At 62.2% G+C, this 57671-nt stretch carries 48 protein-coding genes (1 of these 48 cut by a window edge); 29 read left to right on the top strand and 19 right to left on the bottom strand.

All coding sequences use genetic code 11. The features are described 5' to 3' along the window. Positions 1-287 precede the first annotated feature (287 nt). Together aroA and HX792_RS23580 are read left to right on the top strand one after the other, a co-directional pair. The gene (gene aroA, locus HX792_RS23575; protein WP_176998345.1) at positions 288-1544 is read left to right on the top strand and encodes a 3-phosphoshikimate 1-carboxyvinyltransferase; all 1257 of its coding nucleotides are present in this window, start codon (positions 288-290) and stop codon (positions 1542-1544) included. A gap of 32 nt (positions 1545-1576) precedes the next feature. Next, positions 1577-1966 carry a hypothetical protein gene (locus tag HX792_RS23580; protein WP_176998346.1) on the top strand — a complete coding sequence of 130 codons (390 nt, stop codon included), beginning with the start codon at positions 1577-1579 and terminating at the stop codon, positions 1964-1966. A gap of 1 nt (position 1967) precedes the next feature. On the opposite strand, the gene HX792_RS23585 is transcribed toward HX792_RS23580, so the two are convergent. Next, positions 1968-2567, bottom strand: a complete 600-nt coding sequence (locus HX792_RS23585; RefSeq protein ID WP_176998347.1) for an NAD(P)H-dependent oxidoreductase — start codon at positions 2565-2567, stop codon at positions 1968-1970. Between the two features lie 72 nt (positions 2568-2639). Here HX792_RS23585 and HX792_RS23590 point away from each other — a divergent pair, with 72 nt between their 5' ends. Together HX792_RS23590 and HX792_RS23595 are read left to right on the top strand one after the other, a co-directional pair. After that, the gene (locus HX792_RS23590) at positions 2640-3242 is read left to right on the top strand and encodes a TetR/AcrR family transcriptional regulator (protein ID WP_176998348.1); all 603 of its coding nucleotides are present in this window, start codon (positions 2640-2642) and stop codon (positions 3240-3242) included. 112 nt (positions 3243-3354) lie between these two features. After that, positions 3355-3732, top strand: a complete 378-nt coding sequence (locus tag HX792_RS23595; RefSeq protein WP_176998349.1) for a hypothetical protein — start codon at positions 3355-3357, stop codon at positions 3730-3732. Between the two features lie 75 nt (positions 3733-3807). On the opposite strand, the gene HX792_RS23600 is transcribed toward HX792_RS23595, so the two are convergent. Both HX792_RS23600 and HX792_RS23605 read right to left on the bottom strand, forming a co-directional pair. Further along, the gene (locus HX792_RS23600; RefSeq protein WP_176998350.1) at positions 3808-4482 is read right to left on the bottom strand and encodes a GNAT family N-acetyltransferase; all 675 of its coding nucleotides are present in this window, start codon (positions 4480-4482) and stop codon (positions 3808-3810) included. A 22-nt stretch (positions 4483-4504) separates the two neighbouring features. Further along, on the bottom strand, positions 4505-5413 hold the full coding sequence (locus HX792_RS23605) for a LysR family transcriptional regulator (protein ID WP_176998351.1): 909 nt from the start codon (positions 5411-5413) through the stop codon (positions 4505-4507). Positions 5414-5526: 113 nt separating this feature from the next. Between HX792_RS23605 and HX792_RS23610 the strand changes: the two genes are divergently transcribed. The 6 genes from HX792_RS23610 to HX792_RS23635 all read left to right on the top strand — a co-directional run bounded on the left by HX792_RS23610 (position 5527) and on the right by HX792_RS23635 (position 13427). Next, positions 5527-6708, top strand: coding sequence for an MFS transporter (locus HX792_RS23610; protein ID WP_176998352.1), 1182 nt, complete (start codon positions 5527-5529; stop codon positions 6706-6708). Between the two features lie 54 nt (positions 6709-6762). Next, positions 6763-7473: a FadR/GntR family transcriptional regulator gene (locus tag HX792_RS23615; RefSeq protein WP_176998353.1), complete on the top strand. Its 711-nt coding sequence runs from the start codon at positions 6763-6765 to the stop codon at positions 7471-7473. 105 nt (positions 7474-7578) lie between these two features. Continuing rightward, positions 7579-8772 carry an L-2-hydroxyglutarate oxidase gene (gene lhgO / locus HX792_RS23620; protein ID WP_176998354.1) on the top strand — a complete coding sequence of 398 codons (1194 nt, stop codon included), beginning with the start codon at positions 7579-7581 and terminating at the stop codon, positions 8770-8772. A 58-nt stretch (positions 8773-8830) separates the two neighbouring features. Next, positions 8831-10156: an MFS transporter gene (locus HX792_RS23625; RefSeq protein WP_176998355.1), complete on the top strand. Its 1326-nt coding sequence runs from the start codon at positions 8831-8833 to the stop codon at positions 10154-10156. Between the two features lie 81 nt (positions 10157-10237). Continuing rightward, on the top strand, positions 10238-11089 hold the full coding sequence (locus HX792_RS23630) for a CAP domain-containing protein (protein ID WP_176998356.1): 852 nt from the start codon (positions 10238-10240) through the stop codon (positions 11087-11089). Positions 11090-11240: 151 nt separating this feature from the next. Continuing rightward, a complete protein-coding gene (locus tag HX792_RS23635; RefSeq protein WP_176998357.1) occupies positions 11241-13427 on the top strand; it encodes an ATP-binding protein in 2187 nt (728 codons plus the stop codon). 3 nt (positions 13428-13430) lie between these two features. On the opposite strand, the gene HX792_RS23640 is transcribed toward HX792_RS23635, so the two are convergent. From HX792_RS23640 to HX792_RS23655, 4 genes are all read right to left on the bottom strand, one after another. Beyond that, positions 13431-14597 carry a diguanylate cyclase gene (locus HX792_RS23640; protein WP_176998358.1) on the bottom strand — a complete coding sequence of 389 codons (1167 nt, stop codon included), beginning with the start codon at positions 14595-14597 and terminating at the stop codon, positions 13431-13433. Positions 14598-14648: 51 nt separating this feature from the next. Next, entirely contained in the window at positions 14649-16886 is a 2238-nt protein-coding gene (gene glgB, locus HX792_RS23645; RefSeq protein WP_176998359.1) for a 1,4-alpha-glucan branching protein GlgB, read from the bottom strand. Continuing rightward, positions 16883-20245 (bottom strand): maltose alpha-D-glucosyltransferase, encoded by a 3363-nt coding sequence (treS, locus tag HX792_RS23650; RefSeq protein ID WP_176998360.1) that lies wholly within the window; start codon positions 20243-20245, stop codon positions 16883-16885. The genes glgB and treS overlap by 4 nt, the downstream gene beginning before the upstream one ends. 168 nt (positions 20246-20413) lie before the next feature. After that, a complete protein-coding gene (locus HX792_RS23655) occupies positions 20414-22402 on the bottom strand; it encodes an alpha-1,4-glucan--maltose-1-phosphate maltosyltransferase (RefSeq protein ID WP_176998361.1) in 1989 nt (662 codons plus the stop codon). Between the two features lie 203 nt (positions 22403-22605). Between HX792_RS23655 and HX792_RS23660 the strand changes: the two genes are divergently transcribed. Both HX792_RS23660 and HX792_RS23665 read left to right on the top strand, forming a co-directional pair. Next, entirely contained in the window at positions 22606-22764 is a 159-nt protein-coding gene (locus HX792_RS23660; RefSeq protein ID WP_176998362.1) for a hypothetical protein, read from the top strand. Positions 22765-22982: 218 nt separating this feature from the next. Next, a complete protein-coding gene (locus tag HX792_RS23665) occupies positions 22983-23633 on the top strand; it encodes a hypothetical protein (protein WP_176998363.1) in 651 nt (216 codons plus the stop codon). A gap of 19 nt (positions 23634-23652) precedes the next feature. On the opposite strand, the gene HX792_RS23670 is transcribed toward HX792_RS23665, so the two are convergent. Continuing rightward, positions 23653-24150: an MgtC/SapB family protein gene (locus HX792_RS23670; protein WP_176998364.1), complete on the bottom strand. Its 498-nt coding sequence runs from the start codon at positions 24148-24150 to the stop codon at positions 23653-23655. 121 nt (positions 24151-24271) lie between these two features. On the opposite strand from HX792_RS23670, the gene HX792_RS23675 reads away from it, so the two are divergent. The 4 genes from HX792_RS23675 (at position 24272) to HX792_RS23690 (ending at position 28236) form a co-directional block, all read left to right on the top strand. Continuing rightward, positions 24272-24511 carry a DUF3203 family protein gene (locus HX792_RS23675; RefSeq protein WP_176998365.1) on the top strand — a complete coding sequence of 80 codons (240 nt, stop codon included), beginning with the start codon at positions 24272-24274 and terminating at the stop codon, positions 24509-24511. Between the two features lie 184 nt (positions 24512-24695). After that, positions 24696-26111 carry a cytochrome c oxidase accessory protein CcoG gene (gene ccoG / locus HX792_RS23680; protein ID WP_176998366.1) on the top strand — a complete coding sequence of 472 codons (1416 nt, stop codon included), beginning with the start codon at positions 24696-24698 and terminating at the stop codon, positions 26109-26111. A gap of 158 nt (positions 26112-26269) precedes the next feature. Further along, positions 26270-27679 (top strand): GntR family transcriptional regulator MpaR, encoded by a 1410-nt coding sequence (mapR, locus tag HX792_RS23685; RefSeq protein WP_176998367.1) that lies wholly within the window; start codon positions 26270-26272, stop codon positions 27677-27679. A 92-nt stretch (positions 27680-27771) separates the two neighbouring features. Then, positions 27772-28236, top strand: coding sequence for a hypothetical protein (locus HX792_RS23690; protein ID WP_256349891.1), 465 nt, complete (start codon positions 27772-27774; stop codon positions 28234-28236). A gap of 12 nt (positions 28237-28248) precedes the next feature. Here the strand turns inward: HX792_RS23690 and HX792_RS23695 are convergent, their stop codons facing one another. From HX792_RS23695 to tpx, 7 genes are all read right to left on the bottom strand, one after another. Continuing rightward, the gene (locus HX792_RS23695) at positions 28249-28995 is read right to left on the bottom strand and encodes an SDR family oxidoreductase (RefSeq protein WP_176998368.1); all 747 of its coding nucleotides are present in this window, start codon (positions 28993-28995) and stop codon (positions 28249-28251) included. Positions 28996-29049: 54 nt separating this feature from the next. After that, on the bottom strand, positions 29050-31146 hold the full coding sequence (locus HX792_RS23700) for a bifunctional diguanylate cyclase/phosphodiesterase (RefSeq protein WP_176998369.1): 2097 nt from the start codon (positions 31144-31146) through the stop codon (positions 29050-29052). 424 nt (positions 31147-31570) lie between these two features. Further along, entirely contained in the window at positions 31571-32986 is a 1416-nt protein-coding gene (locus HX792_RS23705; RefSeq protein WP_256349892.1) for an efflux transporter outer membrane subunit, read from the bottom strand. A 143-nt stretch (positions 32987-33129) separates the two neighbouring features. Continuing rightward, positions 33130-36237, bottom strand: a complete 3108-nt coding sequence (locus tag HX792_RS23710) for an efflux RND transporter permease subunit (protein WP_176998371.1) — start codon at positions 36235-36237, stop codon at positions 33130-33132. Next, complete coding sequence (locus HX792_RS23715) at positions 36234-39335, bottom strand: MdtB/MuxB family multidrug efflux RND transporter permease subunit (protein WP_176998372.1); 3102 nt, start codon at positions 39333-39335, stop codon at positions 36234-36236. The genes HX792_RS23710 and HX792_RS23715 overlap by 4 nt, the downstream gene beginning before the upstream one ends. Next, on the bottom strand, positions 39332-40636 hold the full coding sequence (locus tag HX792_RS23720; RefSeq protein ID WP_176998373.1) for an MdtA/MuxA family multidrug efflux RND transporter periplasmic adaptor subunit: 1305 nt from the start codon (positions 40634-40636) through the stop codon (positions 39332-39334). Before HX792_RS23720 ends, HX792_RS23715 begins: the two co-directional genes overlap by 4 nt. A 231-nt stretch (positions 40637-40867) precedes the next feature. Then, entirely contained in the window at positions 40868-41368 is a 501-nt protein-coding gene (gene tpx, locus HX792_RS23725; protein ID WP_176998374.1) for a thiol peroxidase, read from the bottom strand. Positions 41369-41525: 157 nt separating this feature from the next. Here tpx and HX792_RS23730 point away from each other — a divergent pair, with 157 nt between their 5' ends. From HX792_RS23730 to HX792_RS23780, 11 genes are all read left to right on the top strand, one after another. Continuing rightward, positions 41526-42815: a glycosyltransferase family 4 protein gene (locus tag HX792_RS23730; protein WP_176998375.1), complete on the top strand. Its 1290-nt coding sequence runs from the start codon at positions 41526-41528 to the stop codon at positions 42813-42815. A gap of 72 nt (positions 42816-42887) precedes the next feature. Beyond that, positions 42888-43793, top strand: coding sequence for an AraC family transcriptional regulator (locus HX792_RS23735; protein ID WP_176998376.1), 906 nt, complete (start codon positions 42888-42890; stop codon positions 43791-43793). A 301-nt stretch (positions 43794-44094) separates the two neighbouring features. Next, a complete protein-coding gene (locus HX792_RS23740; protein WP_176998377.1) occupies positions 44095-45417 on the top strand; it encodes a sugar ABC transporter substrate-binding protein in 1323 nt (440 codons plus the stop codon). A gap of 181 nt (positions 45418-45598) precedes the next feature. Then, positions 45599-46489 (top strand): carbohydrate ABC transporter permease, encoded by an 891-nt coding sequence (locus HX792_RS23745; RefSeq protein WP_176998378.1) that lies wholly within the window; start codon positions 45599-45601, stop codon positions 46487-46489. Positions 46490-46499: 10 nt separating this feature from the next. Then, complete coding sequence (locus HX792_RS23750) at positions 46500-47330, top strand: carbohydrate ABC transporter permease (RefSeq protein WP_016968929.1); 831 nt, start codon at positions 46500-46502, stop codon at positions 47328-47330. Between the two features lie 141 nt (positions 47331-47471). Further along, positions 47472-48575, top strand: coding sequence for an ABC transporter ATP-binding protein (locus tag HX792_RS23755; protein WP_176998379.1), 1104 nt, complete (start codon positions 47472-47474; stop codon positions 48573-48575). 16 nt (positions 48576-48591) lie between these two features. After that, positions 48592-50073, top strand: a complete 1482-nt coding sequence (locus tag HX792_RS23760) for a mannitol dehydrogenase family protein (protein ID WP_176998380.1) — start codon at positions 48592-48594, stop codon at positions 50071-50073. A gap of 134 nt (positions 50074-50207) precedes the next feature. After that, positions 50208-51689 (top strand): xylulokinase, encoded by a 1482-nt coding sequence (gene xylB / locus HX792_RS23765; RefSeq protein WP_176998381.1) that lies wholly within the window; start codon positions 50208-50210, stop codon positions 51687-51689. A 12-nt stretch (positions 51690-51701) separates the two neighbouring features. Further along, on the top strand, positions 51702-52640 hold the full coding sequence (locus tag HX792_RS23770; RefSeq protein WP_176998382.1) for a carbohydrate kinase: 939 nt from the start codon (positions 51702-51704) through the stop codon (positions 52638-52640). Positions 52641-52799: 159 nt separating this feature from the next. Next, positions 52800-53072, top strand: a complete 273-nt coding sequence (locus HX792_RS23775; RefSeq protein WP_176998383.1) for a DUF2790 domain-containing protein — start codon at positions 52800-52802, stop codon at positions 53070-53072. A gap of 78 nt (positions 53073-53150) precedes the next feature. Further along, a complete protein-coding gene (locus tag HX792_RS23780; protein ID WP_176998384.1) occupies positions 53151-53549 on the top strand; it encodes a hypothetical protein in 399 nt (132 codons plus the stop codon). Here HX792_RS23780 and HX792_RS23785 read toward each other — a convergent pair. After that, a complete protein-coding gene (locus HX792_RS23785) occupies positions 53546-53815 on the bottom strand; it encodes a DUF1652 domain-containing protein (RefSeq protein ID WP_176998385.1) in 270 nt (89 codons plus the stop codon). The genes HX792_RS23780 and HX792_RS23785 overlap by 4 nt on opposite strands. Positions 53816-54069: 254 nt before the next feature. Further along, positions 54070-55092, bottom strand: coding sequence for a threonine ammonia-lyase, biosynthetic (gene ilvA / locus HX792_RS23790; protein ID WP_176998386.1), 1023 nt, complete (start codon positions 55090-55092; stop codon positions 54070-54072). Between the two features lie 274 nt (positions 55093-55366). Here ilvA and HX792_RS23795 point away from each other — a divergent pair, with 274 nt between their 5' ends. Both HX792_RS23795 and map read left to right on the top strand, forming a co-directional pair. Beyond that, the gene (locus HX792_RS23795) at positions 55367-55567 is read left to right on the top strand and encodes a ParD-like family protein (protein WP_003190946.1); all 201 of its coding nucleotides are present in this window, start codon (positions 55367-55369) and stop codon (positions 55565-55567) included. Continuing rightward, the gene (map, locus tag HX792_RS23800) at positions 55567-56322 is read left to right on the top strand and encodes a type I methionyl aminopeptidase (RefSeq protein WP_176998387.1); all 756 of its coding nucleotides are present in this window, start codon (positions 55567-55569) and stop codon (positions 56320-56322) included. Before HX792_RS23795 ends, map begins: the two co-directional genes overlap by 1 nt. A 122-nt stretch (positions 56323-56444) precedes the next feature. On the opposite strand, the gene HX792_RS23805 is transcribed toward map, so the two are convergent. Next, positions 56445-57383, bottom strand: a complete 939-nt coding sequence (locus HX792_RS23805) for a magnesium transporter CorA family protein (RefSeq protein WP_176998388.1) — start codon at positions 57381-57383, stop codon at positions 56445-56447. Between the two features lie 6 nt (positions 57384-57389). After that, positions 57390-57671, bottom strand: partial view of a RimK family protein gene (locus tag HX792_RS23810; protein WP_218172780.1) — the final stretch only. 1305 nt of this gene lie beyond the right edge of the window; 282 of the gene's 1587 nt are visible here — the last part of the coding sequence; the start codon falls outside the window, past its right edge; the stop codon is at positions 57390-57392.

Consider the following 57671-nt stretch of genomic DNA (forward strand, 5'->3'; position numbering starts at 1 on the left):
CGAGGTGCCGAGTGTTGGGGCAAGAGCGTTTTGCTTACTTTTGCGCTCTATCAAAAGTGAGCCGCTGTAAGAGCGGAACCAATAGCCGCCGTTACCAAAGAAATGGATATGTACACCGTGAGGCCGCCATCGCAGGCAAGCCAGCTCCCACAGGTGGATTGATGCACAACCAGAAAATACCGGTGGCCGTTACCCCGCGCTCGACAAGCACCGCATCTATACCCGATTATTCGGGTCCGCCCGTCGGCCACTCCGTGCCACCTTGCCTTGATCAGGAGCCCTGTACCTTGAGTTCGCAAAAAACCGTGACCGTTACACCGCCCAACTTCCCCCTCAATGGCAAGGTCGCGCCCCCCGGCTCCAAATCCATCACCAACCGCGCCCTCCTGCTGGCCGCCCTCGCCAAAGGCACCAGCCGCCTGAGCGGCGCCCTCAAAAGCGACGACACCCGCCACATGTCCGTGGCCCTGCGCCAAATGGGCGTGACCATCGACGAACCCGACGACACCACCTTCGTGGTCACCGGCTCCGGCAAACTGCAACTGCCCACCCAGCCCCTGTTCCTCGGCAACGCCGGCACCGCCATGCGCTTTCTGACCGCCGCCGTGGCCACCGTTGAAGGCACCGTGGTGCTGGACGGCGACGACTACATGCAAAAACGCCCGATCGGCCCCCTGCTGGCCACCCTCGGCCAGAACGGCATCAAGGTCGACAGCCCCACCGGCTGCCCACCGGTCACCGTGCATGGCGTGGGCAAGGTGCAGGCCAAGCGTTTTGAAATCGACGGCGGCCTGTCCAGCCAGTACGTGTCGGCGCTGCTGATGCTCGCGGCGTGCGGCGAAGCACCGATTGAAGTGGCATTGACCGGCAAGGACATCGGCGCCCGTGGCTACGTGGACCTCACCCTGGACTGCATGCGCGCCTTCGGTGCCCAAGTGGAAGCCGTCAACGACACCACCTGGCGCGTCGCGCCTACCGGCTATACCGCCCATGACTACCTGATCGAACCGGACGCCTCCGCTGCCACCTACCTGTGGGCCGCTGAAGTGCTGACCGCTGGCCGTATCGACATCGGCGTGGCCGCTCAGGACTTCACCCAGCCGGACGCCAAGGCCCAGGCCGTGATCGCCCAGTTCCCGAACATGCAGGCCACGGTGGTCGGTTCGCAGATGCAGGACGCCATCCCGACCCTCGCAGTGCTGGCGGCGTTCAACAACACCCCGGTGCGCTTCACCGAGCTGGCCAACTTGCGCGTGAAGGAATGCGACCGCGTGCAAGCGCTGCACGACGGCCTCAACGAAATCCGTCCGGGCCTGGCGACCATCGAAGGCGACGATCTGTTGGTGGCCAGCGACCCGGCACTGGCCGGCACCGCTTGCAACGCGCTGATCGACACCCACGCCGACCACCGCATCGCCATGTGCTTTGCGCTGGCGGGCCTGAAGGTGGCGGGCATCCGCATCCAGGACCCGGACTGCGTGGCCAAGACCTATCCTGAATACTGGAAAGCCCTGGGCAGTCTTGGGGTTCAACTGAGCTACTGAGCACCAGGCGCTGGAACGGGGAGGCCTTGCACATGAACATTCGCCAACCCTGCCCACCCGGCGCCTGCGACTGCCAGCGCGAACAGCTGTTGGAGGCGCCCGGCACCGACCAGCGCATCCTCCAGCTCACGCGCCAGGAAGAGAAAAAACTGCTCGAGCGCCTCGAAGACCTCAAGAGCCTGCAAGACCTGGAACGCATGCAACAGCTGATGTACCAGCAATTGGGCATCCGCGTGCATGTCGCGCCCGGCCACACCGAGGTCAAGAGCATGCGCGGGATCCAGATCGTCATCGACGACCTGCCGGGCCTGTGCCGTAAAACTCGGCAATCGATCCCGGCCGCGATTCGCCGTGGCATGGAGAAGCGCCCGGAAATCGCCTACCGCCTGCTCGATGCCCACGACCTGTTTCGCGAAGGTTGACTCAGCCCGCCACCGCCTGCGCTTCAAACAGGTGCTTGCCGATGGACTTGGCCTTGTGCAGATGAACCTGTGCACTGCCGCTTTCCGACTCCAGCAACAATTCGGACGTCACCACCTGCGCGCCGCAGTAATCAAATATCCCGTAGTCGATCTGGGTGCCCATGGCCTTGGCATAACCGTGGCGATCAAACGCGCTTTCATCGGCGGCGCCCAGCGCCAGCAGGTGCACCTGCAAGTGCCGCAGTTTTTTCACCACCGGGGTATCCGGGCCGTAATCGATGGCCCAGCCATTAACGAACACACGGTCGACCCAGCCCTTGAGCAATGCCGGCATCGACCACCAATAAATCGGGAAGGCCAGCACCAGCGCATCGGCGCAGTCGATACGCGCCTGTTCGGCGAGCACGTCGGCGGGCGGTGTGGCGCGGGTGCGGTGCACGAGGTGGTCTGCGGCGCTGTAACGTGGATCGAAGCCTTCGGCGGCCAGGTCGGCGATTTCGTAGGTGTGGCCTGCGGCCGCGAGCCCCGTGGCGACCTGTGCGGCCAGGCTGTGGGTGAGGGATTGCGGGTCGTGATGAGCGACAACGATAAGTGCATGCATGACAGTGGCTCCCTTTCGGCTTAAGCTACGATTAGTAAGTTACGCCGATTAAGTTACTTTTGGTATATAAGCATGTCAAGCAGTGAATCCCCTGCCCCACGCCGTCGCCTGTCCCGTGAAGATCGCCTGCGCCAACTGTTGGATGTGGCCTGGCAGCTGGTGCGCGACGAAGGCACCGAAGCCCTGACCCTGGGCCGCCTGGCCGAACTGGCGGGTGTGACCAAGCCGGTGGTCTACGACCATTTTGTTACCCGTGCGGGCCTGCTGGCGGCGCTCTACGAAGATTTCGACGGGCGCCAGAACCAGGTGTTCAGCGATGCCATCGAAGCCAGCGCGGCCACCCTGGATGACCGCGCCTGGGTGATCGCCTCGTCCTATGTCGATTGCGTGTTGCTGCAAGGGCGGGAGATTCCCGGGGTGATCGCGGCGCTGAGCAGTTCGCCGGAACTGGAAACCCTCAAGCGCGAGTACGAGGCGATTTTCCTGGCCAAGTGTCGCGACGCGCTGTCGCCGTTCGCGGCGGCTGGCAGCGTGTCACAGGCGGGCCTGCGCGCCATGCTCGGGGCGGCGGAAGCATTGTCCCACGCGGCGGCCAGTGGCGAGATCAGCCGTGAAGAGGCGCAACAGGAGTTACTGGCGACGATTCTGGCGATGGTCAATCGTGCGCGCGGTTAAATAATTGTTCACGTGCGAGGAATAAAGCGGCGCGGCGGGTGTTTACCTGAGTACGGCGTGTGAATACAGCACATGGCCAGTACCCAAACCAGAAAAGACCCAGGAGTTCGACATGCTGAACAAACGCTCCCTTGCTGCTGCCATCCTGATTGCCTGTGCTTCGTCCATGGCCTTCGCCGCCCCTGCCAAAATCGCCGACAGCGCCAAAGGCAAAGTGTTGGTGGACAGCAAAGGCATGACGCTTTACACCTTCGCCAAAGACAGCGCCGGCAAGTCGGCCTGCAGCGGCCAGTGCCTGGCCAACTGGCCGGCGTTCACCGCTTCGGCCGCCGCCAAGGATGCCGACGGCTACACCGTGATCACCCGTGACGACGGCAGCAAACAATGGGCCTACAAGGGCCAGGCGCTGTACACCTGGGTCAAGGACAGCAAGCCGGGCGATATCACCGGTGACGGCGTTGGCGGCAACTGGAACCTGGCCAAGCCATAACTAAACCCCGCCCCTGTAGGAGCCCGCTTGCGGGCGATAGCGAATTTGAGGGCGCCATCGCCGGCAAGCCGGCTCCTACAGGTTTTGTACGAAGCGTTGGGCTTTGTGCGTGAGCTGGTCGAGGTGGCGATCACGCTGTTTCTCGGCATCCACCATTGCGCGCTTGCCGTGCTTTTGCAGCAAGTAGGTGTGAATCTGCCGCACTTCCAATGAGCTGTAGATCGACGCCACATCCAGCACGCCCATCAGGCCATCCGTTGCGTAATCCCGCGTGTTCATCAGCACCTGGGTGCCCCGCGCGCCGCGCACTTGAAAGCCCATGGCCTCGAACGCCGGCACCTTCTCCACCGCACAGGCCAGTTCGGCATGCGGGTAGCGCGCCAACACGTCCTGCAGCATCGCCCGCGCCACGCCTTGGCGCCGCTTGCCGGCCTGCACCGCCATGAACGCAATGCCACACGCCTCGGGATCGTCCTTGACCGGCAGGTACAGCACAAAGCCGACGACCTGTTCCGGGTCTTGCGCGTCGGTGGCAACGATCAACTCGACCGCAATGCCCTTGGCTCCGCCCAGTGCCTCCAGGTACAGGTGCACCTCAAAACCGATCGCATATTGGTAGATGTTGTACAGCAAGTTGCTCGGCGGCAGCGCCACGCTGCTGATGTCGGTGAGGTTGTCCACCACCATTTGCAGGATCTGACCGTTGATAGGCTCGGGGCACGGGGTGGTGTAACGGGTAAGGCTGAACATGCAGGTTCCTGGGAATTTCGCGTCAAGACAGCGGCGATTGTACCTGTTGCAGCCCGCACACCTCACGTAAACATCCGCGCAACCAGCGATGGGCCAGGTCCGCGTCCAGGCGCGGGTGCCAGAGCATCGCCACGGTGAAGGCCGGTAAAGCCAATGGCAACTCGAAACTGTGCAGGCCCTCGCGCTGATGAGCGGTGTAGCGCTCGGGCACGCTGGCGATCAGGTCGGTGTCCCGTGCCAGTGCGATGGCGGTGGAGAAGCCGGCAACGATGGTAATGATCTGTCGCGGCATGCCTTGGGACTCAAGCAAATCATCAATCTGCCCTCGCGCTTGGCCACGGCGGGAGACGTACACGTGCTGCCCTTCGGCATAGCGCCGAATGCTGACAGTCCCCCGGCTGAGCGGATGCCCGCTGCGCACTACACCGATCAAGCGATCACGGAACAGCGCCTGGGTCAGCACCTCGGGGTTGGCACTGGCGTCGACCACACCGGTCTCCAGGTCGACGCTGCCATCGCGCAGCAAGGCGGTGTCCTTGTCGGTTTTAGTGACGAAGCGCAGGCGCACGCCAGGCGCCTCCCGGGCGATGCGCGCGAGCAATGCCGGGCCGAAGTTTTCGACGAACTCTTCGCTGGTGCGCAGGGTGAACGTACGTTCCACCCGGGCCATGTCCAAGGACTCGGCGGGCCGCAACACCGCCTGGGCCTCCTGCACCAAGCGGCTGACCTGCTCACGCAACGCCACCGCCCTGGGCGTCGGCACCAGGCCACGACCCGCGCGCACCAGCAGCGGGTCGCCGGTGGTCTCGCGCAGGCGTGCCAGCGCCCGGCTCATCGCCGACGGGCTCAAGCGCAGGCGTTCTGCGGCGCGGGCGACGCTGCCTTCGGCGAGCAACACGTCCAGGGTGATCAACAAATTAAGGTCGGGCATCACGGCTCCTCATCAGGCGTTTCATGCAGGTATTAACTGCATACCCGGCGTCTTCCGCCATGTTAGGCCACGCCATAGAGTTGTGACAGTCGTGTTCACTCAAGGATTTACCCATGCACACTGCTTCACGAGGCGCCCTTGTCAGCCTGTCCCTGTCCATGTTGCTGGCCGCCTTGGGCACCAGCATTGCCAACGTCGGGTTGCCGGCGTTGGCCCATGTGTTTGATGCATCGTTTCACGCCGTGCAGTGGGTAGTGCTGGCCTACCTGCTGGCGATCACGGCGGTGATTGTCAGCGCCGGCAGCCTGGGCGATCGCGTGGGCCGTCGGCGTTTGTTGCTCGCCGGCTTGTTGTTGTTCGCCGTGGCCTGTGGGCTGTGTGGGTTGGCGCCGTCACTGCCATGGCTGGTGGCGGCGCGCGTCCTGCAGGGGCTTGGTGCGGCGGTGATGATGGCAATGACCCTCGCGATGGTCGGCGACACCGTGACCAAGGAACGCACCGGCCGGGTGATGGGCTTGCTCGGCACGATGTCGGCCGTGGGGACCGCGATGGGGCCTAGCGTGGGCGGGATGCTGCTCAGCTTGTGGGGTTGGCAAGCGTTGTTCCTGGTGGGCGTACCCTTGGGCCTGCTGGCCGCTGTCCTCGCCTGTCGCTACCTGCCGCTTGATCGACAGCCCCGGCTTCAGCCCACGGGCGAGCGCTTCTGGTCGCCGCTGAAAAATCCTGCCCTGCGCGTCGGCCTGGTCATCAGCGCGCTGGTGGCCGCCGTGATCATGACCACCTTTGTGGTGGGGCCGTTTTATCTGTCTCGGGGGCTGGGGCTCGATCCCGCCTGGATGGGCCTGGCCATGGCGGTCGGGCCTTGTGTGGCCGCGCTGACCGGTGTGCCCGCCGGCCGTCTGGTGGACCGCCTGGGCAGCCAACGCATGACCCTCGCGGGGCTAGGCGTCATGGCCCTCGGCGCCCTGCTGCTGTCTCTGGTCAGCGGGCTACCGGCCTATCTGGGTTCGCTGGTGTTGCTGACCGCCGGTTACAGCTTGTTCCAGGCCGCCAACAACACCGCGGTGATGAGCGATGTGCAGGCCTCACGCCGTGGCAAGGTCTCGGGCCTGTTGAACCTGTCACGCAACCTCGGCCTGATCTTCGGCGCGTCGGCCCTCGGCGCGGTGTTTGCCTGGGCTACACCGGACGTTACTCGTGCGCTGCCGCAATCAGTCGCCTACGGCCTGCACGTCACCTTTGGCGTGGCGCTTGGCCTGATCCTGTTGGCGGCGGGGATACGACACAAATATTGACAAGTTAAAATCGTAACGACTATTGTCTGACAACCTGATCACCAAGGCAGTCCCATGCTTGAGCTCCAACGCCCCGATTCGCTCGTCGTCCGGGTTGTCAGTGCCATCCGCGCAGAAATCGACTCCGGCCAGCTGCCGCCCGAGTCGCGCATGCCCACCGAACAGCAACTGGCTGAACAACTCAACGTCAGCCGTTCCGTGGTGCGCGAGGCGATTGCCCAGCTCAAGGCCGATGGCGTGATCACCGCGCGCCGGGGCCTGGGCTCGTTCATTTCGCAGACGCCGGCCGGTACGGTGTTCCGCTTCCCCCAGGCCGACGGCCGCCGCCCCGACCTGGCGCAGATGTTCGAAGTGCGCCTGTGGATCGAAACCCAGGCCGCCTCGATTGCCGCCCAGCGCCGCGATGACGCCGACCTGCAGCGCATGAAAAGCGCCCTGCAGGCCATGCAGGACAACCGCGAAAACTTTGAAGCCGCCGCCATCGCCGACGTCGAGTTCCACCGCGCCATCGCCGACGCCAGCAAGAATGACTACTTCGTGGCCTTCCACGACTTCCTGCGCAGCCAACTGGCCAGTGCACGCAAGACCGCGTGGGAAAACTCCGCATCTCGCTTTGTGATCGGCTCGGCCGATGCCACTCAGGAACACCAAGCGCTTTATCAAGCCATCGCCGATGGTGACGCCTCACGCGCCGCCGCGAGTGCAGAGGCACACCTGCGTGCTGCCGCGCGCCGCCTGAGCCTGGAGCTGCCCGCCACCTCTTGATTGCTTTAAGTAGCGTGTCCCTGGACACGCCCTTTTTTTAACAAAAACATTAGTCTGACAACCTGATAAGCAGACCGAAATGTGCAACCTTAGAGACTCCGCGTAATGATCCACGACTATTGCATCATCGGTGGCGGCATCGTCGGCCTGGCCACCGCCATGGAACTGCTCAAGCGCAAGCCCGGCGCGTCCCTGGTGATCCTGGAAAAAGAGTCGGTGCTGGCCAAGCACCAGACCGGCCACAACAGCGGTGTGATCCACGCCGGCATCTACTACGCCCCGGGCAGCCTCAAGGCCGACCTGTGCAAGCGCGGCGCCGAGCAAACCAAACAGTTCTGCACCGAACACGGCATCAAGTTCGAGGTGTGCGGCAAGCTGCTGGTGGCGTCCAACCCGTTGGAAATGCAACGCATGGAAGCGTTGTATGCGCGGTCTCAGCTTAACGGTATGAAGGTCGAGCGCCTGGACGCCGACCAGCTGCGCCAGCGTGAACCGAACATCGTTGGCCTGGGCGGGCTGTTTCTCGACGCCACCGGCATCGTCGACTACCGCCAGGTGTGCGAGACCATGGCCGAGGTGATCCGCCGTCGCTGTGGCCAGATCTGCCTGGACCGCACCGTGACCGCGATCCGCGAAGACACCGACAAAGTCACCATCAGCACCCGTAGCGAAACCTGGCAGGCGCGGCATTTGGTGGTGTGTGCAGGCTTGCAGTCGGACCGCCTGGCGACCCTGGCCGGGATCAAGATCGACCACCAGATCATCCCGTTCCGGGGCGAATACTTCCGCCTGCCGCCGGAGAAAAACAACATCGTCAACCACCTGATCTACCCGATTCCCGACCCGGAGCTGCCATTCCTTGGCGTGCACCTCACGCGCATGATCGACGGCAGCGTCACCGTCGGCCCGAATGCCGTGCTGGGCCTGGGCCGTGAGAATTACCGCAAGTTTTCGGTGAACTGGCGCGATGTGGCGCAGTACGCCAGCTTCCCGGGGTTCTGGAAAACCATCTGGCAGAACCTCGGCTCGGGCACCACCGAGATGAAAAATTCGCTGTTCAAGTCGGGCTACCTGGAGCAGTGCCGCAAGTACTGCCCATCGCTGACCCTCGACGACCTGCTGCCCTATGAAGCGGGCATCCGCGCCCAGGCAGTGATGCGCGACGGCAGCCTGGTACACGACTTTTTGTTCGCCCAGACCTCGCGAATGCTGCACGTGTGCAACGCGCCCTCGCCGGCCGCCACGTCAGCCATGCCCATCGGCGCGATGATCGCCGACCGCCTGTTCACCCCCGCGTAACACCCGGCACCAAACGTCCATTTGACAATAACTATAAAGACTCAGAAGGAAGTAACGCATGACGGCTCCCGCCTCCATCCCCAGCACTGAAACACCCGAGCAAACCCGCAAGCGCCTGCGCAAAGTCGCCGCCGCGACCATCTTTGGCTCGATGCTGGAGTGGTACGACTTTTACCTCTACGCCACCATGGCGGCGATTGTGTTTTCGAAGATCTTCTTCGATAACAGTGACCCGAAGACTGCCACGCTGATGGCCTTTTCCACCTTCGCCATCGGCTTTATCGCACGCCCGTTCGGCGGCATCCTGTTCGGCTACCTGGGCGACAAGTTCGGCCGCAAGCAAGTGCTGGTGCTGACGTTCTGCCTGATGGGCGTGTGCACCACGCTGATCGGCCTGATCCCCAGCTACGCTTCCATCGGCATCTGGGCGCCGATCGTGCTGGTGTTTATCCGCATCATCCAGGGCCTGGGCGCCGGTGCCGAGTTGTCTGGCGCGGCAGTGACGTCCTATGAACATGCCTCCCAAAACAAACGCGGCAGCCAGGGTGCCTGGCCGGCGCTGGGCCTGAACCTGGGCCTGCTGCTGTCCTCGCTCACGGTGTACCTGCTGACCATCAACGGCAACGAGTTCCTGCTGGCCGGCGGCTGGCGCATCCCGTTTGTGTGCAGCATCGTGCTGGTGGGCGTGGGCCTGTGGGTGCGCAACAGCATCCCGGAAACCCCGCAGTTCAATGAGCTGAGCAAGGCCGAAAGCAAAGCCAAGGCGTCGCCACTCAAGGCCTTGTTCAAGAACGACCTGAAGGGCCTGGCGGTGGTGTTCTTCGTGGCCATTGGCTACAACGCCCTGAGCTACATCTTCAAGACCTTTTCCCTGGCCTACCTCACCCAGTTCAAAGGCGTGGACGTGCACGTCACCTCGTTGTCGGTGACCATCGCCAGCCTGATCGCCATCGTCGCCGTGCCCTGCTTTGGCTGGCTGTGCGACAAGTGGAGCAGCAAGACCGTGCTGATGCTCGGCGGGGTTTGCTCGTTGCTGTTCGCTTACCCGTTCCTGGCGCTGCTCAACAGCGGCGAAAGCCTGATGATCTACCTCGCCATTGGCGTGGGCACCGGCATCCTCGCGCCGATGATGTTTGCGCCGCAGGGCTCGTTCCTGAGCCGTCAGTTCCCGACCCAGACCCGCTCTTCGGGCTTCGGCACCGGGCGTGAAATCGGCACGGCCATCGCTGGCGGCCTGGCGCCATTAGGTGCGTTGTCGATGGTCGCGGCCTCGGCCACTCACTCCACTGATGGCGTTGTGATAATCCTCGCGGTTTCGGCCTTGCTGGTGGTGGTGTTCGCCTTGTGCGACCAGGGCCGCAAACACTCGGCATTCAAGAACTGAGGAAAAAAGTTCGGACCAACGGGTGCATGGACGCACCTACATCGCGCATCATGGGCACTTTCAAGCTCAAGGGTAACGTCCATGCGCGTTCTGTCATTGATGATGGGTCTTACGACGCTGGCCGCCAGTACGGTGTTCTGCGCCAGCGCGATGGCGAATGAAGAAAGCCAGTTAGTCCAACAAATCAATCAATACCGCAGCCAGGTACAACGCTGCGGTAACCAGGGTTCCCAGGAACTGCCACCGCTGGCCAGCGACACCCGGCTGGTGCTGCCCGCCACCAACGTTGGCGACCTGCAGCAGGCCCTGGCCCGTGCGGCCTACCCGATGGTCAACGTGCAGGCCATCAGCCTGTCGGGCCCCAAGGATGCGCAAGCGGCGATGAAAGCCGTACGCGAAAGCTTCTGCCGCGTGGTGCTCGACCCGCAATTTGTCGACATCGGCGTGAGCAACAGCGGCCAGGACTGGCGCATCGTGCTCGCCCGCCCGCTGCTGTCCAGTGGCCTGGGCGATTGGCAGACCGAGGGCAAGCAACTGCTCGGCCTGATCAACGCCGCCCGTGAACAGCCGCGCCAATGCGGCACCCAGGCCTTTACCGCCACCACCCCGCTGTCGTGGAACGACGACCTGGCCAACGCCGCCAACAGTCACACACGCAACATGGCCAACGGTAACTTCTTCGACCACCTCGACCACGACGGCCGCACCCCCGGAGACCGCGCCGAACTGGCCGGGTATATCGCCAAGAACATCGGCGAGAACATCGCCGCCGGCCTGGACACCCCACGCAAGGTAGTCGACGGCTGGCTGGCCAGCCCGGGCCATTGCGCCAACCTGATGAACCCGCAATTCCGTGAGCTGGGCGCCGCCTATGCGATGGACCCCAAGAGCGATGCGGGGATCTACTGGACGGGGGTTTTCGGCGCGCAATAACCGATTTTCAGCGGCCTCCACGCCACCGAAGCATCAAATTGATATCATTCGGAAAATCCCGCTGAACTGCCGGCGGGCATTCCGGTCTGTTGCTTGTCAGGCCACCCCTTCCTGGCGTTGAACCGACCGAGGCACACAAGGTGTTTTCCCAATGATGAATTGGCTGCAAAGCAGCAGCGACATGGCTGAGCGGGTACGCCAGCATGATTGGGCAACCACGCCCCTGGGCCCATTGGAACAGTGGCCCGATGTCCTCAAGACCACCGTAGCCTTGTGCTTTGCCTCCAGCTTCCCGCAGTCCATCGCGTGGGGCCCTCACCTGACCATGCTCTACAACGATGCCATGACCCCGATCCTGGGCGACAAGCCCTATGCGCTGGGGCGTCCGTTCAACGAGGTGTGGCGTGAAGCCTGGGCAGAGGTCAGCCCCATCGCCCAGGCGGCCTTCGAAGGGCATGCGACTTATGTCGAGAACTTCCCGCTGGTGATCGAACGCGGCGCCGGGGCCGAGCAGGCGTATTTCACCTTTTGCTACAGCCCGATCCGCGACTCCCTGGGCAAAGTCGTGGGCATGCTCAATACCGTCACCGAAACCACCGCCACCGTGTTCCTCACGCGCCGTCTGGCGGTGCTGGACGCCATCGGCAGTGCAGTGGCCAATGCCATCGATGCAGAAGCCATCATGACCAGCACCACGCGGTTGCTGGCCGAGCACCTGCACGTGTCGAACTGCGCGTATGCCGACATGGACGACGACCAGGACGGCTTCACCATTCGCGGCAACTGGGCCGCGCCCGGGTCACCCAGCATCGTCGGGCGCTACAGCCTGGCGTCGTTCGGCGAGCTGGCAGTGCGCCGCTTGCGCGCTGGCGAACCGCTGGTGATCCACGACAACCGCGTGGAGTTCGCCCCCAACGAAGCCGCCAGTTACCAGGCCCTCGGCGCCCTGGCGACGGTGTGCTTCCCGCTGATCAAGGACGGGCACCTGACGGCCCTGATGGCGGTGCATCACAAGAACGCCCGCGTCTGGTCGCCTTACGACCTGGCCTTGGTGGGCGAAGTCACCGAACGCTCCTGGGCGCATATCGAGCGCGTGCGCGCCGACGCGGCCGTGCGCGACGGGCTGACGGCCATCACCGAATTGAACGCCACCCTGGAGCAACGGGTAGAAGAGCGCACCACCGCGCTGACCCAGGCCGAAGCCGCCCTGCACCAATCGCAAAAACTCGAAGCCATCGGCCAATTGACCGGTGGCGTGGCCCATGACTTCAACAACCTGCTGACCATCATTCGCTCGTCCATGGACTTCCTGCGCCAGCCCGGGCTGTCCGAAGAACGCCGCCAACGCTACATGGGCGCCGTCTCCGACACCGTCGAGCGGGCCAGTAAGCTCACCAGCCAACTGCTCGCCTTCGCCCGTCGCCAACCGCTGAACCCGGAAGTCTTCGACGTGGGCCTGCGGGTGAAGAACATCGGCGAAATGCTCGAAAGCGTGACCGGTGCGCGCATCCACGTGCAAATCGAACTGCCCGCCACCCCGTGCCATGTTCGCGTCGATTCCAGCCAGTTTGAAACCGCCTTGATCAACATGGCGCTCAACGCCCGTGACGCCATGGACGGCCAGGGCCAACTGACCCTGCGCGTGGCCAGCGTGCCGGCCTTGCCGCGCATTCGCGGGGAGGCCGAGGTGCGCCAACCGTGTGTGGCGGTGTCCCTGGCCGACACCGGCAGCGGCATTCCCGGCGACAACGTGGAGCGCATTTTCGAGCCGTTTTTTACCACCAAGGCCGTCGGCAAAGGCACCGGTTTGGGCTTGTCCCAGGTGTTCGGATTTGCCAAGCAATCGGGCGGCAACGTCGATGTGGCCAGCACCCTCGGGCGCGGCACGGTGTTTACCCTGTACCTGCCCGAAGTGGCACCTCCCACCGTGCAACCCACTGCGCTTGCCGAAGAACACGCCCCGCTGCCCGACACCACGCTGCGGCATATCCTGATAGTGGAAGACAACCTGGAAGTGGGCCGCTTCGCCAACCAGATCCTGCAGGACCTCGGCTACCAGACCACCTGGGCCACCGATGCTGAACAGGCACTGGCGCTGGCCGGGGCGGATGCCATGGCCTTCGACGGGATTTTCTCGGACGTGGTCATGCCGGGCATGACCGGCGTGGCGATGGCCAGGCTGCTGCGCCAACGCCGCCCGGACCTGCCGGTGGTGCTCACGTCGGGCTACAGCGAAGAATTGGCAGACAGTGGTTACGAAGGCTTCGAGTTCCTGGCCAAGCCCTACTCGGCCGAGCAGGTGGCACGGGCGTTGGCCAAGTCGATGGCCCGGGACTGAGCCTTACTCCGCCACCGCCACCTGATTGCGCCCTAGGGCCTTGGCCCGGTACAGCGCCTTGTCGGCGGTGTTCATCAAGCTGTGCAGGTCCTGGTCGAGGCTGCGGGTGGTGGCCACGCCCAGGCTGGCGGTCAGGCCGTGCACGGGTTCGGCGGCCAGGCCGGAAATCGCCTTGATCAGTTGCTCGGCGATGTCGCGGGCGGTTTCCAATGACGTGTTGGGCAACAGCACGGCAAACTCTTCGCCACCCAGGCGGCCGTACACGTCGGCCTGGCGAAACGACGCGCTGATCACCCCGCCAATCTGACGCAACACCTGGTCACCCGCCTGGTGGCCGTAGGTGTCGTTGATGTCCTTGAAGTGGTCCATGTCCATCATCAGCGCACTCAGCGGCTGCTGGTTGTGCCGGCACTGGGCGTACAAGAGTTGGGCATGTTCGAAGAAGGCGCGACGGTTCATCAGCCCGGTGAGCTCGTCGGTCTGTGCGGCGCGGGTGGAGATGTTGTGGGCGCGTTCCATCTGACGGGTCAGGCGGAAGGCTTTTTCCAGGGCATCGGACAATTTGCGCGTGGCGCTGACCACAAAGGTCGAGAACACCAGCACCGCCACCGCCACGCCCACTTGCATCGACGACGGCTGAAACAGCAGCCACAGCGTGCACGGCAGCAACACCAGGCCCATGGAACCCAGGGTCATGTAGCGATAAGCCGAGTAACAGGACACCGCGCTGACCGACATGCCGACGGTAAACAGCATGACCAGCACCTGGGAGACACGGTCGTCGGTGGGCATCACGGCCAGGGCACCCAGGCCCCACACGCCTGCCGACAGCATCAGCGTGATCCAATAGCGGCGCTCCCAACGCTCGGGAGTGCGTTCGATGTTCGGGCAGCGGAACCAGTCCATGAACATCTTGAGGCGTAGCAGCGAGGTAACCGCCAGCACCACCATCCAGATCAGCATGACCTTATGGTCGAAGCGATCCCAGCACAGCCAGCAGAGCATGGCGGCGCCCAGGTAACTGCCGAAAATGGCGGCGAACGACTGACGAAACAGCTGGTGCAAACGGTCCGTTCGCACCTGCTCCTCGATAAAACAATCCTGGTCCCGCCCACGCCCAAGGCCGTTCATGAAATCCGCCTGCTTCGACTGCCACGACAAAGGCGCCATTGTGGCACCCTGCCAGTAGCGCGGACAACAGAATCCAGCACGGTAGAGCCCTTAAAGCGGTTCCGGCCGCAGAATCAGCACGCCAAGGGGCGGCAAATTCAGCGACAGCGACACCGGTTGCCCGTGACGTGGCTCATCCTGAGTGAACACCGCCCCGCCATTGCCGTAGTTGGAGCCGGCATAGGTGTCGGCATCGCTGTTGATCACCTCACTCCAACGCCCGGCAAACGGTACGCCCACGCCATAGGCCTCCCGCGGCACCGGGGTAAAGTTGGCGACCACCAGCACCGGCCGGCCATCCTTGCTCCAGCGCAGCCAGGCGTAGACGCTGTTGATCGCGTCGTCGCCGATCAGCCACTGGAAGCCCTGGGGCGCGTCGTCCTGCTCGTGCAGCGCCGGTTCCTCGCGGTACAGGCGGTTCAAATCGCCCACCAGTTTTTGCACGCCTTTGTGCTCGGCGTATTGCAGCAAGTACCAGTCGAGTTGCTGGTCGTGGTTCCACTCGCGCCACTGGCCGAACTCGCAGCCCATGAACAGCAGTTTCTTGCCCGGGTGCATCCACATGAACGCCAGGTAGGCGCGCAGGTTGGCAAACTTCTGCCAGCGGTCGCCGGGCATCTTGTCGATCAGCGAATGCTTGCCGTGCACCACCTCATCGTGGGAGATCGGCAGGATAAAACGCTCGGACCAGGCGTAGACCAGGCCGAAGCTCAACTCGTTGTGATGATGGGCGCGGTACACCGGATCCTGCTGGATGTAGTGCAGCGAATCGTGCATCCAGCCCATGTTCCACTTGTAGTTGAAGCCCAGGCCACCCTGCTGGGTTGGCTGGCTCACGCCGGGCCAGGCCGTGGACTCTTCGGCGATCACAAGCGCCCCGGGCGCTTCGAGGGCGACCACGTCATTGAGGTGGCGCAAAAAGTCGATGGCTTCCAGGTTCTCGCGGCCGCCATGGCGGTTGGGCACCCACTCACCGGCTTTGCGCGAATAGTCGCGGTAGAGCATCGAGGCCACCGCATCCACGCGCAGGCCGTCCACGTGGAAATGCTTGAGCCAATGCAGGGCCGAGGCCAGCATAAAGCCATGCACTTCGGTGCGACCCAGGTTGTAGATCAAGGTGTCCCAGTCCTGGTGGAAACCTTCCAGCGGGTTGCCGTATTCGTACAGCGCAGTGCCGTCGAACTGCGCCAGGCCGTGGGTATCGGTAGGAAAATGCGCCGGCACCCAGTCAAGGATCACACCGATATCCGCCCGGTGCAGGGCGTCGACAAAGTAGGCAAAGTCTTGCGGCGAACCAAACCGCGCAGTCGGCGCAAATTGTGACAGTGCCTGGTAACCCCACGAGCCGCCGAACGGGTGCTCCATGATCGGCATCAGCTCGACATGGGTGAAGCCCAATTGCTGCACATAGGGGATCAAGCGCTCGGCCAGCTCACGCCAGTTGTATTGGCGTGCCACTTCGCCCGCCTCGTCCAGCTCGGCCTGCCAGGACCCCACGTGCAGTTCGTAAATGGACAGCGGCGCGGTGTGCTTCTGTTTCTCGACCCGCGCCTGCATCCACTCATGGTCTTGCCACTCGACCTGCAGCGGTTCGGCGACCTTTGACGCGGTGTCGGGAGGCAACTGCGTGGCCAGCGCCACTGGGTCAGCCTTGAGCGGCAAAATGCCGTGGCTGCCGAGAATCTCGTACTTGTAGGCCGCTCCCGGTTGCAGGCGTGGGATAAAGATCTCCCACACACCCGACGGATGCCGCAGGCGCATTGGGTGACGGCGACCGTCCCAGATATTGAAGTCGCCCACCACCGACACCCGCCGCGCATTCGGTGCCCACACCGCAAAGCGCACACCCTGCACGCCATCGACGCTGGTCACCTGAGCGCCCAGGCAGCTGCTGAGGTCCCGGTGGTTGCCTTCGGCAAACAGGTACAGGTCCATTTCGCCCAAGAGCAATTGGCTGAAACTGTAGGGATCTTCGGTGATCTGCTCGCCACCGGCCCACTGGATTTTCAGCAGGTAATCCTGGCGCGTGCTGAAGTGGCCGACAAACAAGCCCGGCACCTGGGTCGCATCGAGGCTGCCGATAGGGTCGCCACTGTCGCGTGCCAGTACCTGGACACTCAAGGCTTCCGGCAGGAAGGCGCGGATGAATTGGCCGCCCTGCTCGTCATCATGGGGCCCGAGAATCGAGAACGGGTCATGGTGTTCGGCGCGTACCAGCGCCTCGACATCCTTGGCTGCCGGTAGTGCAGTCAACTTCGGTTGCAGCGGTTCTTTATGTGTAAAGCTCATGACGTCTCCCCACCGCGTGCAGTTTTCGATATAGGTGCTTTCTCACTGGAAGCAATCCCGCTGAGTAACCCGTGCAACCCCTGTAGGGGCACCGGCAACCAGGTCGGGCGGTTTTCCGCTTCGTAGGCCACTTCGTACGCGGCCTTCTCCAGGCTGAACAACGTCAGCGCTGCGTCCTGGCCGTTAGCATCCTGCCAGTCATGCGCCAGTGTAGACGTAGCTGCCTGATAAGCCTGGATAAATGCCTCGCGCGCCTCTTTCAGGTAACGCTCGGTCACCCGTCTGCGCGACAACTCTGCTTCGGACGAGTGATCCACACCCTGCACATTCAGGGCCATGGCCGCCGCGTAATCAAACGAGCGCAGTACGCCACTCACATCTTTATAGGGGCTGTGCTTGCCACGCCGCTCGTGCAACGGGCGCGCCGGCTCCCCTTCAAAGTCGATCAGGTAGGCATCGCCCTGCACCACCAGCACCTGGCCCAGGTGCAAGTCGCCATGCACCCGGATGCGCAGCCCGCCTTTCGTGGCTTTCGCCAAGGCCTGCACGTAACGGCCTATGGCTTTTTCCTGGCCCAGCAATTCACTGACCAGCGCCTGATCGGCGGGGTTCAACCGGGTTTCATGAAGTTTGAGTAATTGCAGCGCCCGGTCGAGCTGGACGCCCACATCCCGGGCCCAGGCCTGGGTGTCCTTCGCCGTGGTCACTTCGGGCGCGAAGTCCTTGTTCGGCGTGCTTGCGCCCAAGACAACGTGCATTTCCCCCAGGCGTTGCCCCAGCAACCCGGCAAAGTCCTGCAACTCGCCAAGGGCGTTGTAGTGCTGTTCCTGCTCGGACATCGCCTCGGCCAGCTCATCCCGAATCGCCCGCTCCAGGCTGTTCTGGGTCCACGCCCACGCGTCGCCCTGATTGCTCAGGTAACCCTGGGCAATCATCAGCAGATTGTCCTGCCCTTGCCCGTCACGGCGGATCACCGCCCCCATCAGCGGCGAGATATTCGGATAACCCGCCTCGGTCAGGTACGCGCTCATTTCCAGTTCGGGGTGCACCCCGGAGGCTACCTTGCGGATCAGCTTGAGCACCAGGCTTTCACCCACCACCACCGAGCTGTTGGATTGTTCGGCCGACAGGTAACGCACCTGCGCCTCATCGGTCAGTTGCAACGCCGCCAGGTGCGGTGTGGCGGCAAAGTGCAAGGGGCCGTCGCTCGAATCGAGCACCGTACCGGCCTGCAGGCCCTGGATGACCGCACGAATAAAATGCTCAAGGCTGAAGGCATCGGTCACCAGCCCGACCTGGCGCGTGCGCCGTACCCGGGCCAGCGCCAACTGCTGGGGCAACGCGGTGGTGAGCTGGTCTTCGGCCAGGAAACCGAGCGGCAGTTGATAGCGGCTGACCTGGCCGTCGCTGGTCACCTCGATTTCACTGAGCAACACCGGGTGCTGCGGGTCGCCAAAGCGCACACCGTAGGCGATATGCACGCGGTCAATGGCGGCGTCCTTGCCGGCAAACCAACGTCGCTTGGGCAGCCAGGCCGGCAATGAGGTGCGCTCAAGGGTGTCGCGGCACGGCGCGTCCAGGAGTTCTTCCATTCGTTTCTTCAGGACCAATGTGGTGAAGTCCGGCATGCTCTGGGCCGGCTCCACATGCCAGCTCGGCATCTGGTTTTCCGCCGCCAGCACGAACCAGTAGAAACCGTAGGGCGCCAACGTCAGCAGGAAATTTAGCTGGCCGATGGGCGGGAAGGCATTCCCGCCGAGCATCTCCACCGGCACCATGCCGGCGAAGGCCGACAGGTCCAGCTCGGCCGCCTGGGCACTGCGCGACACGTTGGCCACGCACAGGATGATCTCGGTGCGGCCGTCCTCCCCAGTGAACTCCCGGGTGTACGCCAGGATGCGCCGGTTGCTCGGCGAGAGCATTTTCAAGCTGCCCCGGCCAAATGCCTTGGATTGCTTGCGCACGGCGAGCATGCGCCGGGTCCAGTTCAACAGCGAGTGCGGGTCTTGGGTCTGGGTCTCGACGTTGACCGATTGATAGCCGTACAGCGGGTCCATGATCGGCGGCAGCACCAGGCTGGCCGGGTTGGCACGGGAGAAACCGCCATTGCGGTCGATGGACCATTGCATCGGCGTGCGTACGCCATCGCGGTCGCCCAGGTAGATGTTGTCGCCCATGCCGATTTCATCGCCGTAATACAGGGTGGGCGTACCGGGCATCGACAGCAGCAGGCTATTGAGCAGTTCGACGCGGCGACGGTCACGCTCCATCAACGGCGCCAGACGCCGGCGAATGCCGAGGTTGATCCGCGCACGACGGTCGGCGGCGTAGTAGTTCCACAGGTAGTCGCGCTCTTTGTCGGTGACCATTTCCAGGGTCAATTCGTCGTGATTGCGCAGGAAGATCGCCCATTGGCAATTGGCTGGGATCTCCGGGGTCTGGCGAAGAATGTCGGTGATAGGAAAGCGATCTTCCTGGGCCAGGGCCATGTACATGCGTGGCATCAGCGGAAAATGGAAGGCCATGTGGCATTCATCGCCGTCGTCGCCTTTTTTGTCGCCAAAATAGAGTTGGGTGTCTTCGGGCCATTGATTGGCTTCGGCCAGCAGCATGCGGTCGGGGTAATGGGCGTCGATCTCGGCGCGGATCTGCTTGAGCACCTGATGGGTTTCGGGAAGGTTCTCGTTGTTGGTGCCGTCACGCTCGATCAGGTACGGAATGGCGTCCAGGCGCAGGCCGTCGATGCCCATGTCCAGCCAGTAGCGCATCACCGACAGCACGGCCTCCATGACTTTCGGGTTGTCGAAATTCAGGTCCGGCTGGTGGGAATAAAAACGGTGCCAGAAGTACTGGCCGGCCACCGGGTCCCAAGTCCAGTTGGACTTTTCGGTGTCGAGAAAAATGATGCGGGTGCCGTCGTACTTCTGGTCGTCATCGGACCACACGTAGAAGTCCCGCGCCGCCGAGCCGGGCTTGGCTTTGCGCGCCCGCTGGAACCAGGGGTGCTGGTCGGACGTATGGTTGATCACCAGCTCGGTGATCACCCGCAGACCACGCTTGTGGGCCTCGGCGATAAAGCGCTTGGCGTCGGCCAGGGTGCCGTAGTCGCTATGCACACCTTGATATTCGGCGATGTCATAGCCGTCGTCGCGCCGTGGCGAGGGGTAGAACGGCAGCAGCCAGATCGTGTTCACGCCCAGGTCGGCGATGTAGTCCAGTTTGGCGATCAGCCCTGGAAAATCACCGATACCGTCGTTATTGGCGTCGAAATAGGATTTGACGTGAACCTGGTAGATCACCGCGTCCTTGTACCAGAGCGGGTCTTTGATGAAGGTGGACGGTGTGGGTTTCTTCGCCATTGGAAACTCCTGGAATTCTTTGACATTTGCCCGATGGAGCACGGTCAATGTGGGAGCTGGCTTGTCGGGTCGCCGCATCGCTGCGATAGCGGTGTGTCAGGGCCAGAAAGGCTGGCTGATAGACCGCTATCGCAGGCAAGCCAGCTCCCACAGGGGTTCTCCATCGGCTCAGGAAACGGTGATACGCCAAATACCGAACGGCATGTGCGGCTCGATACGCATCCATTGGGTCTTGCCGTACCAGGTCCAGCGATGGCCGTTCATCAGGTCTTCGCCCTGGGTCTGGGCATCGTCGGGCAGGCCCAATTCCCACAGCGGCAACTCAAAATTCGCTTCCTGGGCGTTATACGGATCGAGGTTCACCGCCACCAGGATGAAGTTGCTGCCATCCTCGCTGCGCTTGCCGAAATACAGGATGTTGTCATTCCAGGCGTTGTACAGCTTGAGCCCCAGATGGGTGTGCAAGGCCGGGTTTTGCCGGCGGATGCGGTTGAGCTGGGCGATCTCGGCAATGATGTTGCCGGGGGCGGTGAAATCCCTGACGCGGATCTCGTACTTCTCCGAATCCAGGTATTCCTCTTTGCCCGGTACGGGTGCGGCTTCGCACAGCTCAAAGCCCGAATACATGCCCCACAGGCCCGAGCCCATGGTGGCCAGCGCCGCGCGGATCAAGAAACCCGGGCGGCCAGATTCGTGCAGGAAGCCTGGGTTGATATCCGGCGTGTTGACAAAAAAGTTCGGCCGGAAGCACTCGCGCCAGGGCGACTCGTTCAACTGGGTGAAATATTCGCTCAGTTCGGCCTTGGTATTGCGCCAGGTGAAATAGGTGTAGCTCTGGGAATAACCGACCTTGCCCAGCCGCGCCATCATCGCCGGGGTGGTAAAGGCTTCCGCCAGGAAGATCACCTCCGGGTGCTTGGCGCGCACGTCACTGATTAGCCATTGCCAGAACGGCAGCGGCTTGGTGTGCGGGTTGTCGACGCGAAAAGTCTTCACGCCCTCTTCCACCCAGCCCACCACGATGTCACGCAACTCAGTCCACAGGCTCGGAATCGCGTCCGCCGCATAGAAGTCGACGTTGACGATGTCCTGGTATTTCTTCGGCGGGTTTTCCGCATATTTGATCGTGCCGTCCGGCCGCCAGTTGAACCAGCCCGGGTGCTGCTTGAGCCACGGGTGGTCCTGGGAACACTGGATAGCAAAATCCAGGGCGATTTCCAGGCCATGCTCGGCGGCGGCCTTGACCAGGCGGCGGAAGTCTTCGCGGCTGCCCAGTTGCGGGTGAATCGCCTCGTGGCCGCCGTCCTCGCTACCGATGGCGTACGGGCTGCCCGGGTCGTCCGGCCCGGCAGTGAGGGCATTATTGCGGCCCTTGCGGTGGCTGCGACCGATGGGGTGGATCGGCGGGAAGTACAGCACGTCGAAGCCCATATCATGGATCATCGACAGCCGCGAGTGCACGTCATTGAAGGTGCCGTGACGGGAGGGATCGTCGGTGATCGAGCGGGGAAACAGCTCGTACCAACTGGCAAACTGCGCAGCCTCACGCTCCACATCGATCGGGTACACCGTGCTGATGCTCAAATAGGCACGGTGGTCGGCCTGGGTCATCAGGTGTGCACTGTCTTCGTGCAGGAACTGCGCGACCTGCTCGGTTTCCAGCAAGCCCGAGAGTTCATGGTGCAACAGCATCAGACGGTCGCGCAGTTCGTTGTCGCTGCGCTCGGCCGCTTGCAGCACCAGGCTGCGCCCCTCCTGCAACTCCAGGCTGACCGGCACGCCGGCCTCGTGTTTCTTGCGCAGTTCGTAGCAGAAACTGGCGAAGGTATCGATCCAGGCCTCGATGCAATATTCGTGGGGCCCAAGCGCTTCGACGGTAAACGCCCCCTCCCAGCCATTGTTGCCCACGTCAGTCATCACCACGCTGTGCCAGCTTTCATCGCGCAGCGGGCGCCAGCGGATCAAGACAGCGAGATTGTCATGACCGTCGGCGAACACCTTGCTGGTCACGTGAACCCGCTGGCCAACCACGGCCTTGACGGCAAATTCGCCGCCGTCGATCACGGGTGTGGTGCTTTCGATGGCGATCCTGGGCAACAGCAAGGCCTGGGACAGCGGCAATATGGAATCGTCTGGAGCCAGTGTTTCAGCAGTCATCGAGCATCTTCCCCTTACGCCCTGTGGACGCTCTTTGCTTGATCCGAATTCTGATACGGCGAAGCTCTCCCTGAGCGGGCCGTCATAGGTCCGAGCCCGGGCCCCGGTTAAAAGTTCAGGTGGATGTGCCGCCATTGAGCGGGGAATCAATTCACCGCGCCGGCTGTCCACCGATAGAGCAAAGCACAAAGGAGGCCACACCGATGAATATCCCGATCCCGGCTGAAACGCCGGACCCGAATATCGACAACCCGACCCTGCCGCCCAGCGAACCAGAGCCGATTCCGGAGAAAGAACCGCCTGAAAACGAGCCGCCTGCGGTGGAGGAACCGCCGACGACAATGCCGCCTGTCATTGTTTGAAACGCTCATACACGCAGGGGCTCGGTGCTCGACGCCGGGCCCTTTTCAGCACCTGCGTATGAGAGCCGTCCTTTCACTACAATTAGCGAAATGCCTTACAGCACTATCGGTCTACACCCCGCTTTACCACGATTCGACGTCCTTATACTCGTGTGCGTAAACGCTCTGGTCAGGTTGCTGGCAGTAGCGTTTTGTTGAACTCCCACGAGGCCAAAACCATGTCGATCATCAATCCGCATTACGTCCCCCCTGCCGGTGCTGGGCAAAACACCAACGTGCCGCCACGCCACTCATCACCGCCCGCCAATCTCCCGAATCCAACACCGAGCTCTGGCCCAAACTGGTCCACACCGCCCACGCAGCCTGCCCCGGGAAAAGGGGATAAGACCGTCAATGAATTGAACGCACTGCTGACCCCGGAAAACATCGAAGAACTCATGAACAACCCCGACTCGGACAAGTCGCGTGCGATCCTCACCCAGCTCCGCCCACTCATGACCCAAGCCAATATCAGCCAATGTTTGCAAGGTCCAAATGCTGAAGCGAACGCCAAGACTCTTGAAAAAATTGGCGAGCGTCTAGACAAGAACAAGCTCGAAGCCAACCAGAATTCATGCCTCAAAGGGTTAGGTGATAAATACCTGCATCAGGCCAAATACAGAAATCTCGAAATGCTATTTAAAGCATTCGATGCGGAGCTTGGCGATTTCGCCAACTTTTTAAGCAGCTCGAATGAAAACCTGAAAAACCTCAAGACGCGAATGTTCGGGACGAAAGCTAACACCAAAGAGTTGAACGATTTCGGTGGCCGCCTGAGCAAAGGTAAAATCGAAAAGATGCGACGCGAAGGCCCAGGCGGCCAAAGCTGAGTCAATGCTTTAACCCCGCTCACGGTTCCTTTTCGAGCAGTTTGACGATCCTCGGCATCAGGCTGAAGACCGCCAGGGCCAGCAACGTACTCAGCACCGCCGTCGACTCGCGCCCCAGCCCCGCCGCCACACCGATGGCGGCCGTCATCCACAACCCGGCTGCGGTGGTCAGGCCCTTGACGTGCTGTCCCGCCTCATCCTCCTTGCCTTTGAGGATGGTGCCAGCCCCGAGGAACCCGATCCCCGCAATCACACCCTGCAACACCCGGCTCATGGCATCCGCCTGGCTGCCAGACATCTGCGGTACCAACACAAACAGGGCAGCCCCCAAGGCCACCAGCATATGGGTGCGCACCCCGGCCGCCTTGCCCTTGCTCTCTCGTTCAAACCCGAGGATGCCGCCCAGCACAGCGGCAATCAGCAGGCGCACGGTAATCTGTGTCACCTGCCGGGCATCGCCGATATCGGCGAATTCGGCCTGCAGGGTTTGCCACACTTCATGCCACCAGGCGTCCATGGATGCGTTCCTTTGTCGTTATGGGTAATGGATGGACAGCGGCGACCGTCAGTCAGTTGCCTGGAACGTTGGAGGACCTGGCCAAGCCCAATCTTTACCAGCCTGAGAAAAGGAACGTGTCATGCCTGTACGTATCGAAAGCCACACCTGCCGCTTCAAGGTCGATGAGAACGGCCAGGAACAGAGCCTGCCCGCTGAGCAAGTGACGGTGAGCACCGACAGCGCCAAAGCCATGTCATTTGTGCAACTGGGCGCCGACCGGGTGTACATCACAGAAGCCGAGGCCGACGCCTTGACCGTTGCCGGCGCCAAGGACGGGCGTAAGCACTTGAAGGCCACCGACAGTGATTCGGTGATTTGATTGATCTGTATCAGCACCTTCGTCAATGGCCTGCACCCCTTGCGGCACGGGGTGCAGCACATTGTCGCAGGCGGTGAAACGCGCTTCATCTGATCCGCTTTTTATCGCAATAGCTGAGTCTGTTATGCAAACAGAGCGCCGGTCATAGTTCATTCGCCTGATGGAGGCTGATGAGCAAACGACCATGAGCGAAAGAATCCCCGTCCGAACCGTGGAAATCCATGAGCCTGCGCACCCAAAGAAGGTGAAGGCCAAATCCAGCGACACCCTGATCCATACCCGCAGTTTCACCGGCTTGTTCCGCACCTTGCGCGTCAGTGGTGCAGGCTTTCTGTTCCTGGCCTTCTTCGGCACGGTGTGGCTGAACTGGGGCGGTCGCCAGGCTGTGCTGTGGGACCTGGCTGAAAGCAAGTTCCACATCTTTGGCGCCACCTTCTGGCCCCAGGATTTCATCCTGCTGTCGGCCCTGCTGATCATCTGTGCCTTTGGCCTGTTTGCGATCACCGTGTTTGCCGGGCGTGTGTGGTGCGGCTACACCTGCCCGCAAAGTTCGTTCACCTGGCTGTTCATGTGGTGCGAAAAGGTCACCGAGGGCGAGCGCAACCAACGCATCAAACTGCAGGCCGCGCCCTGGAGCCTGAACAAACTGGCACGGCGCTCGGCCAAGCACACCTTGTGGCTGGGCATCAGCGTGTTGACCGGCCTGACGTTTGTCGGCTACTTCACCCCCGTGCGCCCCCTGGCTGAAGAGCTGCTGACCTGGCAAATGGGCGGCGTAAGCCTGTTCTGGGTGCTGTTCTTTACCGGCGCCACCTACATCAATGCCGGTTGGCTGCGTGAAGCAGTGTGCATGCACATGTGTCCGTATGCGCGATTCCAAAGCGTGATGTTCGACAAGGACACCCTGACCATTTCCTACGATGCGGCCCGTGGCGAAAACCGTGGCCCGCGCAAACGTGAGGTCAAGCCCGCCGACGTCGGCCTGGGTGACTGCATCGACTGCCAGCTGTGCGTGCAGGTGTGCCCCACCGGTATCGACATCCGGGACGGCCTGCAAATGGAGTGCATCGGCTGCGCCGCCTGCATCGATGCCTGCGATTCGATCATGGACAAGATGGGTTACGCCCGTGGCCTGGTCAGCTACACCTCCGAACATCAGTTGCAAGGTGGCAAGACTCACCTGCTCAGGCCACGCCTGATCGGCTACAGTGCGGTGCTGCTGGTGATGATTGCGGCGTTGGTGGTGGCGTTGATCGAACGACCAATGGTGTCGCTGGACGTGACCAAGGACCGTGGCATGTTCCGTGAGAACAGCCAGGGCCTGATCGAAAACATCTACAGCCTCAAGGTCATCAACAAGACCCAGCAACGCCAGGACTACCGCCTGGAACTGGTGGATGCCGAAGGTTTCCAGCTGCAGGGTAAGACCGAGATCAGCCTGGCCCCGGGGGAAATCAGCGATGTGCCGGTGTCGGTGGCGCTGCTGGCCGACAAGCCGGCGAGCAGTTCGCAGACGTTGCGCTTCAAGGTCACGGATGTGGATGAGCCGTGGATCTACAGTGCCGCCGACAGCCGCTTTGTGGCGCCATTGAACCGCTGAGGTCTATCCAGATCTGTGAAAATCCAACTGTGGGAGCGGGCTTGCCCGCGATAGCGTCAGGTCAGCCAGCACTGCCGTCGGATGTGCCACCGTCATCGCAGGCAAGCCAGCTCCCACATGTTGCCCGGCGTCAATTTCAACACGTTAATTAGGCCCCCATGAAACGCTACGAAAAATTCGCCGATGACATCGCAGAACTGATCCGCTCCGGGGTGCTTGGCCCCGGCCAGCGCGTGCCGTCGGTGCGCTATGCCAGCCAGACCTACGGCGTCAGCCCGTCCACGGTGTTCCAGGCCTACTACCTGCTGGAGCGGCGCGGGCTGATTCGCGCACGGCCGCGTTCGGGCTACTTTGTGAATACCCATGCGCCCAGCCCGTTTTCCGAACCGGTGGTAAGCGAACAGGTGCACGAGTCCACCGAAGTCGACGTCAGCGAACTGGTGTTCTCGGTGCTCGACTCGATCAAGGACCCGAACACCGTGCCGTTCGGCTCGGCGTTCCCCAGCCCCATGCTGTTCCCGCTGCCGCGCCTGGCCCGCTCCCTGGCCAGCGCCAGCCGCGAGATGGACCCGCGCCTGGTGGTCACCGATATGTCGCCGGGCAACCCGCAACTGCGTCGGCAGATCGCCCTGCGCTACATGGTCGGCGGCCTGATGCTGCCGATGGAAGAACTGCTGATCACCAATGGCGCCCTGGAGGCACTCAACCTGTGCCTGCAAGCAGTGACGGAACCCGGCGATCTGGTAGCGATTGAAGCCCCGGCGTTCTACGCCTGCCTGCAGGTGCTGGAGCGCCTGAAACTCAAAGCCGTGGAAATCCCCGTGCACCCGCGCGACGGCATTGACCTCAACGCCCTGGCCCAGAGCCTCGAGCGCTATCCGATCAAGGCCTGCTGGACCATGACCAGCTTCCAGAACCCCATGGGCGCCACCCTGCCCGAAGCCAAGAAACAAGCACTGGTGGAACTGCTGCGCAGCCATCAGGTGCCACTGATCGAAGACGACGTGTACGCCGAGCTGTATTACGGGCAGCAGGCACCGAAACCGGCCAAGGCCTTCGACACGGAAGGGCTGGTGATGCATTGCGGTTCGTTTGCCAAGAGCCTGGCGCCGGGTTATCGCGTGGGCTGGGTGGCGGCCGGGCGCTTTGCGCAGAAAGTCGAGCGCCTGAAGCTGATGACCTCGTTGTGCCCCTCAATGCCGGCCCAGGCGGCGATTGCCGACTACCTGCAACATGGCGGGTATGACCGGCACTTGCGCAAATTGCGCTATGCCCTGGAAGAACAGCAAAGTGCGATGTTGGCGGCGATTGCGCGCTACTTTCCGGCACAAACCCGGGTCAGCCAGCCGGCTGGAGGTTATTTCCTGTGGCTGGAACTGCCGGAGCAGACCGACTCGCTGAAATTGTTCCAGATGGCGTTGGCGCAAGGCATCAGCATCGCACCAGGGCCGATCTTCTCGGCGACCCAGCGCTTTCGCAACTGCATTCGCCTGAACTATGGCAGCCCATGGACCGAGGCATCGGAGAAAGCAATGGAGACATTGGGGCGGATCGTGCGGTCATTTTGAGCCGGAACCGAATCAAGGAAATGGCCACACAGGAGGGCGCATTCTTCTCTTATTGAAGATTGCACCTTCCCTGGTTCAATGTTGAGTTCCTCATGAGCATGCCTATTCGCACGGGCCTTCCACGGCCACCCATCCCCCCCAACTACATGCGTGCAGCCGAACAGAAACAAGTGCGCGAGATGACCAGCCCGATGGGACGCCCGGCCGGCGACCATCGCTCGGCAGAACGGATCATCGAACAAAGCCCGGTGCTGAGGCGCTTACTGGACAACCACGACAACTACCACGTGCTTGATGAATTGATGATGCAGGTGGGTGACTGGACCGAGGCCAACCCCGACCCGGAATCCAGGGCAAACGCGGCCTACGACCTGGACAAAGTCCTGCGCTTCATCGACAACGTCGACGACCGCGCCCTCAGTTGCAGCCGAAACCGCAATGGCTATATCGACGGTTTTTGCACAAATGGCTATGGCACCGCCCACAACTCGGAGGCCCGCCTGTTGCAGGCCTTTTCCTATAAAGGCTACGAGATTCTGCGCTACCTGCCGACCTGACCACCCACGCCCTTAGCGGCCGCCGCCCAAATCCAGAAAGGTGCCGGTGGTATACGAGGCTTTGTCCGACAGCAACCAGATAATCGCCTCGGCCACTTCATCCGGGCGCCCGCCGCGCGCCATGGGGATGCCCGACTCGAGTTTGCTGACACGGTCCGGATCGCCACTGAGGGCATGGAAGTCAGTAAAGATATAGCCAGGACGTACGGCGTTGACCCGAATGCCCTCACCTGCCACTTCCTTGGACAGGCCCACGGTGAAGGTGTCGAGCGCGCCTTTGGACGCGGCATAGTCGACGTACTCGCCCGGCGACCCCAGGCGCGCCGCGACCGACGACACGTTGACAATGCTGCCGCCCTGCCCGCCATGCTTGGGCGACATGCGCAGCACCGCATGCTTGGCACACAGGATCGGGCCCAGCACGTTGGTCTTCATGATCTTGAGAATGCGGAACTCGGACATTTCATCGACCCGCGACTTATGCCCCACGGTACCGGCATTGTTGACCAGCGCAGTGACTCGGCCCAGCTCGGCATCGACGCGGTGGAACAGGCCGATCACTTCATCCTCGATGCTCACATCGGCGCGCACAGTGATCGCCTGGGCACCCAGCGCACGGACCTGCTCCAGCACGCGATGGGCCGCCTCTTCGTCAGACTGGTAGTTGATGCAGATGCGATAGCCCTGGCGCGCCGCCAGCAAGGCCGTCTCGGCGCCAATCCCACGACTGCCCCCGGTGATGATGACGACTTTGTCCATGCGTGTGGTCTCCTGATTCAACCTGATGTGTATGGCTGGATCCAAGAATACCTGTCACGCACGGCTTTTGTCAGGGGCTACGGCGTCTTCGGCGCGCTGGATATCGGCCATGAATCCATCGGCAGGCAGCGGGTGCCCCAACAGGTAGCCTTGCAGGGAATTACACCCCAGGCGCGTCAGGAAGTTCTGCTGCACATCGGTCTCCACGCCTTCGGCCACAATACGCAGGCCCAGAGCCTGGCCCAAGGCGACGATGGCTGAAACGATGGCGGCGTCGTCGCTGTCGTGCTCCAGATCGCGCACGAAGCCCCGGTCAATCTTCAATTCGTTGGCCGGCAGGCGCTTGAGGTACATAAGGCTGGAGTAGCCGGTACCGAAATCATCGATGGACAGGTCGACGCCCATGTCGGAGAGCTGTTGCAACACCGTCATGCTCGCGTCGGCGTCGCTCATGGCGGTGGTCTCGGTGATTTCCAGGGTCAGGCTGTTGGCCGGCAACTGGTGACGCTCCAGTGCAGTGGCCACGCTCTTGACCAGCCCGGCGTGACAGAACTGCAAGGCCGACAGGTTCACCGCAATGCGCCAGTCCTCATAGCCCTGGGCGTACCACAGCGCCATCTGGCGACAGGCTTCGTTGAGCACCCATTCGCCAATCGGAATGATCAGCCCGGTCTTTTCCGCCAGCTCGATAAACATCGCCGGCAACAACAGGCCCTGTTGCGGATGCTCCCAACGCAACAAGGCCTCGGCGCCCACCGCGATACCACTGACCGCGTCGAACTTGGGCTGGTAATACAAACGGAACTGCTCGTGCTCGACGGCGTTGCGCAAGTCCTGCAACAACTGCAATTGCTTGCGCGCATTGGTGTTCATCGACACATCGAAGAAGCTGTAGCCGTTCTTGCCCATGCCCTTGGCGTGGTACATCGCGGCATCGGCGTTCATCAACAGTTCCTGGGGGTTGTTACCGTTCCCCGGGAACATGGCAATGCCGACGCTGGCCGAAATCTTCAATTCGTGTTCCGCCACCTTGAACGCGCGATTGATCAGGCCCACCTGGCGCTCGGCCAGGCCCATGGCGTCATCGGGCTGGCTCAGTTGCACCAGCAGCACGAATTCATCGCCGCCGATACGCGCCAGGGTGTCCTGGCCGCGCAGGTCTTCCCGCAGACGCAGGCCGACTTCGCGCAGCAACTGGTCGCCCATGTGGTGACCGAAGGCGTCGTTGACCGGCTTGAAGCCATCCAGGTCGATAAACATCAACGCAAAGCAACCGCCCTGCTCCTTCACTGCCTGAATGGCCTGCTGGATACGGTCGGCCAACAAGGTGCGATTGGGCAGGCCAGTGAGCATGTCGTGCAGCGCCAGGTGAGTCAGTTCCTGGTTGGCCAGGGTCAGGGAATCGGCCAGCACCGCCGTGCGGGCTTCCAGGCGAGCGTCGAGCAACGAGGTTAGCAGTGCGATGATCAACACCGCCAACGAGGTCACCAACACCACGTTGTCCAGGCCTTTACCGCTCAGGCCGGTCAGCGCCGCGCCACAGAAACTCTCGTCGGCAAAGCGTGCGGCGGCCATGCCGGTGTAGTGCATACCGACGATTGCCACGCCCATCACCACCGCCGCGCCGCCGCGCGCCAGGCGCACGTACGGGGTGTTGCGCCGCAGGTTGTGGGCGATCCACAGCGCCGCACCGGACGCCACCACAGCGATCAGCAACGAAGCGCCAAACAAGGTGGGGTCGTAATCAATGCCGGGGGTCATGCGCATGGCGGCCATGCCGGTGTAGTGCATGCTGCTGATGCCGGCGCCCATGACCAATGCGCCAAACGCCAGTTGCCAGGCGAGCAAGCGGGGTTGGTTGATCAGCCATAATGCAAAGCCACTGGAGAGCACCGCGATCAACAGCGACAGCGCGGTAATGCCCACGTCAAAGCCCAGGGCGAACGGCAGGCGCAACGCCAACATGCCGATAAAGTGCATGGACCACACGCCCACCCCCATCGCCACGGCCCCGCCGGTCATCCACAGGTACACCGCGCGGCCTTTGGTGGTCGCGATGCGACCGGCCAGGTCCAGGGCGGTATAGGACGCCAGGATCGCGACGAACAAGGAGATCACGACAAGAGAGGGAGAATAACTACCGATGAGCATGGGACTTCTCAAAACCGACGGGCCTGAAAAGCCCGTGCCAGGTGGCAAAGCGAGCGATTGTAGCGAGAATAATTCTTGTACAGTTGAATTATTAGCGTATAGCCATCACTGGCATTTTGACGTCAATCTACCGACTCAAAACCGAAGGAAATTCGGCGCGAAATTGAATCCAAATATGGGGTTTGTGTGGGAGCTGGCTTGCCTGCGATAGCGGTGCATCAGCTACCGCATAAGTCGACTGGACCACCGCGATCGCCGGCAAGCCGGCTCCTACAGGGGTCGGTGGTGTACCCAGTTTCCCGGCCGGGCATAGATCCAAATGTGGGAGCTGGCCTGCCTGCGATAGCATCGCCTCGTTGCACCTGACCACCGAGTCGCCTGTATCGCAGGCAAGCCAGCTCCCACACAAGCCTGGCTCCCACACTCAGTCAGCCTTCACATCCGTGTTGCCATCCCAACCGCCACCCAGCGCGGCGATCAGTTGCACACTGGCGACCAATCGAGTCTGCAGCAGGGTCAGCACCGTGCGCTCGTTGCTCAGCGCCGTGGCCTGTACGGTAACCACATCCAGGTAGGCGATCAGGCCGGCCTTGTACTGGTTCTGGGTCAGGCGCAGGGATTCGCGTGCAGCGGCCAGCGCTTCGTTGCTGACCACGGCCTCGTCTTCCAGCACCTTGAGCTGCACCATGTAGTTTTCCACTTCACGGAAGCCGTCGAGCACGGTCTGGCGGTACTTGGCCACGGTTTCGTCATAGCTGGCGATGCTGCGGTCGACTTCGGCCGAACGCTGGCCGCCGTCGAACAGGGTCATGGCCAGTTTGGGCCCCACCGACCAGAAACGGTTCGGCAGGCTGATCCAGTCGGCGTAGGTGCTGCTCGAATAGCCACCGGCCAGGCTGAGGGTCAGGTCCGGGTAGTAGGCGGCCTTGGCCACGCCAATGTTGGCGTTGGCGGCGATCACCGAACGTTCGGCCGAGGCGATGTCCGGACGGCGTTCCAGCAGCTGCGACGGCAGGCTCGCCGGAATCTGCGGCAACGCCGGGATGCTTTGGCTGACGGCCAGGTTGAAGTTGGCCGGCGCCTCGCCGATCAACACCGCGATGGCGTTTTCCAGCTGGGCGCGCTGCCAGATCAGGTCGATCAGGCTGGCCTGGGTGGTCTTGAGCTGGGTTTGCGCCTGGGCGATGGCGTCCTTGCCGGAAATGCCGGCACGGTATTGGTTTTCGGTCATGGTCAGCGAACGCTGGTAGGCGTCCAATGTGGCTTGCAGCAGACGGGTCTGTTCGTCCATGACTCGCAGTTGCAGGTAGTCCTGCACCAGTTCCGATTGCTGGCTCAGGCGCATCGCCGCCAAGTCCGCCGAGCTGGCTTCGGCCGTGGCTTCATTGGCTTCCAGGCCTCGGCGCAGCTTGCCCCAGACGTCGGCTTCCCAACTCACACCCAGTTGAGCATTGAGGGTGTCACGGATACCGCTGCTGGAACTGCTCAGGCTGGCATTGCTGCTGCCGGTGCCCTGGCTGGCGCGGGTTTTACCGGCGCTCAGGTCCACCGTCGGGAAAAACGCGCCACGGGCACTGCGCACCTGGGCCTGGGCCTGGCGAAAGCGCGCTTCGGCCTGGGCGACGGTTTGGTTGGAAGTGTTCAGGCGCACCACCAGGTCATTGAGCTGAGGGTCGCCGTAGAGCTCCCACCAGGCGCCACGGGCCAGGGAGTCGCTGGGGGTGGCTTGGCGCCAGCCCTGGGCTTCCTTGAATTGCGCCGGTTCGATGACGTCCGGGCGTTTGTAGTCGGGGCCGATGGCGCAGGCGCTGAGCAGCAGGGCCAACCCGACGGTAGGCATCAGCTTGCTCGCGAAGGTGGTCAACGAGCGTGCGCTCAATCCGCCGGTTCGCGGTGCCTGGGCGTTTTTCGCCGGCAAGCCGGCTCCTACAGGGAGCATCGCAGCAGCGATCCGGTGCAGTGCATTGGCAGGTGTTGAATCGGTCATAGCGCAGTGTCCAAGGCAGCATCGGTCCGCACGCCGCGCCAGGCATTGAAGCGATGGCGTGCGCGGTCTAGATAGAGGTAAACCACCGGGGTGGTGTAAAGGGTAAGGATCTGGCTGAACACCAGGCCGCCGATAATGGTCAGGCCCAGGGGCTGGCGCATTTCGGCGCCGTCGCCAGCACCCAGTAGCAATGGCAAGGCGCCGAGGATCGCCGCCAGGGTGGTCATCAGGATCGGCCGCAGGCGCAGCAGACAGGCACTGCGGATCGACTCCAACGGGCTCATGCCATCGTGGCGCTCCAGTTGCAGCGCCAGGTCGATCATCAGGATCGCGTTTTTCTTCACCACGCCGATCAGCAGGAACAAGCCCAACAGCGAGATCAGGCTGAACTCGCCGCCCAACAGGTAGATGGACAGCAGCGCCCCCACCCCCGCCGACGGCAAGGTGGACAGGATGGTCAACGGATGAATGTAGCTTTCGTACAGGATGCCCAGCACCAGGTACACCGCCACCAGCGCGCCGAGGATCATGAACGGCTGGCCCTTCTGGGTCGCCGCAAACGCATCGGCGGTGCCGGCCATCTTGGCGATCACGTCTTCCGGCAAGCCGACCTTGGCCACCGCCCGTTCGATGGCGGCCATGCCCTGCTCCACCGTCACGCCGGGCGCCATATCGAAGGCAATGTTCTGCGAAGCGAACTGGCCCTCATGGCGCACGGTGTCATCGGCCAGGCTGTTTTCGTAATGGGCGATGGTCGACAGCGGAATCCGCGCGCCCGTGGAGGTGATGACCTGCACCTGGTTGAGGGTGATCGGGTCCTTGGCATAAAGCGGGTTGACCTCCATCACCACCTGGTACTGGTTGAGGCTGTCGTAGATGGTCGAGATCTGCCGTTGGCTGTAGGCGTTGTTCAGCACCGAGGTGACCATGGCCATGTCCACCCCGAGGCGCTTGGCCTGGTCGCGGTCCACGATCAGCGTGACCTGCGCTGCGCCGCGTCCTTCACGGGCGTCGATGGCGGTCAGCTCAGGCAACGTATGGAACGCGGCCACCACCTTCGGGTACCACTCGCGCAGCGCCGCCAGGTCACCGCTCTGCAGGATGTAGGAATACTGCGCGCTGCTCTGGTCACGGCTGCCACCAAACTGCAGGTCCTGGTCGGCCATCAGGAACAACCGCCCGCCCGGCACCAGTGGCACGTCCTTGCGCAGGCGCTCGATCACTGCCTGGGCGGAAATCTTGCGCTCGCTGATGGGCTTGAGGCGCACCAGCATCACCGCGTTATTGGTGCCGTTGTTGCCACCAATGAAGCCGGCCACGCTGAGCACCGCCGGGTCCTTGAGCACGGCCTGGCGAAAGGTTTCCATCTTCGGCTGCATCACGCCGAACGACAGGCCGTCGTCACCGCGCACAAAACCGATCAACTGCCCGGTGTCCTGCTGCGGCATGAACGTCTTCGGCACCACCACATACAGGGCGACGTTGACGCCAATGGTCAGCAACAGACTGAACAAGGTCAGGCGCCGGTGGCGCAGCACCCAGTCAAGGCTGGTGGCATAACCGGCCACCATACGGTCGTTGACCTTCTGGCTCCAGCGTTGCAGGCCGGTCATCTGGCCTTTGATATGCGGCTTGAGCCAGCGTGCGCAGAGCATCGGCGTCAGCGTCAGCGACACCACCAGCGACACGATGATCGCCGCCGACAGCGTGATGGAAAACTCGCGGAACAGGTTGGTGACAATCCCGCCCATGAACAGGATCGACAGGAACACCGCCACCAGCGACACGTTCATCGACAGCAAGGTAAACCCGACTTCCTGGGCGCCCAGGTACGCCGCCTTCATCGGCGGCACGCCTTCGTCGATGTGCCGGGAAATGTTCTCCAGCACTACGATGGCGTCATCCACCACCAGGCCGGTGGCCAGGATCAGCGCCATCAGCGAGAAGTTATTCAACGAGAAGCCAAACAGGTACATCACCGCAAAAGTGCCCACCAGCGACACCGGCACCGCCAGGGTCGGAATCAGCGAAGCGCGGAAGTTGCCCAGGAACAAGTACACCACCAGGATCACCAGCGCCACGGCAATCAGCAGGGTCATCTCGGCTTCATGCAAGGTCGCGGTGATCACCGGCGAGCGGTCCATGGCCAGGCTCAGCTTGACGCTGCTCGGCAGCACCGCCTGCAAGGCCGGCAATTGCGCCTTGATCTGCCGCACGGTCTCGATGATGTTGGCGCCGGACTGGCGGTTGATCACCAGCAGCACCGCCGCATCATTGTTGAAGAAGCCGCTGTTGTAGCGGTCTTCCACGCCGTCGCTGATCTTGGCCACATCCCCCAGGCGCAAGGCGGCGCCGTTCTGGTAGCGAATCAGCAGCGGCTCGTAGTCCTTGGCTTTTTCCAGTTGGTCGTTGGCCTGGATCTGCCAGTTGCGCTCGCTGTCTTCCAGGGAACCTTTAGGCCGGCGCTGGTTGGCGTTGGCGATGGTATTGCGCACGTCGTCGAGGGCCACGCCGTATTGGTCGAGGGCCTTGGGCTGCAACTCGATGCGCACGGCGGGCAACGAACTGCCGCCGATCTGCACTTCGCCCACGCCCGGCACCTGGGACAAGCTTTGGGACAGGATGGTCGAGGCCAGGTCGTACAGCTCGCCCTTGGGCAACACGTCCGAGGTCAGCGACAGCACCATGATCGGCGCCTGGGACGGGTTGATCTTCTTGTAGGTGGGCATGCTGCGCATGCCGCTGGGCAACAGGTTGCGCGATGCGTTGATCGCCGCCTGCACTTCCCGCGCCGCGCCGTTGATGTCCCGGTCGGAGTCGAACGCCAGGATCACCCGCGTGGAGCCCTGGCTCGACGAGCTGCTCATGGTGGTGATGCCGGCAATCGAGCCGAAGGAGCGCTCCAGCGGCGTGGCCACGGTGGACGCCATCACCTCGGGGCTGGCCCCGGGCAAGCTGGCCGACACCACGATCACCGGGAAGTCGATCTGCGGCAACGGCGAGACCGGCAACAAGTTGAAGCTCACGCCGCCCAGCAACATGATCGCCAGGCTCAGCAGCATAGTGGCTACCGGCCGGCGAATGAAAGGTCCGGACAGGTTCATGACTCAACCGGCTCCAGGCTTTGCGGCTCTTTGCGCCAGCGCCGGCCCAGACGATCGAAGTACAGGTAGATCACCGGCGTGGTGAACAGGGTCAGTACCTGGCTGACCAGCAGGCCGCCAACCATCACCAGGCCCAGGGGCTGGCGCAACTCCGCGCCGGAACCGGTGGCCAGCATCAACGGCACCGCGCCGAACAAGGCCGCCAGCGTGGTCATCAGGATCGGCCGGAAGCGCAACAGCGCCGCCTGGTAGATCGCGGTCTGCGGGTCCAGGCCCTGGTTGCGTTCAGCGTCGAGGGCGAAGTCGATCATCATGATCGCGTTCTTCTTCACGATACCGATCAGCAAGATGATGCCGATGATCGCGATCATGCCCAGGTCATTGCCGCTGAGCAGCAACGCCAACAGCGCCCCCACGGCGGCCGACGGCAAGGTCGAGAGAATGGTGATCGGGTGGATATAACTCTCGTAGAGCACGCCGAGCACGATGTACATGGTGACCACTGCCGCCAGGATCAGCAGCAAGGTGCTCGACAACGAGGCTTCGAACGCCTGGGCTGCGCCCTGGAACTGGGTCTGCACGCCCACCGGCATGCCGATGTCCTTCTGGGTCTGGTTGATCAGCTCCACGCCCTTGCCCAGCGCCACGCCGGGGGCCAGGTTGAACGACATCATCACTGCCGGGAACTGGCCGATATGCGCGACGGCCAACTGTGCCTGGCGCTGTTCCACATGAGCCAGGCTGGACAGGCGCACCTGGCCGCCGTCGGTGGTTTTCACATGGATCTGGTTCAGCGCGGCCGGGCCGAGGGTTTCGCCGGACTGGGCCTGCAACACCACTCGGTACTGGCTGGCCTGGGTGTAAATCGTAGAAATCTGCCGCTGGCCGAAAGCGTCGTACAGCGCATCGGTGATGGTCGACACACTCACGCCCAGCCGCGAGGCGGCGTCGCGGTCGATCACCAGGAACACTTGCAGGCCCTTGTCCTGCAGGTCGCTGGCCACATCGGTGAGTTCCGGCAATTGGCTCAGGGCATGCACCAGCTTGTCGCTCCACAGCGCCAGCAGGTCGGCGTCAGGCGAGGACATGCTGAACTGGTACTGGGTACGGCTGACGCGGTCTTCGATGGTCAGGTCCTGCACCGGCTGCATGAACAGGCGGATGCCCACCAGCTTGTCGATTTCCGGCTGCAGGCGCGTGATCACCTGGGCGGCGCTCAAGTCGCGCTGGCCGTGGGGCTTGAGGTTGATCAGCAGGCGACCGCTGTTGAGGGTGGCGTTATCACCGTCCACACCAATGTAAGAAGACAGGCTTTCCACGGCCGGGTCGGCCAGGATGATCTTGGCCAGCTCCTGCTGGCGCTGGCTCATGGCCGCAAACGAGATCGACTGCGGTGCCTCGGAAATGCCCTGGATGACGCCGGTGTCCTGCACCGGGAAGAAGCCCTTGGGCACCACCAGGTACAGGAACACGGTGAGGCCCAGGGTGGCGATGGCCACCAGCAGGGTCAGCGGCTGGTGCTTGAGCACCCACTGCAATTTGCGCCCGTAGGCTTCGATCAGCCAATCGATCCACGCGCCGCTGGCCTTGTAGAAACGCCCCTGCTCTTCTTCCTTGGGCTCACGCTTGAGCAAGCGCGCGCACATCATCGGTGTAAGTGTCAGGGACACCACCAGGGAAATAAGGATGGCGACTGCCAGGGTGATGGCAAATTCGCGGAACAGGCGCCCGACCACATCGGCCATGAACAGCAACGGGATCAATACGGCGATCAGCGACAAGGTCAGGGACACCAGGGTAAAACCGATCTGCTTGGCGCCCTTGAGGGCCGCGGCCAGCGGCGTCTCGCCTTCCTCGATGTAGCGGGAGATGTTCTCCAGCATCACGATGGCGTCGTCCACCACGAACCCGGTGGCGATGGTCAGGGCCATCAGCGTCAGGTTGTTGATGGAGAACCCCGCCAGGTACATCACGCCAAAGGTGCCCACCAGCGACAACGGCACGGCGATGGACGGAATGATCGTGGCGCTGAAACGGCGCAGGAACAGGAACGTCACCATCACCACCAGGGCAATGGCGATCAGCAATTCGTGTTGTACATCGGTGACCGAGGCGCGGATGGTCTGGGTGCGGTCGGTGAGCACCGTCACGTCAAGGCCTGCGGGCAGGTTGTCGGTGATGCTCGGCAGCAACGCCTTGATGCGGTCCACCACTTCAATCACGTTGGCACCCGGCTGGCGCTGGATATTGAGCAGCACGGCCTGGTTTTCATTGGCCCAGGCGGCGAGGCGTTCGTTCTCGGCGCCATCGACGATCTGTGCCACGTCCTTCAGACGCAACGGCGCACCGTTGTTGTAGGCCAGGATCAGCTCGGCGTACTGCTGGGGCGAGACCAACTGATCGTTGGCATCGAGCATCGACACGCGAGTGGGGCCGTCAAAGTTGCCCTTGGGCTGGTTGACGTTGGACGCGGCGATCAGGGTACGCACATCCGACAGGTTCAAGCCATTGGCCGCCAGGGCCTCCGGGTTGACCTTGATGCGCACGGCCTGGCGCTGGCCACCGGCGATGCTGACCATGCCGACACCGCTGATCTGTGCAATTTTTTGCGCCATGCGCGTGTCGACCAGGTCATTGAGCTTGGGCAACAGCATGGTCTTGGAAGTAATCGCCAGGGTCAGCACCGGCGTATCGGCCGGGTTGACCTTGTTGTACACCGGTGGCGCGGGCAAGTCCTTGGGCAGCAGGTTGGTGGCGGCGTTGATCGCGGCCTGTACCTGTTGCTCGGCGACATCCATGTTGATGTCGAGGTTGAAACGCAGGGTCAGCACCGAAGCGCCGCCCGAGCTGGTGGACGCCATCTGCGTCAGCCCGGGCATTTGCCCGAACTGGCGTTCGAGGGGCGCGGTGACCGCGCTGGTCATCACGTCCGGGCTGGCGCCAGGGTACAAAGTCATCACTCGGATCGTCGGGTAATCCACCTGGGGCAGAGCCGACACCGGCAGCAAGCGGTACGCGATGATGCCGGCCAGGACAATGGCCAGCATGCTCAGCGTGGTAGCAACCGGGCGAAGGATAAACAGCCGCGACAGGTTCATGAACCGACCTTTTGCGCCTTGCCGGCGCTGGCGCCGGTCTCCCCTTTCGCCGCAGGCTTGCCTTGCAGGTGTTCGGTCGGGGTGGTCGGCACTTCGCTGCTGTCATTGACCACTTCGATCTCGCTGCCGTCCTTCAAGCGGTCGGTGCCTTCCAGCACCACACGGTCGCCCGCCGCCAGGCCTTCCTTGATCACGGTGTTGTCGCCATCGCTGTCGCCGATCACCAGGGGCTGAACCTTGACCTTCTTGTCGCCATCGAGCTTGTAGACAAAGGTGCCGTTGTTGCCGAACTGGATAGCCGCAGACGGTGCCAGCACCGCGTTGTGCAGGGTGTCGGCAAGCAAATGCACGTTGACGAACTGGTTGGGGAACAGCGCCTGGTCCTTGTTATCGAAGCGGCCCTTGAACTTCAGGGTGCCGGTGGTCACGTCGATCTGGTTGTCGAGGCTTTGCAGCACGCCGGTTGCCTGTTGTTTCAAGTCGCCTCGGTCCCAGGCTTCGACGGGCAGTTTGTTGCCGGCGTGGTAGCGGGTGAGCACGGTGTCCAGGGTGTTTTCCGGCAGGGTGAAGACCACGCTGATGGGCTGGGTCTGGGTGATCACGGCGAGGAAGGTGGTGTCATTGGCCGCCACCAGGTTGCCCACATCGACTTGACGCAGGCCGACACGGCCGCTGATCGGCGCACGGATCTTGGTGAATTCGAGGTTGAGCTTGGCGTCGTCCACCGCGCCCTGGTTGGTCTTGACCGTGCCCTGGTATTGCAGGACCAGCGCTTCGGCGGTGTCCAGCGTCTGTTTGGCGATGCTGTCCTGGGCATACAGGTCGCGGTAACGCTGCACGTCGACCTGGGCGTTCTTCAGCTGCGCCTGGTTCTGCAATAGCGTGCCCTGGGCCTGGAGCAAGGCGTTCTGGTAGCTGCGCGGGTCGATTTCCGCCAGCAGGTCACCGGCCTTGACCATCTGCCCTTCTTCAAAGGCGATCTTCACCAGTTCGCCACCCACCCGGCTGCGCACATTGATGGTGTTGAGCGCCGTCACCGTGCCCAACGCCTTGTAGTACACCGGGAAGTCACCCAATACCGCCGGCGCCACGCGCACCGGGATCGGGCCGGTAGAACCGCCGAAGCCCGGGCGCATCATCCCCGACTTGCCGGCGCGCTCGGCCGGCTTTTTGGCGGCGGCGTCCTTGTGGCTGGCGGGCCAGAATTTCCAGCACAGGCCGGCGATGACCAGCAGCACGAGCAGGCCGAACAGCCAGCGGCGGGAATTGCGGGGGGAGGATTGCATGGAATGATCAACCATTGGGCGCGAGAGCTTCTTCTTTGGGAGGCTGAAAGATAAGCACTGGTGCGCATTAAGAAAAGCGCCTTTACCGGCTATTTACCTTGGACTTACAACTTTTAACTTCTGACCTTAGTCCATTCGCTAATGGGCTAAGCGTTTGAGCGACAAATAAAAACGGCCTGGACTAGGCCAGGCCGCAATCATGCAGCACGCGTGTTACTGCAAAACGACAGTAATGCGCAGAAACAGTTACTTCAAAACAGCCAGGGCTGCTTCGTAGTTCGGCTCTTGGCCGATTTCAGCAACTAGCTCGCTGTGCAACACCTTGTCATTTTCATCCAGCACGACCACAGCACGAGCGGTCAGGCCCTTGAGTGCGCCTTCAGCGATGGCCACACCGTAGTCGACGGCGAAGGCAGCGCTGCGGAAGTCCGACAGGTTCTTAACGTTTTCCAGGCCTTCAGCACCGCAGAAGCGCGCCTGGGCGAATGGCAGGTCGGTGGAGATGCACAGCACAACGGCGTTGTTCAGGTCGTTGGCCTGGGCGTTGAACTTGCGAACCGACGTAGCGCAGGTCGGCGTGTCGACGCTTGGGAAGATATTCAGCACTTTGCGCTTGCCGGCAAAGGTGGCCAGGGTTGCGTCCGACAGGTCGCCGGCGGTCAGGGTGAAGTCCGGCGCCTGGGAACCGATTTGCGGCAGATCGCCTTCAACCTGGATCGGGTTGCCACGGTGGGTGACTTGAGCCATGAACAGAATCCTTATGCTGGGTTTAATGAAACGAATTCGAGAGGCCGAAGTTAACCACAAACTACGGTGGCTACCTATCGCTGCGCACAAATTCTCATGCCGGTGGTTGTGGTTTAATTGCGTGCTTTTCCCCTGCCCTTCAAGGAATGCGTTGTTGATGAATCCACCTGCCACCAAAGTCCTGGTCATTGGTTACGTCTGGCCGGAACCGCGTTCCTCGGCGGCAGGCGGGCACATGATGCAAATCCTTGAGAGTTTTCTGACGCAAGGCTGGGACATCACCTTCAGCAGCCCCGCCACTGTCGGCGAACACAAGGCTGACCTGCCCGCACTGGGCATCCGCGAATGCGCGATTGAACTCAATAGCAGCAGCTTCGACGACTTTATCCGCGAACTGGCCCCGGATATCGTGCTGTTCGACCGTTTCATGATGGAAGAGCAGTTCGGCTGGCGCGTGGAGAAATGCTGCCCCAACGCCTTGCGCGTACTGGAAACTTCCGACCTGCAGAGCCTGCGCGACGCACGTCACCAACGCCAGAAGAACCACCTGAAAGCCGATCCGGACAGCGACGACTTCACCGCACTGTTCGCACCCGCGCTGGAAGAAGAGTTCCAGTTGATGGCCGACACTGACCTGGCCAAGCGCGAAATCGCGGCGATTTACCGCTGTGATATCAGCCTGATGATCTCTGACGTGGAGATCCGCCTGCTCACCGAGCAGTTCAAAGTGCCCGCCGCCCTGCTCCATTGGTGCCCACTGATGCTGCAGCCGCCGACCGAGGCGTTCGCGCCATTCGAGGACCGCGCGCACTTTCTCAGCATCGGCAACTTCCGTCATGCGCCGAACTGGGACGCGGTGCTGTGGATGAAGAACAGCCTGTGGCCGCTGATCCGCCAGCAACTGCCGGGCGCCCAGCTGCATGTCTACGGCGCGTACACGCCGCCCAAGGCCACGGCGCTGCACAACCCGGCGCAGGGCTTTCATGTGATGAACTGGGCCGAAGACGCGTTGCAGGTGATGACCGCCGCACGTCTCTGCCTGGCGCCGCTGCGCTTTGGCGCCGGCATCAAGGGCAAGCTGGTGGACGCGATGCTCTGCGGCACGCCGAGTGTCACCACGCCGATCGGTGCCGAAGCCATGGGCGACGGCCAACCGTGGCCGGGTGTGATCGAACAGAGCGCCTCGGCCCTGGCAGCGGCGGCCGTGGCGCTGTATCAAGACCGCGCACGCTGGACCGAGGCCCAGGAAAACGGGCGCCGGTTGCTGGCTCGCCGTTATGACCAAAACATGCATGGCCCGGCGCTGGTGGCGTGCCTGGAACACTGTCGCCGCAACCTGGCAGCCCATCGCCGGGACAACTTCACCGGCAGCATGCTGCGCCACCATGCGCATAAAAGTACGCAGTACATGTCCCAATGGATCGAAGCGAAAAACCGCGTCGTGTAAACACCAGCGCTGGCGAGGTCGCGCACGAGGGGGCATTATCCTACGCAGCAACCACAATAAAGCGACGGCAGCATGACCCGAGCAGCGCGTATCACCGACCCTTCCTACGAGCTGATGGACGACCACAACGGACTGTCCATCATCTATCGCCAGCACGGTTTCCCCTGCCCGCTGGTGCGCTGGCATTTCCACAAGGAATACGAGCTGCACCTGATTGTCGCCAGTTCCGGCAAAGTGTTCATCGGCGACTATATCGGCAACTTCTACCCGGAAAGCCTGTTCCTCACCGGCCCCAACCTGCCCCACAACTGGATCAGCCAGGTGGAGGAAGACGAGGTGGTGCCCAAGCGCGACATGCTGGTGAACTTCACGGATGAGCTGTTTGAAAGCGGCAGCCAGATCTTCGCTGAACTCAAGACCCTGGCACCGTTGTTGGAGCGCGCCCAATATGGCATCGAGTTTCGCTGCAAAAAAACCATCGCCCAGGCCATGACCTTGATGCAACGCATCGAAGACGCCCAGGGCATGGCGCGCCTGGGGCACTTTTTTATCCTGCTGGAGGTGCTCAGCGCCTGCGAGGACTACCAGTTGCTGTCCGGGGTGAACACGCCGCAACTGGCCGACGAACACAGCATCGACCGCACCAACCGCGCGGTGGACTACATCTTTGCCCACTATGCGCGCGAGTTGCCCCTGGAGGAAGTGGCGGATTACCTGGGTATGAAGCCGACGTATTTCTCACGGGTGTTTAAACAGGCTACGGGGCGCACGTTTATCGAGTTCGTCAACCGGCTGCGCATCAGCAAGTCATGCGAGTTGTTGGCCGATGGCGACAAGGCGGTGACGGATGTGTGCTTTGAGTCGGGTTTCAACAATATTTCCAACTTCAACCGGCGCTTCCAACAGCTCAAGGGCATGACCCCTTCCCACTACCGCCGCCTGGCGGTGCAGCGGTTGACTGAGCAGAACCTGGCCTGAATCGCTTTCTGTGGGCGCCGGCTGGCTGGCGATGCAGGTACCTCGGCGTGTCGGGGGCACCGTGTCGTTGCCATCGCCGGCAAGCCGGCTCCTACAGGGGGGCGGGGTCTGCTTGGGTCAATCGTTTCAGCCTATCACGACGCAAGTGCAAAAAAGTATCAGTGCCAGTGCGCCCAAGGATTTGTCACATCGCCATTTCAAGGCTGTAATCAACCGCACACTCTTCCTGGCTCGTTGCAGGAAGACACAACAACAATAACTGTCCTTCTGTAGCCCCCTGGGCGCAGAAATGGAGTGCGCGATGAAGTTCACAGCAAAAGCTCTGCTTGCCTCTACCTGCATGATGACCTGCATGACCCTCAGCGCCATCAGCTTTGGCGCGCAGACCCTGACCATTGCCACCGTCAACAACAGCGACATGATCCGCATGCAAAAGCTCTCGAAAACCTTCGAGACCGAGCATCCGGAGATCAAGCTGAATTGGGTGGTGCTCGAAGAAAACGTGCTGCGCCAGCGCTTGACCACTGACATCGCCACCCAGGGCGGACAGTTCGACGTGTTGACCATCGGCATGTACGAAGCTGCACTCTGGGGCGCCAAGGGTTGGCTGGAGCCAATGAAAGACCTGCCGGCGTCCTACGACCTCGACGATGTTTTCCCTTCTGTGCGTGACGGTTTGTCTGTCAAAGGCTCGCTGTACGCCCTGCCGTTCTACGCCGAAAGCTCGATTACCTATTACCGCACCGACCTGTTCAAGGACGCCGGGCTGACCATGCCCGAGCACCCGACCTGGACCCAGATCGGCGAATTCGCGGAAAAACTCACCGACAAGACCAAAGAACAGTACGGCCTGTGCCTGCGCGGCAAAGCCGGCTGGGGTGAGAACATGGCGCTCATCACCACCTTGGCCAACGGCTACGGTGCGCGTTGGTTCGACGAAAAATGGCAACCGGAATTCAATGGCCCCGAGTGGAAGAACGCGCTGACCTTCTACGTCGACAATATGAAAAAATCCGGCCCGCCGGGCGCTTCCAGCAACGGTTTCAACGAGAACCTGGCTCTGTTCAACAGCGGCAAGTGCGCGATCTGGGTCGACGCCAGTGTTGCCGGCTCGTTCGTGACCGACAAGACCCAGAGCAAAGTGGCCGACCACGTCGGCTTTACCTTTGCCCCTCACGAGAAAACCGACAAGGGCACCTCGTGGCTGTACTCCTGGAGCCTGGCGATTCCGACCAGTTCCAAGGCCAAGGACGCCGCCAAGGTGTTCACCAGCTGGGCGACCTCCAAGGAATACAGCCAGCTCGTGGCCAAGACGGACGGCATCGCCAATGTACCGCCAGGCACGCGCAAATCGACCTACAGCGACGAATACATGAAGGCCGCGCCGTTTGCCAAAGTGACCCTGGAATCGCTGAAAGTCGCGGACCCGACCAAACCGACCCTCAAGCCGGTGCCGTACATCGGTATCCAGTTGGTGACCATTCCTGAGTTCCAGGCCATTGGCACCCAGGTCGGCAAGTTCTTCTCCGGCGCCTTGACCGGTCAGCAAACGGTGGACCAGGCCCTGACTGCCGCGCAGACCACCACCGAGCGCGAGATGAAGCGCGCCGGTTATCCCAAATAGGCCTGACTCACCCTTGTAAATGTGGGAACCCCATCAATGTGGGAGCCGGGCTTGCCCGCGATAGCGGTCTGTCAGTTGATGAATGTGTGTGCTGACACACCGCTATCGCAGGCAAGCCAGCTCCCACATTGGATCGCGCTCCGACGCTGGCCCTGCCTGTAATCGACTGGTTTTGATCACCATGAATACACCACCCAAAAACCGCCTGGCCAACCCCGGCTGGTTCCTTGTCAGCCCCTCGGTGGCCTTGCTGCTACTGTGGATGATCGTGCCGCTGGGCATGACCCTGTACTTCTCCTTGATCCGCTACAACCTGCTCTACCCCGGTGAAAACCAATTCGTGGGGCTGGAGAACTTCACCTACTTCATCACCGATTCGGGCTTCTTGCCCGGCGCCACCAATACCTTGCTGCTGGTGGGCAGTGTGCTGTTGATCAGCGTGGTGTTTGGCGTGTTGATCAGTGCGTTGCTGGAGGCCAGTGAGTTCTTCGGTCGCGGCCTGGTACGGGTGTTGCTGATTTCGCCGTTCTTCATCATGCCCACCGTCGGTGCGCTGATCTGGAAGAACCTGATTTTCCACCCGGTGTCGGGGATTCTCGCCGCCGTGTGGAAGCTGTTCGGTGCCGAGCCGGTGGACTGGCTCGCGCACTACCCGCTGCTGTCGATCATCATCATTGTGTCGTGGCAATGGCTGCCCTTCGCCATCCTGCTGCTGATGACTGCCATGCAGTCCCTCGACCAGGAGCAAAAGGAAGCCGCACGCCTGGACGGGGCCGGCGCCATCGCGATCTTCTGGCACCTCACCCTGCCCCACCTGGCCCGTCCGATTGCCGTGGTGGTGATGATCGAAACGATCTTCCTGCTCTCGGTGTTTGCCGAAATCTTCACCACCACCAACGGCGGCCCGGGCTACGCCTCGACCAACCTGGCGTACCTCATCTACAACCAGGCGCTGGTGCAGTTCGACGTGGGCATGGCCTCGGCCGGCGGCTTGATTGCCGTGGTCATCGCCAATATCGCGGCGATCATCCTGGTGCGGATGATCGGCAAAAACCTGACTGACAAGCCTTGAGGGCCGCGCCATGACGCTTCAACAATCCCGCCGCCTGCAAAGCCTGCTGCTCGGCACCCTGGCCTGGGCCATCGCGATCCTGATTTTCTTCCCGATCTTCTGGATGGTGCTGACCAGCTTCAAGACCGAAATCGACGCGTTCGCCACACCGCCGCAGTTCATCTTCACGCCGACGCTGGAGAACTACCTGCACATCAACGAGCGCAGCAACTACTTCGCCTACGCCTGGAACTCGGTGGTGATCTCGTTCAGCGCCACCGCCCTGTGCCTGCTGATCTCGGTGCCGGCCGCCTACTCCATGGCGTTCTACGAAACCCAGCGCACCAAGGGCACGCTGCTGTGGATGCTCTCCACCAAGATGCTGCCGCCGGTGGGCGTGCTGATGCCGATCTACCTGCTGGCCAAGAGCTTTGGCCTGCTGGATACGCGGATCGCGCTGATCATCATCTACACGCTGATCAACCTGCCGATCGTGGTGTGGATGGTTTACACCTACTTCAAGGACATCCCCAAGGACATCCTCGAGGCTGCCCGCCTGGACGGCGCCACCCTGTGGCAAGAAATGGTCCGCGTGCTGCTGCCGATTGCCAAGGGTGGCCTGGCGTCCACGGTGCTGCTGTCGTTGATCCTGTGCTGGAACGAGGCGTTCTGGTCGCTGAACCTCACCTCGTCCAACGCCGCGCCACTGACCGCGCTGATTGCCTCCTACTCCAGCCCCGAAGGGTTGTTCTGGGCCAAATTGTCTGCCGTCTCGACCCTGGCCTGCGCGCCGATCCTGATTTTTGGCTGGATCAGCCAGAAACAGCTGGTGCGCGGTTTGTCCTTCGGCGCCGTGAAATAACCCACATACCCTGTAGGAGCCGGCTTGCCGGCGATAAGGCCCTTGAGCCTTGTGGCGGCCATGAAGCCGCCATCGCCGGCAAGCCGGCTCCTACGAAGAGCGTGTGCGGTTTTAACGAATAACTACAAGCGGAGGCCCATCATGGCCAACCTGAAAATCAAGAATCTGCAAAAAGGCTTCGAAGGTTTCTCCATCATCAAGGGCATCGACCTTGAGGTGAACGACAAAGAATTCGTGGTGTTCGTCGGCCCGTCGGGCTGCGGCAAGTCCACCCTGCTGCGCCTGATCGCCGGCCTGGAAGAAGTCAGCGAAGGCACCATCGAGCTGGACGGTCGCGACATCACCGAAGTGACCCCGGCCAAGCGTGACCTGGCGATGGTGTTCCAGACCTACGCGCTGTACCCGCACATGAGCGTGCGCAAGAACATGTCGTTTGCCCTGGACCTGGCCGGCGTCGACAAGAAGCTGGTCGAGAGCAAAGTCAGTGAAGCCGCGCGCATCCTCGAGCTGGGCCCGTTGCTGGAGCGCAAGCCCAAGCAGCTCTCCGGCGGCCAGCGTCAGCGTGTGGCCATCGGCCGGGCGATTGTGCGCAACCCGAAGATCTTCCTGTTCGACGAGCCGCTGTCCAACCTCGATGCCGCCCTGCGCGTGCAGATGCGCCTGGAACTGGCGCGCCTGCATAAAGAACTGCAAGCGACCATGATCTACGTGACCCACGACCAGGTCGAAGCCATGACCCTGGCCGACAAGGTAGTGGTGCTCAACAGCGGCCGCATCGAGCAGGTCGGCTCTCCGCTGGAGCTGTACCATCAGCCGGCCAATCTGTTTGTGGCGGGCTTTCTTGGCACGCCGAAAATGGGCTTCCTCAAAGGCAAGGTCACCCGCGTCGACGGCCAGGGCTGCGAGGTGCAACTGGACGCCGGCACCCTGATCAACCTGCCCCAAAGCGGCGCTACGCTGAGCGTCGGCAGCGCCGTGACCCTGGGCATTCGCCCGGAACACCTGGAAATCGCCACGCCGGGCCAGACCAGCCTGACCGTCACCGCCGACGTCGGCGAGCGCCTGGGCAGCGACACCTTCTGCCACGTGGTCACCGCCAACGGCGAGCCGCTGACCATGCGCATTCGTGGCGACATGGCCAGCCAATACGGCGAGACGCTGCACCTGCACCTGGACCCGGCGCACTGCCATCTGTTCGACACCGAAGGCAAAGCCGTGGCCCGCCCACTGCGCGCTGCCGCCTGATTTTGCGAGAGTTGCCATGAAACTGAATAAACATAACCTCACCCAGTTGGCGCCGCAGGTGAAAATCCCGGCGTATGCCATTGCCAGCACCACCCAGGGCATCGCCCACATTGGCGTCGGCGGTTTCCACCGTGCGCACCAGGCCTATTACACCGACGCGCTGATGAACACCGGCGTGGGCCTGGACTGGAGCATCTGCGGCGTCGGCCTGCGTGCCGAGGACCGCAAGGCCCGCGACGACCTGGCCGGCCAGGACTACCTGTTCACCCTGTATGAACTGGGCGATACCGACGACACCGAAGTGCGCGTGATCGGCGCCATCAGCGACATGTTGCTGGCCGAAGACGGTGCCCAAGCGTTGATCGACAAACTGGCCGACCCGGCGATTCGCATCGTCTCGCTGACCATCACCGAAGGCGGCTACTGCATCGACGACAGCAACGGCGAGTTCATGGCCCACTTGCCACAGATCCAGCACGATTTGGCGCACCCGACTGCACCCAAGACCGTGTTCGGTTTCATCTGCGCCGCCCTCACTCAACGGCGCGCCGCCGGCACCCCGGCGTTTACTGTGATGTCTTGCGATAACCTGCCGCACAACGGCGCCGTCACGCGCAAGGCACTGCTGGCGTTCGCCGCACTGCACAACGCCGAGCTGCACGACTGGATCAAAGCCAATGTGAGCTTCCCCAATGCAATGGTCGACCGCATCACGCCGATGACCAGCACCGCGCACCGTCTGCAATTGCACGACGAGCACGGTATCGACGATGCCTGGCCGGTGGTCTGCGAGCCTTTTGTGCAGTGGGTGCTGGAAGACAAATTCGTTAACGGCCGCCCGGCCTGGGAAAAGGTCGGCGTGCAGTTCACCGACGACGTGACGCCCTACGAAGAGATGAAGATCGGCCTGCTCAACGGAAGCCACCTGGCCCTCACTTACCTGGGCTTTCTCAAAGGCTACCGGTTTGTCCACGAAACCATGAATGACCCGGTGTTCGTGGCCTACATGCGTGCGTACATGGACCTGGACGTCACACCGAACCTGGCGCCGGTGCCGGGCATCGACCTGACCGAATATAAGCAGACACTGGTGGACCGCTTCTCCAACCAGGCGATTGCCGACCAGTTGGAACGCGTCTGTTCCGATGGCTCGTCGAAGTTTCCCAAGTTCACCGTGCCGACCATCAACCGCCTGATTGCCGACGGGCGCGAGACCGACCGCGCGGCGCTGGTGGTGGCGGCCTGGGCGTTGTACCTGAAGGGTGTGGATGAGAATGGCGTGAGCTACAAGATCCCGGATCCCCGTGCGCAGTTTTGCCAAGAGCTGGTGAGTGACGATGCGCTGATCAGCAAGCGCCTGCTGGGGGTGGAGGAGATTTTCGGCACGGCTATTCCCAACTCGCCTGCGTTTGTGGCAGCGTTCGAGCGGTATTTTGCGAGCCTGCGCGACCACGGCGTGACCGCCACCCTGCAAACCCTCCTGAAGCAACCCGCTTAAACCTGTAGGAGCCGGCTTGCCGGCGATAGCGGTCTGTCAGTCACTTCTTGGCTGGCTGAACCACCGCCATCGCCGGCAAGCCGGCTCCTGCAGGGAGCGTATTTCACTCCGACAATACTGCTGAGCAGACCACCATGACCCAGCAAAACCTGTTTCTCGGCATCGACTGCGGCACCCAGGGCACCAAGGCCATCGTCCTCGACGCCAGCAGCGGCAAGGTGCTGGGCCTGGGCGCGGCTGCGCACAGCCTGATCAGCGGCGCCAATGGCCGTCGCGAGCAGCACACCCAGGAATGGTTGGACGCCTTTACCGAAGCCACCCACCGTGCCTTGCAGCAGGCTGGCGTGGACGGCCAGGACGTTCTTGGCATCGGCGTTTCCGGTCAGCAACATGGCCTGGTGCTGCTGGATGACAGTGGCCAGGTTCTGCGTCCGGCCAAGCTGTGGTGCGACACTGAAACCGCGCCCGAAAACGACCGCCTGCTCGAATACCTGGGCGGTGAAAGCGGTTCGCTGGAGCGCCTCGGCGTGGCGATTGCGCCGGGCTACACCGTCTCCAAGTTGCTGTGGACCCGCGAGCAGCACCCGGATATTTTCGCGCGCATCGCGCATATCCTGCTGCCCCATGACTACCTCAACTACTGGCTCACCGGCCGTGCCGTGGCGGAATATGGCGATGCATCGGGCACCGGGTATTTCAACGTGCGCAACCGCCAGTGGGACGTGGACCTGCTCAAGCACATCGACCCCAGCGGGCGCCTTGAAGCCGCGCTGCCCACCTTGGTCGAGGCCGATCAACGCGTCGGCACGATCCTGCCGGCAATCGCCGAACGCCTGGGCATCAACCCCAACGCCATCGTCGCCAGTGGCGGCGGTGACAACATGATGGGCGCCATCGGTACCGGCAATATCGCGCCGGGCGTGATCACCATGAGCCTCGGCTCATCGGGCACCGTGTATGCGTTCGCCGACCAGCCGAATGTAAGCCCGCAGGCCTCGGTCGCCACGTTCTGCTCATCCAGCGGTGGCTGGCTGCCGCTGATCTGCACCATGAACCTGACCAACGCCACCGGGGTGATCCGCGAGCTGTTCGACCTCGACCTGGTCGCGTTCAACACGCTGGTGGAACAGGCCCCCATCGGCGCCGATGGCGTGAGCATGCTGCCGTTCCTCAACGGTGAACGGGTGCCCGCCCTGCCCCACGCCACCGGCAGCCTGCATGGCCTGACCATGAGCAACCTGACGCGCGCCAACCTGTGCCGCGCCGTGATCGAGGGCGCCACCTTCGGCCTGCGCTACGGCCTCGACCTGCTGCGCCAGACCGGCCTGCAAAGCCAGAGTATCCGCTTGATCGGGGGCGGTTCGAAGAGCCCGGTGTGGCGGCAGATGGTTGCCGATATCATGAACACCGAAGTGATCTGTACAGAACAAAGCGAAGCCGCCGCCCTGGGCGCGGCGATCCAGGCGGCGTGGTGCCAGTCCGGCGAAACCCTGGCCAGCCTGTGCGACAAATGCGTGAGCGTCGACCCGGCCAGCCGTACCCTGCCGGTGGCGGCCAGTGTCAGCGCCTATCAACAGGCGTACGAACGCTATCAACAACTCGTGGCAACCCTTTAAGAGCGAACGACTATGTATCTGGTGTGTGGTGAAGCGCTGTTCGATTTCTTCAGCGAGGAAGATGCCAGCGGGCAGGCTTCCAAGGTCAACTACAAGGCCATTGCCGGGGGCTCGCCGTTCAACGTGGCCGTGGGTTTGCGCCGCCTGGGCATCGAAGCCGGGCTGTTTGGCGGCGTGTCCACCGACTTCCTCGGCCGCCGCCTGTTGCAGGTGCTCAGGGACGAAGGCGTCAGCGAGCAGTTCCTGGTGGAGTTCGCCGCACCAACCACCCTGTCGATGGTGGCCGTGGGCGCCAACGGCTCACCGCAGTACAACTTCCGTGGTGAAGGCTGTGCCGACCGGCTGCTGGAAGTCACCCATCTGCCCGAGTTGGGCGCAGACATCCGTGGCCTGCACATTGGCTCGTTCTCCCTGGTCGTGCAGCCGATTGGCGACACGCTGCTGAACCTGGTCAAGCGTGAAAGCGGCAAGCGCTTGATCAGCCTCGACCCCAACGTGCGCCTCAACCCGCAACCGGATATCCAGTTGTGGCGTGACCGTGTGGCCGAACTGGTCAAGCATGCCGACCTGATCAAGGTCAGCGACGAAGACCTGCACTTGCTCTACCCCGATCAGTCGCCGGAAAGCGTGCTGCAAGGCTGGCTGCAACACCGCTGCCAGTTGGTGTTCCTCACCCGGGGTGGCGAAGGGGCCAGCGTGTTCAGCCGCCAGCACGGCCATTGGTCGCAACCGGCCGTAGAGGTGGTGATGGCCGATACGGTCGGCGCCGGCGATACCTTCCAGGCCGCGCTGATTGCCTGGTTGACCGAGCAGGATCTGGATTCGGTCGAGGGCCTGCAACAGCTCACCCGCGCGCAGATCGACGCCATGCTCGGCTTCGCGATCCGCGCCGCCGCCCTCACCTGTGGCAAGACCGGGCCGGACCTGCCGTATCGCCAGCAGTTGGGCTGAACACGCGTTCATGAAGGTTTTGTCAGTTAGCGCATCATTAATCGAAGGTTAATCCCCCAGGTCGACAGTGAACTTGACCGCACTCACCGCCCCCGGGGGCCCGTGCGGCCGCCGGCCCGTCGTGTTGATGGGCCTGCGAACGACTTGCGGAGAACCCTCATGAAACTGCGTACTTTACTGTTCACCGGCACCTTGGCCCTGGCCGCGCTCTCAGGCGTCGCCCAGGCTGACACTGCCCAGCAAACGGATGCCAAACCCGTGCCCTATCAATACGGCATGCCCTTGAACATCGACAAAGTGATTGCCATGCACGAAACCGACACCAATGTGTGCAAAGTCATCAACGCCGACATCAAGTTCGTCGATAAAGCCGGCAAAATCGAAGATGTGGGCTACCGCAAGATGTCGGAAGCCTGCGACTTCCAGAACTGAGCCGTTGAAACAGACAAGGCAGGCCCGCGCATAAACGAGTAGTCTTGCGGGCTTGTCACCAGGCTGAAAGGATTCGCCATGTCACTGAGCTTCCGCGCCCTCGCTACGTTTACCGCCCTGCTGTGCTTTGCCCTCGCGTTGGTCTGGGGCCTGCGTCCCGACCTGCTGCTGTGGTTGTGGAGCGTCGAGTATTCCAGCGCGACCGGGCTGGTCTCACGCCGCAACGCCGCGCTGTTCCTGGCGATCGGCATCATGTTCTACCGCGCTCGCCATGCACCGCCCTCTGACACACGAAGCGCCCTGACCACCGGCTTTATCACCGGTTGCCTGGTATTGGCTGTGCTGGGGTTCAGTGAATGGATCAATGGCAATGCAGGGCCAGGCATCCTGCTGGCAGTGGCAACAGAAACCGTACTGGGCCTGGCGTTTATCCAGGCCCACAGGTCGTCGGTGATTCAACCTCAGACGTCGGCCTAGTAGTAGCCGCGTCCTCCCACTCTTTGCAGGGCGGGTGCATGGGTGTGCTTGAGGTCTTCGCGCAACCCGGTGATCAGGTTGCAAATGGCTCGACTGCTGTCGAGCTTGTCGGCGTTGATGCCTTTGACTTCCAGATCCACTCGGTCACGGTCGCGGTCGTCATAGACCTTGATCGTCAGCGAGGCATCTTCGGCTTTGGTGCACTCGCACCGTTTAGGCAGGAAACTTCCTTCAATAATGCTGCGAAGTTCTAATTCCGAAAGCATGGCCAACCTCTCCTTTTATGAGACTGCCAATCAGTTTTTATGAACGCTCAAGTTGCTGGCAGGTGCGTGCCTGCCACGTCTTGCCAACCCTGGAAGACGCTTTCAATCACCAGCCTACTCGGCAAAATCCCCTCTCGTTGTAACCTTTCCTCATAAGTGACGAGGATTGTTATATATCCCGGAAAGGTTTTTACATTCAGTCATCAAACTCTCGGCGAAAGGCAGGGATTAAACGTTTAATCCCGGACTTCCGGTTAAACAGCCGTTTGCGCCGCCACTCTTTCAGCAACATGTCGCAAACTATCGAAATTGATATTGGCGCCTGAATTGATCGCCACCAGGGTTTGGCCACGCGTACCGGTTCGCTCGACGTAACGACGAATGCCTGCCACGGCGAGTGCGCCTGAGGGTTCGGTGATCGAGCGGGTATCGTCGTAGATCAGCTTGATGGCGCTGCACAACTCGTCGTTGCTCACGGTGATCACTTCATCCACCCAGTCGCGGCAGATTTCATACCCATAGGCACCGACCTGCGCCACGGCGGTGCCATCGGCAAACCCGTCGACACTGGGCAACACCACCCGCTCACCGGCACGCAAGGCCGCCAACAGGCAGCTGGAGCCTTCGGTCTCGACGCCGATGATGCGCACCTGGGGCCGCAGGTATTTGACGTAGGCGGCAACGCCGGCGATCAAGCCCCCGCCGCCGACCGGTACGAAGATCGCATCCAGCGCACCCTGTTGCTGGCGCAGCACTTCCATGGCCACTGTGCCCTGGCCCGCGATCACGTCCGGGTCATCGAACGGCGACACAAAGGTGCAACCCGAAGTCTTGGCCAATTGCAGCGCATGGGCCAGCGCGAAGGGAAAGCTCTCCCCATGCAGCACCGCCTCGGCACCTCGGGAGCGCACACCCAGCACCTTCAGTTGCGGCGTGCTGCAGGGCATGACGATGCGTGCCTTGATCCCCAGCTCCAGCGCGGCCAGTGCCACACCTTGGGCGTGGTTGCCCGCCGACGCGGTGACCACGCCCCGGGCCCTTTGCTCGGCCGTGAGCTGCACCAACTTGTTGTAGGCGCCGCGAATCTTGAAGGAAAAGGTCGGCTGCAGGTCCTCACGCTTGAGCAACACCTGATTGCCCAACAACGCCGACAGCGCCGGGGCTGCCTGCAAGGGCGTGCGCACTGCCAAGTCATAGACCGGTGCGGCGAGGATCTTTTTCACGTAGTGCTCAAGCAGTTCCGGGTTGGCGGTGTGGGGAACGGGGCACGTGCTCATCGGTGTCTCCTGGCGCTTTGTTTGAAGGCCCTGGAGACGGAAAAACAAAACCCGCCTCTAGGGCGGGTTGGGGTGCAGCCGTGTGCTATCCCGCCAAATGAGGAATGGCGGTAATAATCATCAGCGGGCTACGCAAGGTTTGTAATGTCATGCAACGAAATTAACCGGCGCCTGGCGGGCAAGTCAATGGCCTGCTGCCATTTAGCCGCTGGGGGTTTACGACGAACATACGAAACATATACGCTTTGTATATCAACCCTGCACAGTGAAGACCATGGGCATCGTCAAGATCACCGACCAACTGCACGAACAGCTTCGCCTGGCCAGCGCCGCCATGGACCGCTCCATCAACGCCCAGGCCGAGTTCTGGATCAAGATCGGCCTGCTCGCCGAACTCAACCCCCACCTGCCCTACAACGAGTTGATCAACAAACTGTTGCTGGACAAGCCCGACCTGATCCGGGGGCGCAGTTGATGATCAAGACCGCCCCACAATTGGCCGTAATGCGTGAATCCGGCCGCCTGCTGGCCCAGGTGTTCAGCATGCTCGACGGGTTTGTCTGTGCCGGCCGCTCCACCCTGGAGCTGGACGCCGCCGTCGAGGCCTTCATCCGCAACGACCTGAAAGCCCGCCCCGCCAGCCTCGGCCAATACGACTACCCATTTAGCATCAACACCTCGATCAACGAGGTGGTTTGCCATGGCATGCCCAGCGCCAAGGACATCCTCAAGGACGGCGACATCATCAACATCGACATCACCCTGGAAAAAGGCGGGTTTATCGCCGATTCCAGCAAGATGTACATGATCGGCAACGTGGCGCCCAAGGCGCGGCGCCTGGTGGAAATGACCTTCGAGGCGATGTGGGCCGGCATTCGCCAGGTCAAGCCCGGGGCGCGGCTGGGTGATATCGGCCATGCGATCCAGAGCCACGCACAGGCCAACGGCTACAGCGTGGTGCGTGATTACTGCGGCCATGGCATCGGCCGGCAGATGCATGAAGAGCCGCAAGTGCTGCACTTCGGTCGCCCTGGCACCGGGCTGGAACTGCGCGAAGGCATGGTGTTCACCATCGAGCCCATGCTCAACCAGGGTGGCGCCAAGGTGCGCAGCCTCAAGGATGGCTGGACGGTGGTGACCCGGGACAACAGCCTGTCGGCACAGTGGGAACACACTGTGGCGGTGACGGCGGATGGTTTCGAGGTGCTGACCTTGCAACCCACCCCCTAACGACATAACCCTGTAGGAGCCGGCTTGCCGGCGATGGCATCACTGCGGTACTCCTGAAACACCGCGGCGTCCGCATCGCAGGCAAGCCAGCTCCCACAGAGTCAGGGGACAGGGGACAGAGGTCACACGACGTTGGCGCCGCCGGCGATTCGCTTGAGCCCCAACACCATCAACCCCGCCCCCAGCCCCATCGCCGCCAGGAACAGCGGGTACGAAATCCACCACGGCGTACCCGCCGTCATCATGCTGAATTCCGACATGCCGCCCACGCTGGCGATCAGGTTGAGCGGCAGGAACACCACGTTGATCAACGTCAGCTTGCGCAACAGGTTGTTCATGCTGTTGTTCATCAGGTTGCCGCGTGCGTCGATCAGCCCAGAGAACACGTTGGAGTAGATCTCTGCCTGTTTGTAGCACTGGTGGTTTTCGATGATCAGGTCGTCGATCAGGCCCAGGGTCTGGGCGCTGAAGTGTTCCTTCTCGGCGTGATTGCGCAGCCGCGTCAGCACGGCGCCGTTGCTGTGCAGGGCGTTGATGTAATAGATCAGGCTCTCGCTGAGGCTGAACATCTGCATCAGGTGATGGTTGCTCATGGAGGCGTTGAACTGTTGCTGCAACTCCCGTGCAACCAGCTTGATCACCTTGAGGTGGCCCAGGTAGTGGTGGATGTTGTTGAGCAGCAAGTCGAGCAGCACGTCCAGTGGCGCGTGCAAGGGGTGGCGCTTGCCCAAGCCGGTCAGCGGGGTTTCATCGGGGGCAATCACCAGCAGCCGGTCCGGTGAAAACAGCAAGCCGCAGGACGACACTTCAAACACCAGGCTGCCACCGCCGGAGTAGTTTTCCGGGCGTTTCCAGATCAGGAACAGGTTGTCGGGGTGGAACTCGATTCGCGAGACTTCGTCCGGGTCGAGTGCCGAGGCCAGTGCGTGTTCATCCAGCTTGTAATGGTCACGCAGCCTGTCTCGCTCGGCCGGGTCAGGGTTGTTGAACAACAGGATGGGGGCCTCGTCACTGTCCCCGCTGCGCAGCGTGCCATCGATCAGGTCAAAGCGCTGGATCATCGCCGGCTACCAGACCTGGCCTTGGCGCTTGAGCTCCAGGCGCCGCACAAACTCCTCCAGCACCAGGGCATACAGGTCGTCCTGCAAATAGGCATCTTCGATGCCGGCGTCCATATTGGGGTTGTCGTTGACCTCGATCACCACCACCTTGTCACCGGATTGCTTGAGGTCCACGCCATACAGGCCGTCACCGATCAGGTTGGCGGTCTTCACAGCCAGTTCGACCACGGCCTTCGGCGCCTCGTGGACCGCAAGGGTGCGGCATTCGCCGTTGATGTCCTGGCCGAT

The organism is Pseudomonas sp. B6002, assembly GCF_013385985.1.
GTDB lineage: Bacteria > Pseudomonadota > Gammaproteobacteria > Pseudomonadales > Pseudomonadaceae > Aquipseudomonas.

Coding starts and splice junctions, on each gene's coding strand:
- HX792_RS23795 (WP_003190946.1), top strand. CDS start 55,367: ATGGGCATCGTCAAGATCACCGACCAACTGCACGAACAGCTTCGCCTG.
- glgB (WP_176998359.1), bottom strand. CDS start 16,886: ATGAGCTTTACACATAAAGAACCGCTGCAACCGAAGTTGACTGCACTA.
- treS (WP_176998360.1), bottom strand. CDS start 20,245: ATGGCGAAGAAACCCACACCGTCCACCTTCATCAAAGACCCGCTCTGG.
- HX792_RS23590 (WP_176998348.1), top strand. CDS start 2,640: ATGTCAAGCAGTGAATCCCCTGCCCCACGCCGTCGCCTGTCCCGTGAA.
- HX792_RS23750 (WP_016968929.1), top strand. CDS start 46,500: ATGACGCTTCAACAATCCCGCCGCCTGCAAAGCCTGCTGCTCGGCACC.
- HX792_RS23755 (WP_176998379.1), top strand. CDS start 47,472: ATGGCCAACCTGAAAATCAAGAATCTGCAAAAAGGCTTCGAAGGTTTC.
- HX792_RS23605 (WP_176998351.1), bottom strand. CDS start 5,413: ATGCCCGACCTTAATTTGTTGATCACCCTGGACGTGTTGCTCGCCGAA.
- HX792_RS23700 (WP_176998369.1), bottom strand. CDS start 31,146: ATGCTCATCGGTAGTTATTCTCCCTCTCTTGTCGTGATCTCCTTGTTC.
- HX792_RS23695 (WP_176998368.1), bottom strand. CDS start 28,995: ATGGACAAAGTCGTCATCATCACCGGGGGCAGTCGTGGGATTGGCGCC.
- mapR (WP_176998367.1), top strand. CDS start 26,270: ATGAAACGCTACGAAAAATTCGCCGATGACATCGCAGAACTGATCCGC.
- lhgO (WP_176998354.1), top strand. CDS start 7,579: ATGATCCACGACTATTGCATCATCGGTGGCGGCATCGTCGGCCTGGCC.
- HX792_RS23690 (WP_256349891.1), top strand. CDS start 27,772: ATGAGCATGCCTATTCGCACGGGCCTTCCACGGCCACCCATCCCCCCC.
- HX792_RS23675 (WP_176998365.1), top strand. CDS start 24,272: ATGCCTGTACGTATCGAAAGCCACACCTGCCGCTTCAAGGTCGATGAG.
- HX792_RS23710 (WP_176998371.1), bottom strand. CDS start 36,237: ATGAACCTGTCCGGACCTTTCATTCGCCGGCCGGTAGCCACTATGCTG.
- HX792_RS23770 (WP_176998382.1), top strand. CDS start 51,702: ATGTATCTGGTGTGTGGTGAAGCGCTGTTCGATTTCTTCAGCGAGGAA.
- HX792_RS23655 (WP_176998361.1), bottom strand. CDS start 22,402: ATGACTGCTGAAACACTGGCTCCAGACGATTCCATATTGCCGCTGTCC.
- HX792_RS23730 (WP_176998375.1), top strand. CDS start 41,526: ATGAATCCACCTGCCACCAAAGTCCTGGTCATTGGTTACGTCTGGCCG.
- HX792_RS23805 (WP_176998388.1), bottom strand. CDS start 57,383: ATGATCCAGCGCTTTGACCTGATCGATGGCACGCTGCGCAGCGGGGAC.
- HX792_RS23715 (WP_176998372.1), bottom strand. CDS start 39,335: ATGAACCTGTCGCGGCTGTTTATCCTTCGCCCGGTTGCTACCACGCTG.
- HX792_RS23785 (WP_176998385.1), bottom strand. CDS start 53,815: ATGCTTTCGGAATTAGAACTTCGCAGCATTATTGAAGGAAGTTTCCTG.
- HX792_RS23740 (WP_176998377.1), top strand. CDS start 44,095: ATGAAGTTCACAGCAAAAGCTCTGCTTGCCTCTACCTGCATGATGACC.
- HX792_RS23630 (WP_176998356.1), top strand. CDS start 10,238: ATGCGCGTTCTGTCATTGATGATGGGTCTTACGACGCTGGCCGCCAGT.
- HX792_RS23580 (WP_176998346.1), top strand. CDS start 1,577: ATGAACATTCGCCAACCCTGCCCACCCGGCGCCTGCGACTGCCAGCGC.
- HX792_RS23780 (WP_176998384.1), top strand. CDS start 53,151: ATGTCACTGAGCTTCCGCGCCCTCGCTACGTTTACCGCCCTGCTGTGC.
- HX792_RS23595 (WP_176998349.1), top strand. CDS start 3,355: ATGCTGAACAAACGCTCCCTTGCTGCTGCCATCCTGATTGCCTGTGCT.
- HX792_RS23640 (WP_176998358.1), bottom strand. CDS start 14,597: ATGGCGCCTTTGTCGTGGCAGTCGAAGCAGGCGGATTTCATGAACGGC.
- HX792_RS23610 (WP_176998352.1), top strand. CDS start 5,527: ATGCACACTGCTTCACGAGGCGCCCTTGTCAGCCTGTCCCTGTCCATG.
- HX792_RS23760 (WP_176998380.1), top strand. CDS start 48,592: ATGAAACTGAATAAACATAACCTCACCCAGTTGGCGCCGCAGGTGAAA.
- HX792_RS23625 (WP_176998355.1), top strand. CDS start 8,831: ATGACGGCTCCCGCCTCCATCCCCAGCACTGAAACACCCGAGCAAACC.
- HX792_RS23720 (WP_176998373.1), bottom strand. CDS start 40,636: ATGGTTGATCATTCCATGCAATCCTCCCCCCGCAATTCCCGCCGCTGG.
- HX792_RS23745 (WP_176998378.1), top strand. CDS start 45,599: ATGAATACACCACCCAAAAACCGCCTGGCCAACCCCGGCTGGTTCCTT.
- map (WP_176998387.1), top strand. CDS start 55,567: ATGATCAAGACCGCCCCACAATTGGCCGTAATGCGTGAATCCGGCCGC.
- HX792_RS23635 (WP_176998357.1), top strand. CDS start 11,241: ATGATGAATTGGCTGCAAAGCAGCAGCGACATGGCTGAGCGGGTACGC.
- HX792_RS23660 (WP_176998362.1), top strand. CDS start 22,606: ATGAATATCCCGATCCCGGCTGAAACGCCGGACCCGAATATCGACAAC.
- HX792_RS23775 (WP_176998383.1), top strand. CDS start 52,800: ATGAAACTGCGTACTTTACTGTTCACCGGCACCTTGGCCCTGGCCGCG.
- HX792_RS23615 (WP_176998353.1), top strand. CDS start 6,763: ATGCTTGAGCTCCAACGCCCCGATTCGCTCGTCGTCCGGGTTGTCAGT.
- HX792_RS23670 (WP_176998364.1), bottom strand. CDS start 24,150: ATGGACGCCTGGTGGCATGAAGTGTGGCAAACCCTGCAGGCCGAATTC.
- HX792_RS23585 (WP_176998347.1), bottom strand. CDS start 2,567: ATGCATGCACTTATCGTTGTCGCTCATCACGACCCGCAATCCCTCACC.
- ccoG (WP_176998366.1), top strand. CDS start 24,696: ATGAGCGAAAGAATCCCCGTCCGAACCGTGGAAATCCATGAGCCTGCG.
- HX792_RS23665 (WP_176998363.1), top strand. CDS start 22,983: ATGTCGATCATCAATCCGCATTACGTCCCCCCTGCCGGTGCTGGGCAA.
- HX792_RS23735 (WP_176998376.1), top strand. CDS start 42,888: ATGACCCGAGCAGCGCGTATCACCGACCCTTCCTACGAGCTGATGGAC.
- HX792_RS23705 (WP_256349892.1), bottom strand. CDS start 32,986: ATGCCTACCGTCGGGTTGGCCCTGCTGCTCAGCGCCTGCGCCATCGGC.
- tpx (WP_176998374.1), bottom strand. CDS start 41,368: ATGGCTCAAGTCACCCACCGTGGCAACCCGATCCAGGTTGAAGGCGAT.
- ilvA (WP_176998386.1), bottom strand. CDS start 55,092: ATGAGCACGTGCCCCGTTCCCCACACCGCCAACCCGGAACTGCTTGAG.
- HX792_RS23600 (WP_176998350.1), bottom strand. CDS start 4,482: ATGTTCAGCCTTACCCGTTACACCACCCCGTGCCCCGAGCCTATCAAC.
- xylB (WP_176998381.1), top strand. CDS start 50,208: ATGACCCAGCAAAACCTGTTTCTCGGCATCGACTGCGGCACCCAGGGC.